This is a genomic window from Aerococcus mictus, assembly GCF_003286595.3.
GTDB lineage: Bacteria > Bacillota > Bacilli > Lactobacillales > Aerococcaceae > Aerococcus > Aerococcus mictus.
This window is the reverse complement of the sequence record NZ_CP132985.1, coordinates 1670738-1728173: the sequence shown is the minus strand read 5'-3', so window position 1 is coordinate 1728173 and position 57436 is coordinate 1670738. Positions and strand designations below refer to the sequence as shown.

Genomic DNA, 57436 nt, shown 5'->3' with positions numbered 1-57436 from the left:
CTTTACTGTAGGTTGATATTGAATGTTTGTGCCACATGTACAGGATAGGTAGGAGCCATCGAAGTCGGGACGCTAGTCTCGATGGAGGCACTGGTGGGATACTACCCTTGTGGGATGACCATTCTAACCCGCGACCATTAGCTGGTCGGGAGACAGTGTCAGTCAGGCAGTTTGACTGGGGCGGTCGCCTCCTAAAGTGTAACGGAGGCGCCCAAAGGTTCCCTCAGAATGGTTGGAAATCATTCGCAGAGTGTAAAGGCAGAAGGGAGCTTGACTGCGAGACCTACAAGTCGAGCAGGGACGAAAGTCGGGCTTAGTGATCCGGTGGTTCCGCATGGAAGGGCCATCGCTCAACGGATAAAAGCTACCCTGGGGATAACAGGCTTATCTCCCCCAAGAGTTCACATCGACGGGGAGGTTTGGCACCTCGATGTCGGCTCATCGCATCCTGGGGCTGAAGTCGGTCCCAAGGGTTGGGCTGTTCGCCCATTAAAGCGGTACGCGAGCTGGGTTCAGAACGTCGTGAGACAGTTCGGTCCCTATCCGTCGCGGGCGTTGGAAATTTGAGAGGAGCTGTCCTTAGTACGAGAGGACCGGGATGGACACACCGCTGGTGTACCAGTTGTTCCACCAGGAGCATGGCTGGGTAGCTATGTGTGGACGGGATAAGCGCTGAAAGCATCTAAGCGTGAAGCCCCCCTCAAGATGAGATTTCCCATACTTTTAAAGTAGTAAGACCCCTGAAAGACGATCAGGTTGATAGGTTTGGAGTGGAAGCTTAGCAATAAGTGGAGCGGACAAATACTAATCGGTCGAGGACTTATCCAAAGGATAAGGTTGTATGAGGTTTAAGGAAGGCATGATAGATTCAGTTTTGAGCGAACAAGCTCAAAAAATAAATTGTACGGTGACGATGGCAAGAAGGACCCACCTGTATCCATCCCGAACACAGCAGTTAAGCTTCTTAGCGCCGAATGTAGTTGGGGGTTGCCCCCTGTGAGACTAGGACGTTGCCGTGCTAACTAAGAGCCATTCCAATAGGAATGGCTTTTTTGTTGCTTTTTGGAATTGCTTAGGGCTTTGTGTTTTAATAGGGCATAGGATAAGTAAGTTAATAAGATTATCAAAACCGTTTATAAGACTGTGAAAAGAAAAAGCAAGCAGGTCTGAATTAGTTAAAACCTGCTTGCTGGTATTCGTAGGAGAAATTACTTTTGCTTACTCGTTAAGAAAGGAAGAATGCCTATGCAAAAAATTGCTGTTGATATGGACGAAGTGATTGCGGATTTTTTAGCCAAGCAAATTCGTTTGTTTAATGAAAGCTATGATTTTCAAATTAAAAAAGAAGACCTCCTTGGGAAGAACTTGGATCAATTATTTCCCCAATACCAAAAAGCACTCCATGATATGGTGGCTGATCCTTATTATTTTGCTGATCTTGGGATCATTGAGGGGGCACAAAAGGCCCTTTGGCAACTCAGTCAGGATTATGAAGTTTTTATTACTACGGCTGCAATGGAATTCCCGACTTCTTTTACCGCTAAGTATGAGTGGTTAACCCAACACTTTGACTTTATCCCCGATAGTCACTATGTCTTCTGTGGGCAAAAGTCGATTTTGGGGGCTGATTACTTGATTGATGATAATAGTCGTCATTTTCAAGGCTTTAATGGTAAGGGACTGCTCTTTTCAGCCCCCCATAACCTGACGGAAAATTATCCCGACCGGCTGGATAATTGGGAGGCAGCCCTGGACTACTTTTATGGATCTGCTCGATTGACTGAATAAGTTCCTAAGTAAAAGACATTTGATTAGTCGTCTTCTTCAAGGTTACTTTCCTTAACCAGGTAAAGGGGGCGTCTTTTGCTTTCCAGAAAAGTCTTGCCAATGTATTTCCCCACAATGCCCAGAGAAAGCATTTGTAAACCACCCATGAGTAAAATAATAACAATGGTTGACGTCCAGCCCGAGGTGGGATTACCAAAGAGCAGGGTACGGACCATAAAGAAGGCCGCTAATCCAATAGCTAGGATAAAGACAATCAGGCCTAGGATAGCGATGATGTTGAGGGGGATCTGGGAAAAAGAAATAATCCCTTCTAAGGAATATACCAAGAGGTTCCAAAAGCTAAAATGGCTGTGGCCAAACTGACGTTGGTGGTTGGGAAAATCGATATAGGTCTTTTGGTAGCCGACCCAATTAAAGATTCCCTTAGAGAAGCGGTTGACTTCACTCACTTTGAGGACACTATCAACCATTTGCCGAGTCATCATGCGGTAGTCTCTTTCCCCGCTGCGAATAGGCGTGTGGGATAATTGGTTAATCAGCCAGTAAAAGAGCCGGGCACATTGGGAGCGAAACCAAGATTCTCCTTGCCGGTCTTGACGGCGGGTCACCACACAGTCATAGTCTTCTTCGTTGAGTTTTTGGTACATGGGGACCAATAGTTCAGGCGGGTCTTGGAGGTCCACGTCCATAATCACCACGTAGTCTCCGTGGCTGTGTTGTAAGCCGGCATAAATGCCCGCTTCCTTGCCGAAGTTCCGGGAAAAAGCCAGGTAAGTCAGCCGCGGATCTGCTTGGCTTAGGGCCTTGATTTCTTGGAGGGTCTGGTCTGTTGATCCGTCATCAATAAAGAGGAGCTGCCAGTCCAATGGGTTAGGGAAGTGAGACATGGTCGCTAACATGGCCTGGTAATAGGGGCGGATATTATCGGCTTCATTGTAGCAAGGGATAATAATAGAAATTGACTTCAATGGGGTCACCTCATGTTTACTTTACAAGTCTGGTTCTCGTGCTTACACCCTTGAGTATAGCAAAAGTCAGGACTTTTATAATTCATTTATTTTAATTTTTATGAAATTTAAGTTATTATAGGGGAGAAAGGTTGTGGAAATATGGCTTATAGTGAAAGTGAATTTAATGAAGCTGTTGAAAAATTAAACCGTGTGAACGCCAAGGACCTGCTCTCTAATCTAGATAGTAAGGAAGAATCCTTAGTCTTCGTGGGCCGACCAACTTGTCCTTATTGCCGCAAGTTCCTACCAAAATTAATTGAAATCATTGAAAGTGATGACTTAGAGTTTGCCTACCTGGATTCGACGGCTACCGCAGAAAGCATTGCTATTCAGGAATTTAGAGAACAAGCTCAAGTGGCAACAGTGCCTGCCCTAGTGCGTATCGGTGGGGAAAAACGCTTAGAAAATTTAGGTATTGATTCCTCAGATTCAGTCGAAAGCATTAGAGAGAAAATCGCCCAATAATTTCTCATTGGCGAAAAATAAAAATAAGAGCAGGTCTCTGGAAAAAGGTGTCAATGTTGGATTGGGCACCTTTTTTCTTTTAGCTAGGCTTTTGCTATAATAGAGAAAAATGAAGTAGGTGATTATAGCAATGAAGCGGTTTTTAACTTTTCTCTTAACGGGAATTTTAGCCTTTTGCCTAGCGGGTTGCCAAGACTTGGACCAGGTTCTGGATCAAGTCTCCCAGCAAGCAGGAGACCAGGTGGAATATGGCCAGGTTTACCGTTCTGACGAAGAGGTCAGTGCCTATCTCAATGCCTACCAGGAACTTCCGCCAAATTATATCACTAAAAAAGAAGCCCAGGCGGCTGGCTGGGAAAGTGATAAGGGCAATTTATGGGAAGTGACCGATAAGAAAACCATTGGTGGCGACCATTTTGGTAACTTCGAAAGGAAGCTACCGGCTGATAAGACTTACCGAGAGGCCGATGTCAACTACTATGGGGGCTATCGGGGGGATGATCGCCTAGTGTATTCCTCATCTGGCGACATTTACTATACGGATGACCACTACCAAAGCTTTAAACAGTTGTATTGAGGTGAAGGACAATGAATGGGAAAAATAATACTAGGAAGGTGCAGACATCTCCTAAGCGCTACCAAGGCCAGGTGAATCGTCAATCGCGGGTCTATCAGGTGGTTCTCGATGGCCAGGTGATCAAGAATAGCCAGGACCTCTACCGGGCCTTTGCCCAGGGGATGGATAAGAGTGTAACTTTTGCCGGCAACTTGGATGCTCTATATGATGTGTTGACCGCCAACTCTAAACCGCTCAAGCTTATCTTGAAGCACCCAGTTGACTTAAGCAGCAATCTGGCAAGCAAGGCCGAGCCTTTTTTTACGATGATTAAGGCGGCAAGAGCGGCCAATCCCCAGCTTGAAATTATTGACTAGAAAGGAAGAGTCATGTGACAGCCAGGAAGACTTTACTTTATATTGCTGGTCATTACCCTGACTTAGACAAGGCCGATTTACAGTTATTATTAGAGCGGGGAATTGAGATTGTGACCCAAATTTTTACCCCAGATCGTTGGGAGGCGCCCTATGCTTTAAGTGAGGACCAATGGCTCTTATCCTTTAACCATACTGCGTCAGCCTTCTTGGCCTACCGTTTGCTCGAGCAGCTCCTGTATCCGATTCAAGTCAATGCCAGCATCGCTTATGGCAGTCTTGATTCACAAGCGGGGCTAGTCGCCAGTCCGGCCTACCACTATGCCAGTCAAGCTCTCTTGGAGGCCCAGTCTTTGGGAGAAGGAGTCCTGCTCTATAACGCTAATTATTTAGAGGACCAGCTGACCAATATGCTGCTTTTGGCCTGGCAAGAGATTATCAAAGGACAGTCTGAGATTCAAAGAGCCCTGCGACTGTCCTATGAACTCCAATTTCCTCTCTATACGGCCTATGCCATGACCAGTGAATGGCCTTTTCAAGAGATCGAAGCCTTGGAAATCTTAAAAATGCCGGTCTATGCCATGGAAGACAAGTTACAGGATTACCAGACCATTGACTTTCAAGCGCGAAAGCCCTTAAAAATTGTTGATTTACATGCTAAAATACAGAGTGACCATTTTTATGTGACTGGTCTCTATGAAAAGGGCTATGCCAGTGCCATAGCCAAGATGAACCAAACCAGCCGACAAAACGTGGATTATCATCTCAAGTCAGGACGCTTTGCCGCTGAACGTAATTATGCAGCGGCTATTGTTTTACAATTGGAACGTGAGGAAAATGCTCTTAGTGTTTAAGGAGTCATAAGGAGGATATACATGCAGCTGAAACTTAATCAAAGCAATCGCGAGCTTAAAGATAAGGCTAAGTCAGCCATTTCTGGCAATCGCTTGTCTTTAACCGGGATGTTTTTACTTAATCTACTCATCACTTTTGTTTTTACCAGCCTCTTGGGCTTTTTAGCCAATTGGTTGGAACCCCTTAGTATCCAATCTTTTTCGATTAACCGGTTATTTTTAGATACGCCGGGTTTGATTGGCGAAATGATCAACCAAGTCGGACAAAGTACCGACCCCATCGCTTTAGGAATCACTCTACTGGTGAGCTTCTTAATCAGCTTTTTCATGGTTCAAGTCTGGGTTTATGGTACCCCTTGGTCCTTATTAGAAATGGTTGATGGGGGCGACCACCATATTGGCCGGGTGTGGTCAGCCTTTACTCATCGGCCTATCCGCCACTATATAACGAATTTCTTGGCTGCTATTGTACGCTGGTTCTCTGCCTTTGTCTTTTATTTAGTTTTAGCCACGATTTTATTCTTCTATTATGTGGTCGTTCTTTCCACCGCTCGGGCAGCGATTGGCCAGGTGACCGGCATCGTGGTCCATGTGCTCTATCTGTTGATTGCGCTATTATTACTATTTTTACTTGCTCTCTTGACCAGCTGGCTCTACTATGGTTTTAACTTCATTATGTTCCCAACTTACGATAACGAAGAAACCGGGGTTTTCCGGTCTTTGAGAATGAGTTGGCAACTGATGCGGGGCAATAAGTGGCGGCTCTTCAAGATGGGCTTAGGCTATGTCTTTCTTCCCTTAATTATTGGTGGGGCAGTGAGCCTCTTAATGGCTTACTTTAGAACCGCCTTTCCTCAAGCTGATTATTATTTCTGGGCCCAATTAGGCTTGGGAGTGCTGGTGGTCCTATTCTTATTTGGTAATTTAATTAAGTTCATGGTGGTTGAAGCGGTCTTTTACCGGGAACAAACTAAGCAATATGCCCTCTACCTCAATGACCATTTCCCTGGTTTTGGCGCTGAAGCTAGCGATAATATTGCTGACTTATACCACACAGAAGATCGTCCTCAATTTACCGCAGATACTATGGCTATCGATGCCTCTGAATTAAACGCTCTGGATGATTCTGCTAGTTCCAGTGACGATTATCTTTCCGAAGCGGCCTTTAGAGAAACCTATGGCCCAGACCAAGATGATTTTAAGGCAGGTGGAGAAGGCACTTATAGTCAAACCCAATCCATTTATCCAGAAAATGAGAGTTCAGATTCTGACCCCGCTTCATTAGACTCTGAAGACAACGATGATGAGATTATGGTGATGGCCCCAGCTGACAGCCAAGATGAGCCTGCTCGCTCTGATTCGCAAAGGGATAATAAGTCTGATCAGCCGGATGAAACGGCCTATGACTATGCGGACCCAGGCTATGTTCTCGATGATCGTCAACAGGAAGAAGTCCTGCCTGCCTCGGATATCTTCGACCTGGCTGAAGATTATAGTCAGCCTGAAGCAAGTCCTATTAATGAGGAAACTCTTCCAGAGCAAGTGGAAACCCCTCAAGATAAAGCAACTGAAGCGGCAGAAACAGACCATTTTGAGACCCGTCCAGAGGAAGAAGAAACAAGCGATTTTGACTTCCCCGTCCTGGAAGAATCAACCCCATCAGACGACAGTCAATCATCAGTGGATAAAGCTGATCTAGAAGAAACTATTGAAAAGGGGCCTGAAGCTGACTCAGAGGAAGTTGTTGAAGAGGAGTCTGAATCTGATCCAGCGGGTGAAGCTGTCGAGAAGAAACCTTATGACCCTTATGGCTACAACACCCCTAAGAAAACCAACTTTAAACAAGCCAAGCATAAGGACGATATCCTTCTCGCCGCAGACCGTAGCGCGGAAAGCAGTTATGACAAGTCTATTGTGAATCAATCGGATTTCCTCGATGGCGATCCTTTGACTCCAGATCAAGAAGACCAAGATTCAACCGATAAATAGTAAAAATACATAAGAAAAAACGGAGTAGCTTGAGGCTTACTCCGTTTTTTGCTATTCAATTAACTATGAAAGAAACCTAAGAACTCTTATCTTGGTCTGAGTAAGGCGAGCCCTTGTGGCCTTCCCAAGCCAGCCGGTGGATGGACTCGGCGACCTGTTCAGGAATACCCAGGCCTTGGATTTCACTAAGATCAGCCTGGCGGATGGCCTTAATGGTTTTAAAGTGGCTGAGGACCTTGCGCCGGGTTTTCGGCCCCACCCCCTTGACACTATCAAGACGGGATTGGAAAGAATTCTTGTGGTGGACTTGCCGGTGAAAGGTCTTGGCATAGCGGTCGACTTCGATTTGAATTCTTTGCACCAGGTGGAAGGCCTGGGACTTGGGATCTAGGGGCACAATGGCATGGTCATCGCCATAGATTAAGTGGGAGGTCCGGTGCTTGTCATCTTTGACCATGCCGGCAACCGGTAAGTCATCGAGGCCCAGTTCATTGACCAAGACATCCCGAGCGGCATTGACCTCAATACTGCCCCCATCCATGAGAACAATATCAGGTAAGTCCTTGCCTTCTTTTAAGAGTCGACTATAGCGGCGACGGATCACTTCTTGAGTAGCTTGGTATTCATTGGCTCCCTGGAAGGACTTGATCTTAAACTTGCGATAGGCCTTCTTATTGGGGCGGCCGTCTTCATAGACCACCATCCCACAGACATTATCCACTCCAGAAATATTGGAAAAGTCAAAGCTTTCCATCCGTCTGAGATAGGGCAGATTTAAAGCAGCGCTAAGCTCCTCAACAGCTCCCCGGGTTTTCTTCTCATTCATTTCTAATAAGCGGAATTTTTGTTCGTGGGCCAATTGGGCGTTTTCGGTTGCCAGGTCCAGCATATGGCGTTTATCCCCGCGTTTAGGGTTGACCACGGAGATCTCGAGAGCATCACTCAAGAGATGGGTATCGATGTTTTCCGGCACCAACACTTCCTTAGGCAGGGTGTGGTTTTGCTCTTGGTAGAACTGGACAATATAGGAAGTTAATTCCTCGGCGGGATCGTTATAACAGGCGAAGAGGGCCGAATCCCGTTTGATAATGGAAAACTGGCGCAGGAGAAAGACTTGGATACTGATCCAGCCATGGTTGTAGTAATAGGCAAAGACGTCGCGGTTATTGTATTGCTTACTCATGACATTTTGCGGTTCAACGGTTTGCTCAATATAGTTAATTTGGTCCCGGTATTCAGCGGCCCGCTCATAGTGCATGTTTTCTGAGGCTTGGACCATTTTATTCTGAAGGTCCTCTTTAATGGTTTGGACGTCACCATTCAAAAAGCGGGTAATCCGCTTAATCTGTTGGGCATATTCTTGGGCTGTTACTTCGTGGTCACAGCAGCCAATGCATTGGCCCAGATGGTAGTAGAAGCAGGCCCGTTTTTCATTCTTACCGCATTTTCTCAAGGGATAGGTTTTTTGGAGCAGGTCCCGGGTACTGGTTGCGGCATTGACATTGGGATAAGGGCCAAAGTACTTGCCACCGTCTTTTTTGACGTCAGAAGTGATGATCAGTTGGGGGTCTTCTTCATTGGTGATTTTCAGGTAGGGATACATGGTCCCGTACTTGAGCATAATATTATAGTGGGGTTTGTATTTTTTGATAAGATTAATTTCCAACAAGAGACTTTCTTTGTTGGTGTTGGTCATAATGACTTCGAAGTCAGCAATTTCTGATACTAATTGGGCGGTTTTTCCGGTATGCTGACTGCGGAAGTAGGAATGAACCCGGTTAAAGAGATTCTTGGCTTTTCCAATATAGATAATGTGTTGGTTGCGGTCTTTCATAATGTAGCAACCTGGTTTTTTAGGAACTAATTTCAGTTTGTTCTCGATCAGTTGGTTGGCCACCAAGAATCATCTCCTTTCTAATCCATAATCTTTATTTACTTTAAACTCATCTATCTATTATAGCAATCCCGCTTAAAAAATCCATCCAAGCCGCCTGGCGGGTGAGCTTAAGTGGGATAAAGCGGGCGGCTTATGCTAAAATATAAGGAGTACTTAGCTCACTGAGATCATTTAGTCAAAGGGAGGCAATCATATGAGTCAAAAGAATCAATTCTTGAAGAAGGGCTTGCAATCTGCTGCCGTCATTGGGGGCAGTCTAGCCTATCTTTATTTTCAAAATTATCAACTGGGAAAAACCCATTACTTAGTCGAAAGCCCTCGTTATGCTGGCGGTTTGGAAGGGGTAAAAATTGCCCACTTGTCCGACCTTAATTTCCCTGACCAAAGGGTTAAGGTCCTCGATATCTTGACGGCCGTTAAAGAGGAAGAGGTCGACCTGGTTGCCATTACCGGTAACCTCATTCATCCGGAAAAGGCCTTTGACCGCCAAGAATTGGCTGTTTTTATCAAGCAATTAGCCAACCTGGCACCAGTATTCTATGTCAGCGGCTCCAATGAAGTGAAGAGCCCTTATAGCCATTTAATGGAAGAGCTCTTAAGACAAGCAGGGGTCAGGGTCTTACATGACCAAGCGGAAACCATCACGCTTCATGGTCAAGACCTGGTCGTTATGGGCCTAGCGGAAAAACCAGGCCGGCACTTCTTAAAAGGGGACGCCTTACGCTATCTCCCCCTTGAAGCAGATCAATTAGCCCTACCTAAGATCTTACTAGCCCACCATCCTGAAGCCTTCTTACGCTACCATGAATCGATCGAAAAATCGCCCGACTTGGTCCTAGCAGGCCATGCCCAAGGTGGACAGATTCGGATACCGGGACTAGGAGGCCTTTACGCTTCTGACCAAGGCCACTTGCCCCAATATACCGAAGGGGTTTTCCGCCTCCCTGGTGACCAATACAAGTGCCTAGTGATTTCACGGGGGATTGGGGCGCCTAAGTGGCATGTTCGTTTCAATAACCAAGCGGAACTGGTTGTGGTGCAATTAACCGCTTCTAAAGAAGCTTTCTTGGAACGGAAATTGGCGGAAACCGACCGCGAAATTGCCGCTTATGGGGGCTTGTCCTGGAAGCAAGCCAAGGCCATCCTCAAAAATGAAGTCGATGAAGAATTAGCTGCCCAAACCGCACAGGCTGACCTCGTCCCAGCCCAGTCAGCAAGAGAGGCTGAGACTCTAGCCATTACTGGTCCTGACCAAGGCCAATCCACCAAGTATTTAAGTATTAAAGAAGAGAGCGATGAGGTTTAATTTTGAAAGCAGAGCAAGACAGTTTAGTTGCTAGTCACTTAGCCCAGCCCCTTAAGTCAGAGTGGGAAGCACAAGGCTTTGACCAGCCCACCCCTATCCAAGCCGCTGCCTGGCCCCGTATTTTAAAGGGGGACAATCTTTTAGCCTTATCGGCAACGGGGACCGGGAAGACCTTAGCTTATCTTTTAGCCAGCTTCAATCAAGTCCAAGCCCAGGCAGGTTTGCAGTTAATTATCCTGGCCCCTTCCCAGGAATTAGCCAGTCAAATTGCTAGTGTGGCTCGCCCTTGGGCCCAGTCGCTTGACCTAAAACTCCAGCTAGTCATTGGTGGAGCTAACATCAAGCGCCAGATTGACCAATTGAAGGCCAAGCCGGAAATCGTAGTGGCTAGTCCAGGGCGGATTAATGAACTGATTGAACAACGGAAATTAAAAGTCCACCAAGTGAAATATTTGGTCTGTGATGAAGTCGATGACTTGCTAAAAGCTGACAGCCTTCCTCTATTCACAGATTTAATCAAACGCCTCCCCAAATACCGGCAAAATATCGCCTTTGGAGCTACCATCACCCAAGACAGCTTGACCAAGGCAAAAGAATTACTAGCCATTGACCAGGTCATTGACCTTAGACAGGACCTATCCAGCCAGGCCAATCTCCACCATGGCTATCTACTAACTCCAGTCCGCAAACGGGTGGACCGCCTGCGCAGTCTGGCCCAATTGGCCGACTTTAGGGCCTTGGTCTTTGTCCGTACTAAGGCTGATGTCGATTTACTGGAAGAAAAGTTAAGCTACCATGGGTTACCCGTGGCGTCCTTGCATGCGGAAATGAGTGGCCAAGACCGGCAAAGGGTCATCCAAGCCTTTAACCGGGGGCAGTTGGTTTATTTATTCACGACCGACTTGGCTAGCCGGGGCTTGGATATTCCTGATTTAGCCTGTGTGATCCAATATGACCTGGCCAAAGATCAGGCTACCTATGTCCACCGCAGTGGCCGGACTGGGCGGATGGGGCAGAAAGGTTTGGTTTTGACTTTCTGCAATAACGACCGCACCCTGAGAGAACTCAAACAAGTCCTACCAGAAGGAACTGAACTGGAGGAGTACTATCTCTATCAAGGCCAGCTGGTCAAAGCTGCTAGCCAGCCCCAACCAGCAGGCCATGACCAGGCAAACAGAAGGGCCAAAAAGCCCCAGTCTTTTAAGCGGGCGGCGCCTTCGGCTGATCAATCGGCAGGCAAAGGGAAGAAAAAGAAAAATCGAAAACGCCAGCAAAAGAACAAGGGTGCCCGGCGTAAAAAAGCAAAAAAGAATTGAAGCCCAAGAAAAACTTCATTAGAATAATAGAGGACTAAAAATGAAGGAGTGCATATAAAATAATGGATCGTTATGCGATTATCCTTGCTGCTGGTAAGGGAACCCGGATGAAATCAAATAAGTATAAGGTATTACATGAGGTCGCTAATAAGCCCATGGTGGCTCACGTCTTAGACAATGTTAAGGCAGCCGGCTTTAATGAGGTCATTACCATTGTCGGTTTCGGGGCCGAAGAGGTCGAAAAAGTCTTAGCAGGGCAAAGTCAATTCTGCCTCCAAGAAGAACAATTAGGGACCGGTCATGCGGTTTTACAAGCGGAAGATTTACTGGCTGATAAGGCAGGCTCTACCCTAGTGATTTGTGGAGACACGCCCCTAATCACCCAGGCTACCCTGGAAGATTTACTCGATGTCCATGAAGCTGAAGGGGCTAAGGCCAGCATCTTAACCGCTAAGGCCGAAAACCCTAGTGGCTACGGTCGGATTATCCGTAAGCAAGACGGGTCGGTGGCGAAAATTGTTGAAGAAAAGGATGCCAAGCCAGAAGAAAAGGCAGTTAAGGAAATCAACACCGGAACCTATGTCTTTGATAACCAGGCCCTTTTTGAAGCCCTCCACCAAGTGGGCAATGATAATGCCCAAGGGGAATATTACCTTCCGGATGTGATTGAAATCTTACGCAGTCAGGGAGAACGGATTTCAGCCTACCAAATGGCTGACTTTGGCGAATCATTGGGGGTTAATGACCGCCAAGCCCTGGCCCAAGCCAACCAGCTCTACTATCAAAGAAACAACCGCTACTGGATGGATAATGGGGTGACGATCTTAGATCCTCAAACAACCAAAATCGATGCGGAAGTCTCCCTTGGTCAAGACACCATTATTGAAGGTCAGGTCAATCTCTTAGGACAGACCTGTATCGGCAAGAACTGCCATATTCTAGGTAACAGTCAGATCGTGGATAGCCAAATTGGCGATGAAGTGACGGTGGATTCTTCTAAAATTGAAAGTAGTCAAGTCGGCTCTCATACCTCGATTGGTCCCATGGCCCATCTCAGACCCCAATCGGTCTTGGGAGAATACGTTCATATTGGTAACTTCGTTGAAATTAAAAATGCTAGCCTCGGGGACCACACCAAGGCCGGCCACTTAACCTATGTAGGCGACGCTGACTTGGGCAGCTATATTAACCTCAGTTGCGGGGTGATCTTCTGTAACTATGATGGTTATAGCAAGCACCGTAGTCAGGTGGGCGACTATAGCTTTATCGGTTCGAATGCCAATATTGTTGCCCCGGTTAGCCTGGCTGATCATAGTTTTGTAGCTGCGGGATCAACCATTACTGAAGACGTTCCTAAGGAGGCCCTGGCCATTGCCCGGTCACGGCAAAGTAATAAAGAAAATTATTGGCATAAATTACCTATTTCTAAAAATAAGCCGGAAAGTTAACCCTAAAGAGCTTACTTCTATGGTAAGATAATACGGTAGGGACTTAGTTTTTTTAACATTTAGGTTTTAGGAGGAACTTATGACAATGTCAGAACATGAAGATAAAAACTTTAAGCTTTTCTCATTAAATTCTAACAAACCCTTGGCACAGAAGGTTGCTGATTGTTTGGGAATTGAATTGGGAAAAATAAATGTTAACCACTTTAGTGATGGGGAAATTCACATTAACATTGAAGAATCCATTCGTGGGGATAATATTTATATTTTGCAATCGACTTCTGCACCAGTCAATGAGAACTTAATGGAACTAATGATTATGATCGATGCCTGCCGCCGGGCCAGCGCTGATCAAATCAATGTGGTGATTCCTTACTTTGGTTATGCCCGCCAAGACCGTAAGGCTAAGCCACGTGAACCGATTACATCCAAATTGGTCGCTAATATGATTGAAGATGCTGGCGCTACCCGAGTGCTCGCTCTCGACCTACACGCCAGCCAAATTCAAGGTTTCTTTGATATTCCGGTGGACCACCTCATGGGAGCTCCGTTATTGGCTAATTACTTCCTTGATAAGGATCTTTATCAAGGCAAAGACATTGTCGTTGTCTCTCCTGACCATGGCGGGGTGACCCGGGCTAGAAAATTGGCGGAATTCTTGGATGCGCCAATTGCTATTATCGACAAACGTCGCCCACGTGCTAACGTTGCCGAAGTCATGAATATTGTTGGTGAGGTCAAAGGCAAAGACTGTATCATTATCGATGACATGATCGACACCGCCGGCACCATTACCGCTGCTTCTAATGCCCTAGAAGAAGCAGGCGCTGTTTCGGTGACTGTCTGCTGTACCCACCCCGTCTTATCTGGTCCAGCCATTGAACGTCTAGAAAACGCTAATATTGATGAAATTGTGGTAACCGACTCAATCAACCTCCCTGAGGAAAAGAAAATTGATAAGATCACGACAGTATCTGTTTCTGAACTGATTGCTGAAGCCATCTATCGGATTCAAAATAACAAATCAGTGAGTCCGCTATTCCGCGAACAATTCAAGGGAATGGAAGCCAAAGATTAGTAAAATACTTAAAAAAGAATAATCTTAGTGTAGAGGAAGCTTTGACTGATGTCTGAGCTTCTTTTGCATTTAGGCGAAAAAACTTGTGAGGCTAGGATTTTTTCGCTAAAATGAAGAAAATTACTAGTAGCAAGCCATCTGTACATCCCCTCGCTGTGGGCGGTGTACAGATTTTGTTGCGTTAAAAAGAAAAGGATGATCGATATGAAGTTAGTGGTTGGATTAGGAAATCCAGGAAAAGAATACGAAGGGACCCGCCATAATATTGGTTTTATTGTCCTTAATGAATGGGCCTACCGCCACCATGAAAGCTTTGATCGTTCCGCTTTCAATGGGGTCTATTTTAAACGCCGGGTGGCTAATGACCAGGTGATCTTTGTCAAACCCACTACTTTTATGAATCTATCCGGTCAATGTGTATCTGGCTTTATGAATTATTACCACATCGACTTAGAAGACCTCTTGGTGGTCTATGATGATATGGACATGGAGCCTGGGCGTCTCCGCCTACGGAAAAAGGGCAGTGCTGGCGGCCATAACGGAATGAAAGATATCATTAAAATGCTTAATTCTAAAGACATTCAACGGATCAAATTAGGCGTTGGTCACCCCAAAGGCAAGGGGTCGGTGGTCAACCATGTCCTAGGAAAATTCTCAAAGGAAGACCAAGGCAAGATGTTAGAAAGCAGCCAAGCGGCAGCCGATGCCATTTCTTACTGGTTAGAGGGTAATAGCTTTGAAAACACTATGAATCGTTTCAATAACTAATAAAGAGAGAAAGACGTGGAAATGAACTTAGAAAATTATCTCAATGAGAAAATTATTGACAGCAAGCTAGAAAACACCTTGAGGACGGGGCAGAGTGTTCTTTACCTGGGTTTACAGGCGGCTAGTAAGGCCTACATGATTGCTGAAATTCAAGCCAGCCATCCCGATAAAAAGACCGTGGTCTTGACCAATAACCTCTTGCAGGCGGAGCGTTTTTATGAAGACCTGCAAACTTTCAATCCAGAAGCTGATCTCCACCTCTATTCCAGTCCAGAAAGTGTGGCTGAAGACTTAGCCATTCAAAGCCCGGAAGCCCTGGGGGACCGCTTGGCGACCTTAGACTGGTTACTTGATGAAGACAGTAGCGGAATCTTAATTAGCCCTATCTTTGGCTTAAAGCGCCCCCTGACGCCTGTGGCTGAGTGGAAACACCTAGTAAAAAGCATCCAACGGGGCCAAGAACTCGCCGTTGACCAGCTGAAAGCAGATCTTTTGCTTTTAGGTTATGAACGGGTAGAGGCTGTTTTACGACCTGGTGAAATGAGTGTCCGTGGGGATATTGTTGACCTCTTTCCCCTAACCAGTTCCCAGCCCTTGCGACTGTCTTTAGCTTTCGATGAAGTAGAGCGCATTACGACTTTTGACGTTAACAGCCAAAAGAGCCAAGAGGACTTAGAAGCAGTCACCATCTTACCGGCTAAGGACCTCTTGTTTAGCCCTGACCGCCTAAAAGCTGGCGTAACTCATTTAGAAAAAGTGGCCCAAGAGAAAGTTGAAAAGCTCCAAGATGAAGCCATCAAAAAACAAGTCCAAGCCATCTTCCAGGATGAAATCCAAGCTTGGTCAGCTGGGGAAAGGACCGAACGGACCCATTATTTTAGTCAGATCCTCTATCCAGACTCCTGCAGCCTCCTCGATTATGTGGGGGAGGGGCAGACCCTAGTGATGGATGATATGACCCGGCTGATTGAATTGTCCCAAGAAATTGACCAGCGCGCCGCCCTTTATCTTCAAGGTAAGGTGGAGGCTGGCCACTTGCCTCCAATTGACCAGATCTATTTAGATAGTCACGACCAAGTGATGGCTTATTCGGGGCGGAAGTTTTACCTGGCCCAGTGGCAGAAGGGTTACGGCAATATGCGCTTTGACGGCCTCTACCAATTCCAAACTCGGACGGTGACGCCTTTTTACCATAATAAAGAAGCCATTAAGCTGGAATTTGAAGCCTGGCTGAGAATGGGCCGGTCTTTACTGATTTTTATCGAAGAAGAAGACAAGGCCCGCGACTTAGAAAAAGACCTCAAGGCAATGGACTTTCAGGCGGTCTTGACCCAGGCAGATCAGATTATCCCTGAAGCCATTAATATTATTGCTGGCCAGCTGTCGGGTGGAATTGAATTTGTGGACAGCCAAGTGGTTCTCTTAGCTCAAAGTGACCTCTTTGACCAGGCTAAGCGCCGCCGTCGTAAAAATACCAATAACCTCTCCAATGCTGAGCGCTTGAAGAGCTACCAAGAGTTAAACCCCGGCGACTATGTGGTCCATGTAAACCACGGGATTGGTCAGTTCGTTGGGGTAGAGACTATCGAGGTAGCGGGTAACCACAAGGACTATCTCAGTATCGTCTATGCCGATAATGCCTCTATTCACGTCCCCATTGACCAAATTGACTTGGTGCAAAAATATGTCTCGGCGGAAGGCAAGAGCCCTAAACTCAACAAAATGGGCGGAACCGAATGGCAAAAGACCAAGCAAAGGGTCAGCAAAAAAATCGAAGATATTGCTGATGACTTGGTGGACTTGTATGCAGAAAGGGAGACCAGAAAGGGCTACGCCTTTAGTCCTGACAACGAAGACCAAGCTGCCTTTGAAGACGAATTCCCTTATCCTGAAACCGATGACCAGCTCCGCTCAATCCAGGAAATTAAAGCTGACATGGAAAAAGAAAAGCCCATGGATCGTCTCCTCGTCGGGGACGTGGGCTTTGGGAAGACTGAAGTTGCCATGCGGGCCGCCTTCAAGGCTATGCTTGACGGTAAGCAAGTCGCCTTCCTGGTGCCGACGACTGTCTTAGCCCAGCAACACTACGAAACCATGCTAGAGCGCTTTAAGGACTATCCCTTTACTATTGACTTATTGAGTCGTTTCCGGAGCCCGGCCGAACAAAAGCATGTCATTAAGGGTTTAAAAGAGGGCAGTGTTCAACTTGTGATTGGTACCCATCGACTCCTATCCAAGGATATTAAGTTCTTAGATCTCGGTTTATTGGTTGTTGATGAGGAACAACGCTTTGGCGTCAAGGCCAAGGAGAGGTTAAAGGCCTTACGGAAAAATGTCGATGTCCTTACCCTAACGGCAACGCCGATCCCTCGTACCTTGAACATGTCCATGATGGGGGTTAGGGACTTGAGTGTGATTGAAACCCCACCAGCTAACCGTTTTCCGGTACAGACCTATGTCATGGAACAAAATTATGGAGCGATCCGGGATGCCATTGAACGTGAATTAGCTCGCAATGGTCAAGTCTTTTACCTCTTTAATAATGTGCAAAATATCCAAGAAAAGGCCAACTTTATTGAGGAATTAGTCCCCCAAGCCCGGGTAGCCATTGCCCATGGCCAGATGCATGCGAATCAATTAGAGGAAGTCTTAATGGACTTCCTGGCTGGAGATGACGACGTCTTAGTCACTACCACCATTATTGAAACGGGGATTGATATGCCAAATGTCAATACCCTCTTAGTGGAGGATGCTGACCGGATGGGCTTATCGACCCTCTATCAATTACGGGGTCGGGTAGGCCGGTCCAACCGGGTAGCCTATGCTTACTTTATGTACCGGCCTGACAAGGCCCTCAATGAGGCCAGCGAAAAACGGCTGACCGCCCTCAAAGACTTTACTGAATTAGGGGCAGGGTTCAAAATCGCCATGCGCGACCTCTCCATTCGTGGAGCCGGCAACCTCTTGGGACAAGAACAGCACGGTTTTGTCAATTCCGTGGGTTATGACCTCTTTCAACAGATGCTGGATGAAGCCATCCGTAAGAAACAAGGCAAGGCAGCCAAGCGGCCTCAGTCACCGACAGAAATTGAATTGCACATTGATGCCTATATTCCTTCAGAATATATCCAGGATGAAAATCAAAAGGTGGAAATCTACAAACGCATCAACCTGTTAGAGGATGTTGATGCCATGTGGGACTTGGATGACGAATTATTGGACCGCTTTGGTGAGCCTCCGGTAGAAGTCCAATGGCTCTTAGCAGTCGGGGCGATGAAGTCCTATGCGACTGCAATAGGGGTAGAGAAAATCACGCGTAAGGGGAAGGCGATTGAGCTGGTCTTTACCAAGCAACAAGACCCTAGCCAATTGACTCCGCTCATTTTCCAAGCCTTAGAAGATATCCCCATGAAACTACAAATCAAAATGGCTAATGACCAATTAGTCATGCAGTTAAACACTAAAGACCTCTCAACTGATCAGTGGTTAGACTATCTTCTCCAATTCTTAACCCAGCTCAGTAAGGATTTAAAGGCGGATTCTGACCAAGCGGAAGGGGAGGACTAGGGATGGCGTCTAGTAAAAACCGCCGCAGTCAACAAGCCTTAAAGGGAGCCAGCTTGTTGACCCTGGCCGGCATTATCGCTAAGATCCTCAGTGCGGTTTACCGGGTTCCCTTTCAAAACTTAGTGGGCGACACGGGTTTCTATGTCTACCAGCAAGTCTACCCCATTTATGGGATTGGAATGACCTTTGCCCTGAGCGGCTTACCTAATTACGTGGGCAAACAAATTAGCTGGCAGGTTGACCTGGCCCACCGCCGCCTGTTTTTACGACGTTATAGTCTCCTAGTAGTCATTTTTTCTTTATTGTGTTTTAGCCTGACCTTTTTTCTGGCCCCGCTTTTAGCTCAGGGAATGGCTGATCCCAACTTGGCAGTGGTGATTCGGAGCGTTTCCTATATGTTCTTAGCCATGCCTTTTCTCCTCCTCATCCGGGGAGCCTTTCAGGGCCGCAATGATATGAAGCATACCGCCGTCTCCCAGGTGATCGAGCAAGTGGTCCGGGTTGGGGTGATTTTAGGGGTGGCTTATCTCTATAGCCAGGTCTTTAGTCAGGACTGGTCCCTCTATGAGATGGGGGCCTGGGCCATGGCCTCGGCTGGGATTGCTGGTTTTACGGCAGCTAGCTACCTCATCCTGGCCCTGCTTCAATCCAGGGGCACCCAGCGCCTATTCCAACAGTCAAAAAGAAGTCGCGCCCTGGCTGAAGATCCGCCTTATCACTTGACCTGGCCCCAGATTTTAAGAACCTTTGTAACTGATGGCCTGGTGATTTGTAGTTTTTCAGCCTTACTGGTCTTTTTTCAATTGATTGATTCTTTTACCCTTTATGATGGTTTACTGGATTTTGGTTTGGATAGTGAACTGGCTAAGGTTTATAAGGGAGTCTATGATCGCGGCCAGCCCTTTGTCCAATTGGGCATGGTCTTTTCCCTGGCCTTCCAGACCTCTTACTTGCCCCTGCTTTCCCAGGCCTTTGTCAAAAAACAAAAGGCTCTATTTAGGGAAGCGGCAGCTCGTTTTAGCCGCTTGACTTTCTTTATCAGTCTATTGGTCACGGCGGGGATAATGGCTATCTTACCGGAGCTCAATGTGATGCTCTTTAGTGATGCCAAGGGTAGCGGGGTCTTAGAACAGTATCTACTGATGACTGTCTTGGCCAGCTGGGTATTGATCTACCATAATATTTTCCTGGGCCAGAACCAGTGGTTTTATTCGGCCATGGCCCTGGGCTTGGGATTATTAGTCAAAGGGGTCTTTGCCCATTTGCTGGTTAGTCGCTTTGGCCTAGTGGGAGGCGTTTGGTCCAGTTTACTCGCTCTAGTGATGATGCTGGTCTTGATGCACCACTTTATCCCCCATTCGATTAAAACCGAGAGTCAAATGGGAATTTTACTGAGAGACACTAGCCTAGTGGTCTTGCTCATGTGGCTGGCCATTATGGTTTTACGTTGGACCTTTTGGTTGAATTTTCCTAAAAGCCGGGCCTTTGCCACTTTATTTGTGGGCTTGGCTGTCCTTTTGGGAGCAGGTGTCGTATTATTAGTAGTAAGAAGATACCCGATACTTAATCCGGCTGAGTGGCAAGAGCTCCCCTTGGCTAAATATTGGATCAAAAATAAGGAGAGTTAGGAAGAGTCTATGCGAATTGATAAATTTTTAAAAGTTGCTCGAATTATTAAGCGACGTACCGTGGCCAAAGAGGCCTGCGACCAAGGCCGGGTTGCTGTCAATGGGCGATCGGCCAAGTCAGGGACCAACTTGGAAGTTGGTGATACGGTTAAGATTGAGTTTGGAAATAAGTGGCTAACTTTGAGAGTCGATGCCCTAGAAAATTCGACTAAAAAAGAAGACGCCAGCAAAATGTACACCATTCTCGATGAGGAATGGAAGGAAAAAGCAAGCGAACCTGAATTTTTTTAATTAAAATAGGAGCTATACTTTTTAAAAGAAGCAAGGTACAATAGGAAGGGTACTATTTTGTGAAAGGATGCTAAAGATGGGCGACCAAGGCAAGGAAAATAAGAATAAAATTACTTCCATTGCACGCTACGCTGGTAAGAAGGAGCAAGAAGATACTAAGAAACAGAAATGGCATGACTTAATCATGCGCTCGCTCTTAGGATTTTGTTTACTAGGCTCCCTATTATGTCTGTTTGGCGTCTTCCATGCCCAACTTAAGACTCGGTCCTTAAGTGAACAAACTGAGCAGGCTAAGCAACAAAGACAGAGTGAACAAGAAATTGTTGACTCCCTAAAGAACCAAGTGACCTTATTAAATAATGAGTCTTACCTGGCGAGCTTAGCCCGGGCCCAATATTATCTCAGCAAAGAGGGCGAAATTATTTTCTCCACGCCTGAAGATAATGATTCCATGAAGGCAAAAAGTCTTAACAAGGCATACCTAGAAGCGCAAAATAATCAAAACAAAGTCAATAATGAAAAAAATTAGGAGGATCATAAGCTTTCATGACCGTAGAAGTTGGGGAAAAAGTAACTGGTAAGGTTACAGGAATTGTTAAATTTGGTGTATTTGTCGATCTCGGTGATGGAACCAGTGGTTTAGTCCACATTTCTGAAATTTCCGATAGCTATATTAAAGATATCAATGATTATCTACAAAAAGGCGATGAGGTGACCGCGATTGTCACTAAAATTCAACCGGATGGAAAGATTGCCTTATCCATGAAGGACGCCAAGGATCACAAGCAAGCTGAGCCTAAAGCACAAGCTAAGCATGGCAATAGTGGTCCTAAGCCAGCTAAGGCCAACAATAGCCATAAGAAATTTGACCGTAAGCCACAAGCAAAAACCAGTGACTTTGACGCCATGATGAATAATTTCTTAAAGGAAAGTGATGATCGCTTAACTTCCTTGAAGCGTAATACCGAAGGCAAACGTGGTGGCCGCGGTGGCCGTCGCGGCTAATGACAAGAGATGAAGAATAGAAAAAGATTTTACCAAGAGGTTATGACGCTGGTCACAGCCTCTTTCTTTATTTTTATGAGGAAGGTGGAAGATGTTAGAGCTCAGTCAACTTGCCCAAATGATTTACCAAAAGTTATTGGCAGAAGATAGCGACTATTTAGCTAGTCACAAGCCCTATGCCCTGGCGGTTTCTGGTGGTGTAGATTCCATGGTCCTTTTAAGGTGCTTTGAGACACTGCAAGCGACTTATGGGCTAAATTTCTTTGTCATCCATATTAACCACCGCTTACGCTTGGAGTCAGAAGCCGAGCAGGAAATGATGGTGGCCTATTGCCAAGAGCACGACTTGGACCTCAAGGTAAGTTTTTGGCAGCATGGAGCCGATTTAGCTGGCAATGTAGAAGCCAAGGCCCGGGCCTTCCGCTACCATGCCTTTGGAAAAATTCTCAAAGACCAGGCCTCCTTGCGTTTGGTGACGGCCCACCATAGTGATGACCAGGTAGAAACCGGCTTAATGCGCCTGGTCCATGGCGGCCATTTGGCTAGTTTTAAGGGCATGGAGTTCCTTAGTCCGCTTTACACCTATCCCAAGGCCCAAATTCTCCGCCCCCTTTTAGAGATAGAAAAAGCTAACCTGTATGACATAGCAAGAGGTGAAGGAATTCCCTACCAGGAAGACATGACCAATTGGGATAAGCACTTCCAACGCAATCGTTTCCGTCAAGAGATTATTCCCTACCTAGAGCGGGAATCTGTTAACTTCAAGGCACATTTCCGTCATTTTCAAACCGACCTCAAAGCCTTATTGGACCTGGCACAAGCCCAGCTCAACCAGCTGCTGGCTAACTTATTTGACCAGGAAGAGGGCTGTTTTCGCATTGACTTGGAAGCCTTGGGTCAGTATTCTCAGGCGGAACAAGTCTTACTAATGGAGATGATTTTTCAGCGCTGTGAGATTCCAGAAGTCTTGGCCTTCACTCGGAAGGGAATGGAAGAATTGGTCGACTTTCTTAACCAGGGGGCTGCCCAGGGCCAATGGGCCTTGCCGGGAAATTATGTCCTGGATAAGGTCTACCAGGCCGCCTTTATCCGTTTGAAAACCCGCCCAGCTAGCTACTATCAAGTCAATCGGAATGTGTCAGATAGACAAGTCGAATTGGGCGGGCCTTCTGTCCAACTAGAAGATTTCTCCTTAAGCTGGACTTTGGCTGGTCAAGAAAAGCATCAGGACACTAGCCAGAGTTTTTACTTGTCCCAATCCCTAAGTGACCAAGCCCTGACTATCCGCCACCGGCAAGCTGGTGACTATCTCAAACTCCCTTCAGGAAGCCAGCAAAAAATCCGCCGTTTCTTTATTAATGAGAAGATCCCTCAAGCTGACCGTCAGACGGCATGGCTGATTGTCCGAGGCCAGTCTTGGGTCCTTGGAATCTTAAGTCAAAAGGGGCAATGGCTCTACCGCTATCCTCTGAACGGGGAGGCGGCTTTTAGCCAAATTCAGCGAGTCTAAGCATTCCTTAAAAATTGTCTAAAAGGGCTGAAAATGTTGCAGACAGGTAGCTGCTTTTGCTACAATTAAGGACATAATTGAACTTATATAACACGGAGGCTATACATGAACCAAGAGATTAGCGATATCTTAATCAGTACGGAGGAAATCCAAGCCATTAATAAGCGCTTAGGTGAGGAAATTTCCAAAGATTATCAAGACCAAGACCTACTTGTGGTCGGAATCCTTAAGGGATCATTTTTATTTATGGCTGATTTAATCCGAGAAATTAATGTACCCCTAGAAGTGGACTTTATGGCGGTTTCCAGTTACGGCAATGGCACTGAATCAGGCGGCGACGTTAAGATCCTCAAAGACTTAGAGGCTTCAGTGGCAGGCCGGCATGTCTTATTGGTAGAAGATATTGTCGATACAGGCTATACCTTGGAACGCCTAGGTGAACTTTTCAAAGAACGCCAGGCTGCATCGGTTAAAATATGTGCATTTTTGAACAAGGCTGACCGCCGACAGGTAAAAGTTGAGGCTGATTACCTCGGCAAAGAAATCCCTGACGCTTTTGTAGTGGGATACGGCATGGACTATGCGCAAAAGTATCGTAATCTACCTTATGTAGGGGTTTTAAAGAGCGATCAGGCTTAATCTGTGTTATACTTACCTATCTGGATAAGACCGATTTAGTTTAAAATTAGAAATGGAGCTAATGTATGCAAAGAAAAGGATCAAAGAGACCCAATAACTTTTTTTCCAGTGGTCTAATTATCATTGTCATTTTCTTGGCGCTTCTAGGAATAGTGAATTTCTTCTCGTCAGGAGGAAATTCGGCTGCTTCAGAGGAAATTAACCAGTCCGAATTTATTCAAAAACTAAAGGATAAAGAAATTGAAACGGTTCAAATTAAACCTCGCGCAGGCGCCTATGAGATCACCGGGAAGTACCGGGAAGACAAGGAAGGAAGCGAGTCATCGACTTCCAATAATATTCCGATATTAAATAATACTGAACTCGACCAGGCTAAGGGCTTCATTGTTCATGTATTACCTAATGACTCAACCCTGTCAGCCATTAACCAAGCGGCAGAAGATTCAGGGACCGAAGTCGTGGCCCAAGAAGAAGATCAAACGAATATGTGGATTAGTTTGATCATGAGCGCCATTCCCTTAATCTTCTTCGTCTTTATCATGTATATGATGTTCTCACAAACCCAAGGCGGGGGGCGGAACAACCCCATGCAAATGGGTAAAAGCCGGGTAGAAGACGTCTCTAAGAAATCACGGGTGAAATTCTCTGACGTTGCTGGTTGTGAGGAAGAGAAGGAAGAACTAGTTGAACTGGTTGACTTCCTCCGTGCTCCTAAGAAATACCACGATATTGGTGCTCGGATTCCTAAAGGGGTCCTCTTAGAAGGCCCTCCCGGAACTGGTAAAACCTTACTAGCTAAAGCCGTAGCCGGGGAAGCCAATGTGCCTTTCTACTCCATCTCGGGGTCAGAATTTGTGGAAATGTTCGTCGGTGTCGGGGCTAGCCGGGTGCGTGACTTGTTTGATACGGCCAAGAAAAATTCGCCTGCTATCATTTTCATTGATGAAATTGATGCGGTTGGTCGGCAACGGGGCGCAGCTTCAGGGAGCGGTGGTCACGATGAACGTGAACAAACCTTGAACCAACTCTTAGTTGAAATGGACGGTTTTGAAGAAAAAGACAATGTGATCGTGATTGCAGCGACCAACCGTTCTGATGTTTTAGACCCAGCCTTATTACGTCCAGGACGTTTTGACCGCCAAATCTTAGTGGGTCGTCCAGATGTGAAAGGCCGGGAAGCCATTCTGAAAGTTCACGCCCGCAATAAGCCACTAGCTCAAAATGTTGACCTCAAAGTGATTGCTCAACAAACACCAGGCTTTACCGGGGCGGAATTAGAAAACGTCCTCAACGAAGCCGCCTTATTAGCCGCTCGTTTAGATAAGAAGAGAATCGAAATGGTGGATGTGGATGAAGCCCAGGACCGCGTTATCGCTGGTCCGGCTAAACCAAACAGCCAACCAAGCTTAGAAGAGCGCCGGGTAACCGCCTTCCACGAGGCTGGACATACCGTCTGTGGTATGGTCTTAAGCGATGCTCGCGTTGTTCATAAGGTGACCATTGTTCCTCGTGGTAAAGCGGGGGGTTATGCAGTGATGCTACCTAAGGAAGATCAAACCATGCATTCCAAGAAAAACCTTCACGAACAAATTGTGGGGCTACTTGGAGGACGTGCTTCAGAAGAAATTTTCTTCGACACCCAGACCACTGGGGCATCCAATGACTTTGAACAGGCAACCTCTTTAGCCCGTAGCATGATTACTGAATATGGGATGAGTGAGGAATTAGGTCCGATTTCTTATGAAGGTAACCACTCCATGAGAGGCACCAACCCTTACCAACAAAAATCCTATTCAGGTGAAACAGCGGCTAAAATTGACCAAGAGCTCCGCAAGGTCATGGACCAAGCCTTGGAAGAAGCCAAAGATATCTTAAGTCAGCATAAGGAGCAAGTTCGTGTGATTGCTGAACATCTCTTAAAACTTGAGACCTTAAATGCTAAACAAATTAAGAGTCTATTTGAGAACGGTCATTTACCAGATGATGATGAAAGTCAACAAAGTGGTCATGAAAATGAACCAATTTCTTATGAAGAAGCCAAAGAGAACTTGAAGAAATCTCAAATTGAACGTCAAAAGAAGGTTCAAGAAGAGGTCGATGATTCCAAGGAAGAGACCATTAGCTCTCCAGAGGAAGACCGTCATGAGGATCATACAAATGAAACTCAAAATGACAATGTCCCTTCCCAAGAATCAAATGATGATGACCAAGAATAAGCTTAACTTGACCAGTTAAGTAATCGGGACTGCGCCAAAAGACGCAGTCCTTTTTTCATGAGAAAATTTATGAGAGTGTGACAAAAGTCAAAAGAGCCATGAACAAGTAAAATCAATCATTTGCTATTGATAGGTGATTTAGGCATAATAAAAAGGCATTAAGGAAAGGAATTAAAAAATGACAGATAAGTTAATTAAAGCAATTAGTAAAGATGGTTTTGTACGTTGTAGTGTGATCGATGCCGGTGACTTAGTGGAGGACGCCCACCAACGCCATGATACCTGGAGCGCAGCCACAGCCGCTTTGGGACGGACTCTAATCGGGACTTTGCTCTTAGCTGGCGATATTAAAGACGATGCCAGGATGTCGGTTCAAATTAAAGGCAATGGCCTGGGTGGAAAAATTGTCACCACCGCTAATGGAGCGGGCGAGGTCAAAGGTTATATTGACAATCCCCATGTTTCGCTTGACTTGAATGACCAAGGCAAGTTGGATGTCCGTAAAGTGGTTGGCACTGAAGGAACCTTTTCAGTCACTAAGGACCTGGGGTTGAAGGAACCTTTTAGTGGACAAACCCCAATTGTTTCGGGTGAGATTGCCGAGGATTTCACTTATTATCTAGCGGCTTCAGAACAAATTCCTTCTGCCATAGGTCTGGGCGTCCTGGTCAATCCGGATGAATCAGTCAACAAGGCAGGTGGTTGGATGTTACAAGTCTTACCGGGAGCCAGTGAAGAAACCATTAGCCGCTTGGAGCGTACCGTTCAAGACCTCCCTCACATCACTAAATTACTCAGCCAGCATGCCAGCCTGGAGGAAATTATTGAACGTCTCTTAGGTGAAGGCCAAGCCAATATCTTATCTACCCATCCGATAAGCTTTACTTGTGACTGCACCAAGGAACGTTTCGCTAAGGGCTTAGTTAGCCTAGGTAGTCAGGAACTCAAAGCCATTATTGAAGAAGATGGTCAGGCAGAAACCGTTTGCCATTTCTGTAATAGTCACTACCACTACAGCAAGGACGACTTGGAAAAACTTCTAGAGGAGGCCGAAGCCTAGTCCTTTACCTTTAGTTGCTTAGCTGATTATGCTAAAATGGTAATAATAAATACCAAGAAGCTGATGAAGAGGTGTGTAAAATGGTAGAAAAACTGGATAATTTGCTCTTGACCATTGGCGAGACCCCACTGATTAAATTACAGCGGTCGGTTCCTTATCAAGCAGCGGATGTTTATGTCAAATTAGAAAGTCAAAATCCAACTGGTCACATCAAAGACCGTTCCTTATTAAATCTATTGGAAGTCTATGAGGAGAAAGGCGACCTAGCCAGTGGGACTACGCTAGTGGTCTGCGCTGACTTTGTCACCATTCGTTCCTTGGCCTGCCTAGCGGCTATCAAGGGTTATGACGGCGACTTCTTCCTCAATGAAGTGGTCAGTGAGGCTGACTTGAAAGCACTGCGTGAATATGGTATGACCATTCATCCTCTCAGCGATCCTGACAAAGTCACTGAACAAAGACAAGCTGCCATTGAAAGCGGTCAAAAAGAAGAAGCGGTCTTGCTTCATCCTGATAGTGACTATGCCTGCTCGGTGGTCCACCAGTTGACTACGGGGCCAGAAATTATTGAGGCCTTAGGGGGAAAAGCTCCGAATGCCTTTGTCTCGGCGGTATCAACAGGAGCAAGTCTCTCTGGTATCGGCCGGGCCCTCAAAGAAGCGTCGGAAAAGACCGCCATTTATGCTGTGGAAGCAAGTAGTCAATCAAGTTTAAATGATCTTGACACGGCTAGCGACTTCCCCCTCCTAGACACCAGTCTCTTTGCTGAGATTATCCGGGTCCAAAACGGCCGCGCTTATCAAGAACAAGAGTGGCTAAAGGTCAATGAAGGCCTTGAAGTCGACTTCCAATCTGCCCTAGCCATTACTGGAGCGATTGCCGTCGCCGAACGCCTAGGCCGGGGGCACAAGGTAGTTACCATAGCCAATGGACGGTAGATCCAAGGATGTGAGGAAGGATCAGTGAGGGAGATTCCTTGGAAGAAAAGCTGATAAGATCAGAAATAAGGATGTGAGAACGTCATCAAAGACTTGAATCACTGGAGGAAAATACCATAAGCGCAGCAGGGCTGTGTGTTGGTATTTTCTGAAGTGACTTCAAGGCTGGTGTTCGAACTCAACTTGCTTGATCGTTCAACTTTTCTGAAAGGACATTCCCTCACCCTTCCAAACTCAACTGTAAGGATGTGAGGACGCCGTCAGAGACTTGAATTGGTGGAGGAAAATACCATAAGCACAGGAATCTGTGCGTTGGCATTTTCTGAAGCAACTTCAAGGCTGGCGTCCGAACTCAACTAGAAAGAGTGCGACAGTCACATTAAAGGACGAAATTAAAGAAAGAAAAAGGGCTGGGGCTTTTGCCTCTGCTCTTTTCTTCTGCCGTTTTTTCTGATAGAATCATTTGGTGTGTCTATAATTAGAAAGGGAGTACTATGATCAAAATCGGCAATATTGAAATCACTAACCCCATTGCGGTCGCTCCGATGGCTGGTGTCTCTAACGCCGCCTTTCGAACCATTGTCAAGGCCCAGGGAGCGGGACTGGTTGTTTGTGAAATGATTTCTGACCAAGGAATTCATTTTAGAAATAAAAAGACCCTATCTATGCTTCATATTGAGGATGAAGAGTGGCCGCTTTCCGTGCAGATCTTTGGCGGTCAAGCCGACTCTTTAGCGGAAGCCGCTCAATTTATTGAAGCCAATACCAAGGCTGCCATCATTGATATCAACATGGGCTGCCCGGTTAATAAAGTGGTGAAGACCGATGCGGGATCTAAGGCGCTCTTAGATCCTAATGAAGTCTATAAGCGGGTAAAGACGGTTGCCGATGCAGTTTCCATCCCAGTCACAGTGAAAATGCGGACAGGTTGGGACGACGAACATATCCTGGCCGTGGAAAATGCCCTGGCTGCTCAAGAAGCTGGCGCGAAGATGATTGCTATGCACGGCAGAACCCGGGAGCAAATGTATACCGGTAAGGCCAACTGGAATATTATTAAGCAAGTTAGTCAAAAGCTCTCTGTGCCTTTTTACGGCAATGGGGACATCCGGACTCCCGAAGAAGCCAAGTACGCCCTCGACAATTATGGGGTTGATGGTGTCATGGTGGGACGGGGTTGCCTAGGTAACCCTTGGGTAATCCACCGTATGGTTCATTACGTAGAGACCGGCGAACTCTTACCTGAAAAAACGGGTCTAGAACGGATTGAAGCCTGCAAGGACCACTTGACCCGACTGGTTGACTTAAAAGGAGAAAGTGTTGGGGTCCGGGAATTTCGTTCCATGGTGGCTTATTATCTCAAAGGAATTCCTCGTTCGGCTAAGGTCAAGGTGGCCTGCACCCAGGCGGATTCCTACCAAGAAGTCGTCGACCTGTTAAACGATTTCGCTAAGGCGACTAAAGAGCGTGAAAAAGCCCCTAAACGCCAACGCTTATCACGGGAAGAACGTTTAGCACAAAGAGAAGCTGCTAAAAACCGTTAAATAGTATAGAATAAGAGGGAAGACCAAAAAAGCATGCCTGAAGGGCTGTTTTTAATAGAATGAATTAAAATAGTATGGGAGTGTCGATAATGGCAAAGGAAAACCAACAGCATGAAGCGATGAATGACCAAATGCAAGTCCGTCGCGAAAAAGTAGATGAATTAATAGAAAATGGCTACCAACCATTTGCGAAAGGCTTTAAGCGCGATGCCCTCGCTCAAGAAATCCATGACCAGTATGAAACTTTTGACAAAGACGAACTAGCTGATAAGGCAGTTTTTGTTAATATTGCTGGCCGCCTCATGACAAAAAGAGGGAAGGGCCGGGCAGGTTTTGGTCATATTCAAGATGGATCTGGTCAAATTCAAATTTACGTTCGTAAAGACGAAATTGGCGACAAGGATTATATGGATATCTGGAAGAAGGCTGATCTCGGTGATATTATCGCTGTTTCAGGTTATGTGATGCGGACCAATACTGGTGAATTATCGGTTAAAGCAGAAGAATTAAAACATCTAACCAAGGCGCTGCGTCCACTTCCTGACAAGTACCATGGCTTACAAGACAAGGAACAAATCTACCGTCAACGCCATTTGGACTTGATTACTAACCGGGAGAGCTATGACCGCTTTGTTACCCGGTCAAAAATCATCAGTGAAATCCGTCGTTTCCTCGATCAACGCGGCTACTTGGAAGTGGAAACCCCAGTTTTACATAACATTCCTGGGGGAGCCAATGCCCGTCCTTTCGTTACTCACCATAATGCTTTAGACATTGATTTATACCTACGTATTGCTTTGGAACTCCACCTCAAACGCTTAATCGTAGGAGGAATGGAAAAAGTTTATGAAATTGGTCGGGTCTTCAGAAATGAAGGGATTGACCACACCCACAACCCTGAGTTCACCTTGTTGGAACTCTATACTGCTTATAGCGATATGTGGGACGTGATGGACTTAGTCGAAGAATTATACCACCATATTGCTAGCCAAGTGGTGGGATCAACCACCATTCCTTATGGGGACCACCAATTAGACTTTTCTGGTCAATGGCGCCGGGTCCACATGGTTGACGCTATTAAAGAGGCTACTGGTGTCGATTTCTGGCAAGAAATGACCGATGAAGAAGCGCGTCAACTAGCCAAAGAACACCACGTTGAAGTCAAAGACACGGATGACTTTGGTAAGGTAGTTAACGAATTCTTTGAAACTTTTGTGGAAGAAACCCTAATTCAACCAACCTTTGTGTATGGCCATCCTAAGTCAATCTCACCATTGGCACGGGCTAATGAAGAAGACAGTCGCTTCACCGACCGCTTTGAGGCCTTTATTGCCGGAGCGGAAGCAGGGAACGCCTTTACTGAATTGACTGACCCTATCGACCAACGGCAACGCTTCGAAGCCCAAGTCAAGGAAAGAGAACTCGGTGACGATGAAGCCCAACATATGGATGAGGACTTCGTGGAAGCCCTGGAAACCGGGATGCCACCAACGGGCGGTTTAGGAATTGGGATTGATCGTTTGGTAATGATCTTCACCAACTCCGACTCCATCCGCGACATCCTACTCTTCCCAACCATGCGTAATAAATAAAAGCAAGAGAGTGCGACAGTCACACCAAAGGACGAAATCGCTGGAGAAAACTGGGATAAGCTCAGTGAAGCTGAGCGTTACCAGTTTTTGAAGCGGACGTTCGTCCTGTGACTGGAGCACATTTTGATTAGAGAGTTCATATTTTGAAAAGAGGCTGAGTCTGTTGCACCAGCTGATTTGCCATAAGTCTTAGGCTGCTTGATTTTCACTAAAAGGAAGATGAAGCAGCCTTTTTATTGATATAATTAAGTCAAACAATACTTATAGATAAATAACGATGAACTGACGCCTACAGACAAGTCACTTGAGGAGGAAAGCTTATGAAAGACGTCACCCATTCAGAAAAGGAAGGCCAAAAGAAGAAAAGTCAGCTGAAAAGATTGCGTTTGGGCTTACATGCTGGGGCCTTATTAATCTTATTAGGCTACTATTATTTTTACCTACCGCCTTTAAATTATGCCTCCATGGCTTTTTGGGCCTTTCTTGGCCTCGGGGCCTTACTCTTCTTTATTGCAGAAGCGATCTATGATAGTGAGCTAAAACGAACTCAACGCCAGAAGGCTCGGCAAGCTAATCTTGGCCAGCGTTTGCGGTCCGCCTTTAGTCAAAAAGACCGGCCTAAGCGTAAATATCGGATTCTTTTTGCTGGAGTAGGGCTTGTAGTCCTTGCTTATTTGGCTATCCAGGCCATTTACAGTCCCTTGTTCATGGCTAACCGCTATGCTCACATGATCGAATTGGATAAGAAAGATTTTAAGGAAGACTTTCCAGAAACCGATGTGAGTCAGATCCCCTTGATTGACCGCGATACAGCGGCCTTATTAGGGAACCGGCGCCTGGGTGAACTTTCTGAATTGGTTTCTCAGTTTGAAGCGGCCCCTGACTATACACAGATTAATATTCAAGGCCATCCCTACCGGGTATCCCCCTTGGAATATGCTGGTTTTTTCAAGTGGTTGAATAATTTTAGGCAGGGGATTCCTAACTATATCCAAGTCGATATGGTCTCAGGAGACACTAAACTAGTGGAGTTAGAAAACACCATGAAATACACCAATGATGATCTCTTCTTCCGCAATGCCAAACGGGTCTTGCGCCTACGCTATCCCTTTGCCATTTTTAACCAGCCATCCTTTGAGGTCGATGACCAGGGCCACCCCTACTATGTGGCGACCACTTATGGTAAGCATTTTATAGTCAAGGAGCCTGAACCTACAGGCGTGGTCTTATTGGATGCGGTAAGTGGGGAGACCCAGCACTATCAATTGGACCAAGTGCCTGGCTGGATTGACCGGGTCTATTCTTCCGACATTATCCTCCACCAACTGCAGATGAACGGGAAATACCGGGGCGGCTTCTGGAATGCCTTATTTGCCAAGACGGGGGTGACCAAGCCCACAGCAGGCTATAATTACCTGCCCATGAACGATGACATCTTCCTTTATACTGGAGTGACTTCGGTAGCCCAAGATGCCTCAAATATCGGTTTTGTCTTGGTCAATATGCGGACCAAGGAGACCAGTTTCTACCCCTTGACCGCAGCAGAAGAAATTTCAGCCATGAAGTCTTCGGAAGGCTCTGTCCAAGAAAAAGGCTATCAAGCGACTTTCCCACTTTTAATCAATTTAAAGGGTAACCCTATGTATATCTTGTCCTTAAAAGATCAGGCTGGGTTGATTAAGCAGTATGCTTTAATTGATGTCAATAACTATCAAAATGTGATCATCGCTCAGTCAGTGCCTGCTTTGATTGAAGAGTATGCCAAGGCTAGTGGCGCCTATTTTGAAGAGGTCAGTCAAATGGAAGACCTTAAAACCATTGAAGGTCACTTGGACCAAATCGCTGCCGTTGTCAAAGAGGGCAATTCGGTCTATTACCTGAAAGTCGATGGCAGTATCTACCAAGTCCCCATTCAGCTTAATGAAGAGCTACCCTTCCTGGTGCCTGATACGGCGGTTAAACTCCAAGTCAGAGAGGACGGCCAGGTGGAGAAGATGGAAGTCGTCGATTAGTTGCTTAAATCAAGAATGGAAGAAAAGCCGGATTACCGGCTTTTTTTGCTTTTGGGGGTGTATTTTCCCTTATTTCTATCCCTATTGATCTAAAAATAGAATTTTCGAATTAATTTGTTGACATTAAAGCCAAAGGGTGGTAGAGTATTTAAGGTGCTTTTTGTATACAGATTCCTGTAAACAAAATACAGTCGTGCTGACTGATACATCATGGCACAACATAAATCACCAATAATCGATTCACTAGGTGTCGATTATTTCTTTTTTGTAGTAGATGACACACCAGGATGTGTGGCTTTAAAATGAAAACAGAAGAATTGGAAGGAGGAATAATAGTAAATGCCTACTATTAACCAATTATTACGTAAACCTCGTAAATCTAGCAAGGCAAAATCAAATTCACCTGCTTTGAATAGAGGTTATAACTCAATGAAAAAACAACCTACCCGTACCAACTCTCCTCAGAAGCGTGGAGTATGTACTCGTGTAGGGACAATGACACCTAAGAAACCTAACTCAGCCTTACGTAAATACGCTCGTGTACGTTTATCCAACATGGTTGAAGTTACTGCTTATATTCCAGGAATTGGGCACAACCTTCAAGAACACAGTGTCGTACTTATTCGTGGTGGTCGTGTTAAGGACTTACCAGGGGTTCGTTACCACATCGTTCGTGGCGCTTTAGATACCGCTGGTGTTGAAAACCGCCGTCAAAGTCGTTCTAAATACGGAACCAAAAAACCTAGAGACTAAGATTAAATCAGAAAGGAGGGCATTGGATGCCTCGTAAAGGACATGTTGCAAAACGTGATGTATTGCCAGACCCAATTTACAATTCAAAAATGGTTACTCGCCTAATCAGCCAAATCATGGTTGACGGTAAACGTGGTAAAGCAGCAACCATCTTATACAATGCTTTTGATATTATTAAAGAAGAAACTGGAAATGACGCTATGGAAGTTTACCAAGAAGCGCTTGAAAACATTTCTCCAGTTTTAGAAGTTAAAGCGCGTCGTGTTGGGGGTGCTAACTACCAAGTGCCTATGGAAGTTCGCCCAGAACGCCGTCAAACTTTAGCTCTTCGTTGGCTCGTTCAAGCAGCTCGTAACCGTGGTGAAGGAACCATGAACGTTCGTTTAGCGCGTGAAATCATGGACGCTGCTAACAACACCGGTGCTGCCGTTAGAAAACGTGAAGAAACCCACCGTATGGCTGAAGCCAACAAAGCTTTCGCTCACTTCCGCTGGTAATAATTTTTCCTGCTTTATTAGTGGAAATTTCCTAGTACGGCAGGTATTATAAGTGAGGACAAGTTTTTATTCTATTTTAAAGTAAAGGAGAGTTATTCAAAGATGGCTAAAAGAGAATTCCCTCTTGAAAAAACAAGAAACATCGGAATTATGGCCCACATCGATGCCGGTAAGACAACCACGACTGAACGTATCTTGTACTATACCGGTAAAATCCACAAAATTGGTGAAACCCACGAAGGGGCTTCCCAAATGGACTGGATGGAACAAGAACAAGAACGTGGGATTACGATTACTTCTGCAGCAACAACTGCACAATGGAAGGGTTATCGAGTAAACATTATCGACACCCCAGGGCACGTGGACTTCACAGTTGAAGTTGAACGTTCCTTACGTGTTCTTGACGGTGCCGTAACCGTTCTTGACGCTCAATCCGGGGTAGAACCTCAAACAGAAACTGTTTGGCGTCAAGCTGATACCTACCATGTTCCACGTATCGTATTTGCTAACAAGATGGACAAGATCGGTGCTGACTTCTTATATGCTGTTGACACCATCAAAGACCGCTTAGGAGCAAATGCTCACGCAATCCAATTACCTATTGGTGCTGAAGACAATTTCACTGGAATCATTGACTTAGTTAAGATGAAAGCTGAAATTTATGAAGACGAAATGGGTCAAGTGATTGATGAAGAAGATATTCCAGAAGAATATCAAGAACTTGCTGAAAAATGGCGTACTGACCTTGTTGAAGCAGTTGCAGATACTGACGAAGACTTAATGATTGCTTACCTAGAAGGTGAAGAAATCACTGAAGAACAATTAAAAGCTGCTATCCGTAAAGCAACCTTGAACTTGGAATTCTTCCCAGTATTATGTGGATCTGCCTTCAAGAACAAAGGGGTTCAATTAATGTTAGATGCAGTTATTGACTACTTACCTGCACCTACTGACGTTCCTCCAATTGAAGCAGAACGCGCAAACAACCCAGATGAAACCTTTGAAGTTCGTGCAAACGATGACTCACCATTCTCAGCATTAGCCTTCAAGGTTATGACAGACCCTTATGTTGGTCGTTTAACCTTCTTCCGCGTTTACTCAGGAACTCTTGAAGCTGGTTCTTACGTGCTGAACGCTACTTCTGACACCCGTGAACGTGTCGGACGTATCTTATTGATGCACGCTAACTCTCGTTCAGAAGTTGAAGAAGTCTTCTCTGGTGACATCGCTGCTGCGGTTGGTTTGAAGAACACCACAACTGGTGACACTCTCTGTGATACCAAGAACCCAATTATTTTGGAAAGAATGGAATTTCCAGAACCCGTTATCGAAGTGGCTATCGAACCAAACACCAAGGCTGACCAAGACAAGATGCAAATTGCTTTGGGTAAATTAGCTGAAGAAGACCCAACCTTCCGTGCAAGTACCGACCATGAAACTGGTCAAACCATTATTGCCGGTATGGGTGAGTTGCACTTAGACATTATCGTTGACCGTTTGAAACGTGAATTCAACGTTGAAGCAACTGTTGGTGCTCCTCAAGTGTCTTACCGTGAAACCTTCACTAAACAAACACAAGCCCAAGGTAAGTTTGTTCGTCAATCTGGTGGTAAAGGGCAATACGGGGACGTATGGATCGAATTTACCCCTAACGAAGAAGGTGCCGGTTTCGAATTCGAAGACGCTATCGTTGGTGGGGTTGTTCCTCGTGAATACATCCCTTCAGTTGAAGCTGGTTTGAAAGACGCTATGGAAAATGGTGTCCTAGCAGGCTTCCCATTAGTTGACGTGAAGGCTAAGCTATATGATGGTTCTTACCACGATGTCGACTCCAGTGAAGCAGCCTTCAAGGTTGCCGCTTCTCTTGCATTACGTAATGCAGCTAAAGATGCTGGCGCAGTAATCCTTGAACCTGTGATGAAGGTTGACATTGTTGTTCCTGAAGACTACCTAGGCGATGTTATGGGACATGTTTCCGCACGTCGTGGACGTATCGAAGGACAAGAACCACGCGGTAACGCTTTAACCTTACACTCATTTGTGCCACTATCTGAAATGTTTGGGTATGCAACGACCTTACGTTCAGCAACCCAAGGACGTGGGACATTTACCATGACCTTTGACCACTATGAACCTGTTCCAAAATCTGTCAGTGAAGAAATCATTGCCAAATATGGTAAAGGTTCTGAAGATTAGTCTAAAGGCTTAAAAATCAAGGAAAGATGAGGTAGAGTCCTTGACTTTATCAAGGCCTATCTCATATAATTAAACTACTGAATCTATATACATAAGATAGAAATTTAGTGTTAACTTTTAGGAGGAAAATTATACAATGGCAAAAGAACATTTTGATCGTAGTAAACCACACGTAAATATCGGTACTTTAGGTCACGTTGACCACGGTAAAACCACTTTATCAGCAGCTATCGCTACTGTTTTAGCTAAGAATGGTTTCGGTGAAGCTAAAGACTACGCTGCGATCGATAACGCACCTGAAGAACAAGAACGTGGGATTACTATTAACACTTCTCACATCGAATACGAAACAGCTAACCGTCACTACGCTCACGTTGACTGCCCAGGCCACGCGGACTACGTTAAGAACATGATCACCGGTGCTGCTCAAATGGACGGTGCGATCTTAGTTGTTGCCGCAACTGACGGTCCTATGGCTCAAACTCGTGAACACATCTTACTTGCTCGTCAAGTTGGGGTTCCTTACTTCGTTGTATTCTTAAACAAATGTGATATGGTTGACGACGAAGAATTACTTGAATTAGTTGAACTTGAAGTTCGTGACTTATTAAGTGAATATGGTTTCCCAGGAGATGACGTTCCTGTAATTAAAGGTTCTGCATTAAAAGCTCTTGAAGGCGACGCAGATGCTGAACAAGCTATCTTAGACTTAATGGAAGCTGTTGACGAATACATCCCAACTCCAGAACGTGACACTGACAAACCATTCATGATGCCAGTTGAAGACGTATTCTCAATTACCGGTCGTGGTACCGTTGCTACTGGTCGTGTTGAACGTGGTAAGATCGAAGTTGGTAAAGAAGTTGAAATCGTTGGTTTAGCTGACAAACCTGAAAAAACAACTGTTACCGGTCTTGAAATGTTCCGTAAAACACTTGACTACGCTGAAGCAGGTGACAACGTTGGTGCCTTATTACGTGGTATTACCCGTGAAAACATCGAACGTGGTCAAGTTTTAGCTGAACCAGGTACCATTACTCCACATACCGAATTCAAAGCTGAAGTTTATGTTTTAACTAAAGAAGAAGGTGGACGTCACACCCCATTCATGAACAACTACCGTCCACAATTCTACTTCCGTACAACTGACATTACCGGTGAAGTTATCTTGCCAGAAGACACACCAATGGTAATGCCTGGTGACAACGTTACTATGGAAGTTAAATTAATTCACCCAATCGCTATTGAAGAAGGTACTAACTTCTCAATCCGTGAAGGTGGACACACTGTTGGTGCCGGTGTTGTTTCTGAAATTCTTTAATTTTTAGAACATGCCAAGAAAAAGAGCTCATCCGAGCTCTTTTTTTATTTTATGTAAATTGCAATATCAAATGCATATTTAAATTCAAAAATCCCAGTTTCATGCAAAATAGCTAAAAAGCTGATAAAGTCAATAATTCTTGGTCCATTTTCTTAGGCTTAAAGTGCTTGATTATTATTTAGAGGTTCAGGCTGGGGTTGTCAAGGTAGAGAGCGTAGCGGACCTTGACTGGCCCAGCCTGAATCTCTATGCTTTATTAAGCATTTTAGCCTGCTTCTCTAAGGGTTTCCTGAAGTTTCGCAACTTCCATGTTATAACAATCATTGGGAGTTTGATAATCTAAGATCTTTCTAAAGCGATTGTTTATGGTATTCGTGTAGTGTGCTAATTCCTGGTACGTCAGCTTTTTAAAACTTGTCCCTTTGGGCAAGTATTCTCTTAACATGCGATTATGTCTCTCATTACTGCCTTTTTCCCAAGCAGAATAGGCATGAGCGAAAAAGACTTCCAAATTCTTCAGAGCATATTCAAGATGAGATAGTTTAGAAAATTCACTACCGTTATCGGTCGTTAAGGTTTTAAAACAGGCTTGCCCCTCTTTGAGAATCATCTTTTTAATCGATTTCACAATAGAGCCTGCATCCCACCTCCAGGTCTTCTTGGTGAGAAGTTTTCTCGTTTTCCTCTCAACTAGAGTAATAATACATGGCTCTCCCTTAGTCTTTTTTCCTATCACGAGGTCAAGCTCCCAATGGCCAAATTCCTCTCTAAAAAGAACGTCTGGACATCGTTGATCAATACTCTTTCCGAATAACTTTTTATTTATCCCACGTGGCTCACTTGATTGCTTTCTCGGGCGAATCCGTGTTTTCATAGGAAGATCAATATTTTTCACTCTTAATAAACCAAGGTTGATATATTTATACATGGTTTTGGTGCAAGGAACGATTTCTAAAGGATGCTCTCTACGATACTTATGAATGAACGTATCAACACTGAAAACACGATCTTTTTTAGGCGTAAGCAAGGCTTCTTCAAAGGCTTTTATGAAAGTAGACTTTCCGAACAAAGCGCCTCTGGCCTTTGAATTTAACCGATTTTCTTTATAAACACGCGAGCCAGTCTCTGCTAAATAGACATCAACATATTGATGATCGTAGGTCATTTGACGCGTTTTTCCACGTTTTAATTCACGAGATATGGTGCTTTGATTAACGCCGATGGCGTTAGCAATCTCTTTCTGTTTATTTCCTTCACGGTGCATTGCTTGAATGATTCCGCGTTTTTCTGCAGAAAGGTGTGCATATGATCTTGGTTTCGTGTTAGAATGTTTCATAGCCAGTGAGTGCTCCTTTACTTGGGTTTAGACGCTTTTAAGTATAGAGCCTCACTGTTTTTGTGTCGTCCTTTTTTATGCACTTCATTTTACAACTTACCTTTTTTTATTTTAAAAATAATTTTAGAACTAAATGGTTTACAAAACAGGTAATTGTCGGTATTTTATTAATAGTTATTTACTAAATTAAGACAAATTGTTAGTGGAAAACGAAAGCAACTTGTCGGGGAGGAAAAGATATGGCTAGTAAGCATAATGGAAAAAAGGGCTTTTTAATTGCTCTGGTAACGGTGATCAGTGTCTTAGCACTGGTCTATTTAGGAGGGAGCTACTATTATCAAGGACACTTCCTGCCAGAAACGGTGATGGCTGCAACAGATATTAGCCACCAAAGCCCGGAAGAGGCAGAAAGTCGCCTCAAAGACAAGTTATCCAACTTAGGGGTTAAGGTCACGGAAAAAGACCAAGTGATTAAGGAAGTCAAACCCCAAGATCTTGGGATTCAATTTAATATCAGTTCTTCCTTAGAACAGGTCTTAGCCCAACAAAATGCTTGGACTTGGCCTTTAGCTTGGTTTAATCAAGACCATGGCGTCCTAGCAGTTGAAGAAAGTAAGGATAATGAAGCTGCTCTTAAAGGGTTGGTTAATGACTTAGCGATTAATAATGCTGAGCGCCAAGCCCCCACTAATGCCCAAGTGGTAGTGGACCAGGCCAATAACCAATTAAGCATCAAAAAAGAAAGCAATGGAAACCAAGTTTCAAAGGAAAAATTAGGGCAATTGATTCAAACAGCCATCGACCAAGGTCAAGATCAGGTGAAGTTGGAGGATGCTTACTTAGAGCCTCAAGTGAAGTCCGATGATCCCGAAATACAAAAGCAGATGGAGCAATTCAATAAGATTTCTTCGATGAAGCTAGCCCTTAATATCGAAGATAAAGACTATCCGATTGACCCCGCTACCATTCAAAGCTGGCTGATTGTTCAAGCAGATTCTTCTCTAGATGTTAACCGCTCTAAGATTTCTGACTACTTACAAGAGTTAAACCAAAAAGTGTCGGGCTTATTAAACCCACATGAGTTTAAGTCGACCATGTCAGGGACAGTGACCATTTTCCCTGGAATTTATGGCTGGTATATTGACCGTGACCGGGCTGTAGAAGAAGTGGCCCAAGCGGTCTTAGCCGGTGAGGATAAGAGTTTTGAACCAAGTATTGCCGGCCAAGGCTATAAGGTAGATAATTTCTTTGGGGATACTTATATTGAAGTTGATATCCCTAACCAAAAACTATTCCTCTATGAAAATGGACAATTGAGTCTGGAAACCGATGTGATTACTGGCCAAGACAAGTCACCAACGATTCCGGGTGCCAATGAAATTTGGAATATGGAGTCACCAAGTATCCTAAGAGCCAATTCACCAATCACTGGAATCCCTTACGAGCAACCAGTGGATTATTGGATGGCCTTTGACTACCATGCGGAAGGCATCCATGATGCTAAGTGGCAACCAGCCTTTGGTGGGCAACTCTACCGCAACATGGCAGGGTCCTATGGCTGTGTCAATACCTCAATCAATGTCATGCCTACCATCTTTGCTAAATCCTATGTGGGCATGCCAGTTGTTATCTTTAATGAAGAATCCCTTCATTAATAATCAGGGCATTCAATAGCATCGAAAATGAACATATATATAATAGAAGAGAAACCGAGTCTTATTAGATAGAAAGCCTCGGTTTCTTTTTGTCTATCTAAGTGAAAGCTCCCCAACCAATACAGTGGGCACTTAGACCATTTAACTCATGCTTATAGCTACGGGGGAAGGCTTGGAGACAAAGGGGACCTTATGAATATTTTTGGCGATTTTTTAAAAAAAGTAAGCGAAAACCCTTGATATCACATCAACATGTCTGTATAATTGTAAGAGTGCTGTAAATTCCAGGGGTTACTATGCCCTGGATTCAAAACAGCCCAAGCTTTGAAGTATGAGGTTGCGACACACCCGGGAGCTTTGCCAAGAGGGTGGAGCCGGTCTTTCATATGGAGCTAGTCAATCGTAGAATTATGACGAGGAGGAAATATAATGGCAAAACAAAAAATTCGTATCCGCTTAAAGGCTTATGAACATCGTGCGTTAGACCAATCCGCACAAAAAATTGTAGAAACCGCTAAACGTACAGGAGCACAAGTAGCAGGGCCAATCCCACTACCAACTGAACGCTCAATCTTCACCGTGATCCGTGCAACTCACAAGTACAAAGACTCACGGGAACAATTCGAAATGCGTACACACAAACGCCTAGTGGATATTGTTAACCCAACACCTAAGACAGTCGACGCTTTAATGAAACTCGACTTACCAAGTGGTGTGGACATCGAAATCAAACTTTAATTTAGTTAACCAATTTTAAAAAAATAATTTTATGGAGGTGTAATCATGACTAAAGGAATCTTAGGTAAAAAAGTAGGTATGACTCAGTTCTTCACTGAATCTGGCGAATTAGTACCAGTTACTGTTATCGAAGCTCAAGCTAATGTTGTTTTACAAGTGAAAACTTTGGAAAACGATGGTTACGAAGCTGTTCAATTAGGTTTCGACGACAAACGTGAAGTTCTTGCCAATAAACCTGAACAAGGTCATGTAGCAAAAGCAGAAACTACTCCTAAGCGCTTCATTCGCGAATTCAAAGATGTTGAGCTAGGAGAATACGAAGTAGGTAGCGAAGTAAAGGTGGATATTTTCCAAGAAGGCGACATCGTTGATGTAACTGGAACCTCTAAAGGTAAAGGTTTCCAAGGCGCGATCAAACGTCATGGTCAACAACGTGGTCCTATGTCTCACGGTTCTCATTACCACCGTGCTGCTGGATCAATGGGTATGGCTTCAGATGCTTCCAAAGTCTTCAAAGGTAAAAACTTACCAGGACAAATGGGTGGCAACACTGTAACCATTCAAAACTTAGAAATTGTTAAAGTGATGGCAGACAAGAATGTTATCTTAGTGAAAGGTAATGTTCCAGGTGCCAAGAAATCACTTGTTGAAATCAAGACAGCTGCTAAATCAGCTGAATAATTGAGGAAGGAGGAAGAAAATAATGGCTAAAATCAACTTATATAAACAAGATGGTTCACAAAACGGCGAAATCGAAGTAAAAGACGACATCTTCGCTATTGAACCAAACGAAACCGCAATCTTTGATGTTATTTTGATGCAACGCGCTTCCCGTCGCCAAGGAACCCACTCAGTGAAAAACCGTTCCGCTGTTAGTGGTGGTGGACGTAAACCATGGCGTCAAAAAGGAACCGGTCGTGCTCGTCAAGGTTCTATCCGAGCTCCTCAATGGGTTGGTGGTGGACGCGCATTCGGTCCTACCCCACGTTCATACAGCTACAAGTTACCTCGTAAGGTACGTCGCTTAGCTTTACGTTCTGCATTATCACGTAAGGTGAGCCAAGACAACTTAGTGGTTGTTGACGCACTTAGCTTAGATGCACCAAAGACCAAAGAATTCAAAAACATTCTCGAAAACTTAAATGTTAATGAAAAAGTCTTAGTGGTAGTTGATAAAGACAACACTAACGCCCACTTATCTGCACGTAACTTAAACAATGTTACCGTAGTTGATGAAGATAACGTGAACGTTTACGACTTAGAAAACCATGTGAAAGTGCTTATGACTCAATCAGCTCTTTCTAACGTAGAGGAGGTACTTGCATAATGAGTGCTCAAGATATTATTCTACGCCCAATCATTACTGAAGCTTCAATGGAAGCTATGGATGACAACAAGTACACTTTTGAAGTAGCTACCGACGCTAACAAAACTCAAGTGAGACAAGCTGTTGAAGAACTTTTCCAAGTAAAAGTTGTTAAAGTAAACATCCTTAATGTACGTGGCAAGTTAAAACGTATGGGACGTTATGCAGGTTATACCCGCAAACGTCGCAAAGCCATTGTCGAAGTTGCTGAAGGTCAATCAATTGAAATCTTCCCAACAACTGATGAAGATTCTGAAGAATAGGAGGAATTAACGTGGCGATTAAAGTTTATAAAGCGACAACTAACGGACGTCGTAATATGTCAGGTTCCGATTTTTCCGAAATCACCAAAAAAACACCTGAAAAAAGCTTATTAGCTAAACAATCCAGAAGAGCTGGACGTAACAACCAAGGTCGTATCACTGTTCGTCACCATGGTGGTGGACACAAACAAGCTTACCGTTTAATCGACTTCAAACGTAACAAAGATAACGTTGAAGGCGTGGTTAAAGCTATCGAATACGATCCAAACCGTTCCGCTAACATCGCATTAATCCATTATACTGACGGGGTTAAAACCTACATCATCGCACCTAAAGGTTTACAAGTAGGTACCCGGATCCAATCTGGTGCTGACGCTGATATCAAAGTAGGTAATGCTTTACCTCTTAAGAATATTCCAGTTGGTACTGTGATCCACAACATCGAAACCAAACCTGGTAAGGGTGGCCAATTAGTTCGTGCCGCTGGTACCAGTGCTCAAGTTTTAGGTAAAGAAGACAAATATGTCCTAGTAAAATTAAACTCTGGTGAAGTACGTTTTATCTTAGGTACATGCCGGGCTACTGTTGGTTCTGTTGGTAATGAACAACACGAATTGATTAACAGCGGTAAAGCTGGACGTAGTCGCTGGTTAGGTAAACGCCCAACTGTTCGTGGTTCCGTAATGAACCCTAACGATCACCCACACGGTGGTGGTGAAGGTCGTGCACCAATCGGACGTAAGGTTCAAATGACCCCATGGGGTAAACCAGCTCGTGGTATTAAGACTCGTGATAAGAACGCACGTAGCAATAAATTAATTGTACGTCACCGTAGCAAGAAACGTTAAACTAACTAGATCTTGACGAAAGGAGCCAGAGTAAATGAGCCGTAGTATTAAAAAAGGACCTTTTTGTGACGAACACTTAATGAAAAAGGTTCAAGAACAACAAGACAACGATAAAAAACAAGTAATCAAAACATGGTCCCGTCGTTCAACAATCTTTCCTAACTTCATTGGTTTAACGATTGCTGTTCACGATGGACGTAAACATGTTCCAGTTTATATTCAAGAAGACATGGTTGGACACAAATTAGGTGAATTTGTTCCTACCCGTACTTACCATGGTCATGCTGCAGACGACAAGAAGACACGTCGTTAATGCGAGAGGAGGAAAATAAATAATGGCAGAACAAGTTTTATCTGCAAAAGCTACTGCGAAAACAGTTAGAATTCCAGCCCGTAAAGCGCGCTTAGTAATTGACTTAATTCGCAACAAGAGCGTTGGCGAAGCAATCGCTATTCTAAAAAACACCCCTCGTGCAGCTAGTCCTGTGATTGAAAAGGTGTTAATGTCAGCTGTTGCTAACGCAGAACACAATTCAGACTTAGATGTAACTAAATTATATGTCAGTGAAGCCTATGTGAACGAAGGACCAACCATGAAACGGTTCCGTCCACGTGCTAAAGGCGCAGCTTCACGTATCAATAAACGCACCAGCCACATTACCGTTGTGGTAAAAGAAGCAGAGGAGGAGTAATTAGTGGGTCAAAAAATTAATCCAACCGGTTTACGTATCGGGGTCATTAAAGACTGGGATGCACGCTGGTTTGAAGAAAAAGATTATGCCAACACGTTACATGAAGACTTAGCTGTCCGTGGTTATATTGAAGACGCGCTAAAAGATGCTTCAATCTCACAAGTTGAAATTGAACGTGCAGCTAACAAGGTAAACATCAATGTGCATACCGCAAAACCAGGTATGGTAATCGGTAAAGGTGGTAGTGAAGTTGAAAAACTCCGTAAAGACCTTAACCAATTAACCGGTAAACGCGTGCACATCAACGTTATCGAAGTTAAACAACCTGACTTAAGTGCAGAATTAGTCGGCGAAAATATCGCTCAACAATTAGAAAACCGTATCGCTTTCCGTCGTGCAATGAAACAAGCCATTCAACGCACCATGAAAGCAGGCGCTCAAGGTATCAAAGTCCAAGTATCTGGCCGTTTAAACGGTGCTGATATGGCTCGTACCGAAGCATTAGACGAAGGAACTGTTCCACTACATACCCTACGTGCTGATATTGATTATGCCTGGGTAGAAGCAGACACCACCTATGGTAAAATTGGTGTTAAAGTTTGGATTTGCCGTGGAGAAGTTCTTCCAACAACTAATAATCAAGAGGAGGAATAATCGTGTTAGTACCTAAACGTGTTAAACATAGACGTGAGTTCCGCGGAAAAATGCGTGGAGAAGCTAAAGGCGGTAAAGAAATCGCCTATGGTGAATATGGCTTACAAGCATTAGATTCTAAATGGATCACCAACCGCCAAATCGAAGCAGCCCGTATCGCGATGACACGTTATATGAAACGTGGAGGGAAAGTATGGATTAAAATCTTCCCTCACAAACCATACTCCGCCAAAGCCATTGGTGTTCGTATGGGTTCCGGTAAAGGTGCTCCAGAAGGCTGGGTAGCTCCTGTTAAACGCGGAAAAATTTTATTTGAAATTGCAGGGGTGCCTGAAGAAGTTGCTCGTGAAGCGCTACGTCTTGCCGCCCACAAATTACCAATTCGTTGTAAGATTGTCAAACGTGATGTAGGTGGTGAATCGAATGAATAAATTTTCTGAATTAAAAGATCTTTCCGTGGCTGAATTAAACGCAAAGGAACAAGAATACAAACAAGAGTTATTCAATTTACGATTCCAATTGGCAACCGGTCAATTAGAAAATACTGCGCGTATTAAACAAGTTCGTAAACAAATTGCTCGTATTAAAACAGCATTGCGTCAACAAGAACTCGCGTAAAACGTTAATCAGTAAAGGAGGATATTAAAGAAATGGCAGAAAAACGTAATCACCGTAAAGTTCTACAAGGACGCGTTGTTTCCGACAAAATGGATAAGACGATCGTTGTCCAAGTAGACACATTTAAATTCCATCCAACATACAAAAAACGTATTTCGTATTCCAAGAAATATAAAGTACATGATGAAAAGAATTCAGCAAAAGTAGGCGACACCGTTAAAATTATGGAAACCCGTCCACTATCTAAGGATAAATATTTCCGTCTAGTTGAAATTGTTGAAAAATCAGTTATTATTTAACGCTAACTGGAAGGAGGATACTAGAAGATGATTCAAACAGAAAGTCGCTTGAAAGTTGCTGATAACTCAGGAGCACGTGAAGTCCTATGTGTCAGCGTTTTAGGTGGTTCAGGTCGTAAAACAGCTAACATCGGTGACGTTATTGTATGTACAGTAAAACAAGCTACACCCGGTGGCGTTGTTAAAAAAGGTGATGTGGTAAAAGCTGTTATTGTTCGCTCAAAGAGTGGAACACGTCGTGCTGATGGTTCATACATCAAATTCGATGAAAATGCCTGTGTAATTATTCGTGATGACAAAACACCACGTGGAACTCGTATCTTTGGACCAGTAGCTCGTGAATTACGTGAAAACAACTATATGCGTATTATTTCACTCGCTCCAGAAGTACTTTAATCATATTGAAAGAGAGGTGTCCAAAAGATGCGTATTAAAACAGGTGATAAAGTAGAAATTATTGCTGGTAAAGACAAAGGCGTTCAAGGAACAGTTTTAAAAACTTTCCCTAAGAAAGATCGCGTGCTCGTTGAAGGCGCAAACTTAGTGAAGAAACACCAACGTCCATCCCAAGCAAATCCACAAGGCGGCATCATCGAAGAAGAAGCTGCGATTCATGTATCAAATGTCCAATTAATTGATCCAGAAACCAACGAAAAGACCCGCGTTGCCATTGAAGAACGTGACGGCAAACGTGTTCGTGTGGCTAAAAAATCTGGCAAAGCCTTAGATTAATCAAGGAAGGAGGAACTAACAGATTATGGCTAATCATTTAAAAGAAAAATACAATAACGAAGTAAAGAACGCTTTAATTGAAAAGTTTAACTATACTTCTCCAATGCAAGTGCCAAAAGTTGACAAGATTGTTTTAAATATGGGTGTCGGCGACGCTGTCTCCAACTCAAAAAATCTTGAAAATGCAGTTGAAGAATTAACCAAGATCTCTGGTCAAAAACCAATTATCACCAAAGCGAAGAAATCAATCGCTGGTTTCCGCTTACGTGAAGGTATGCCTATTGGTACCAAAGTTACCTTACGTGGTGAACGTATGTATGACTTCTTAGACAAGTTAATTAATGTTTCACTTCCTCGTGTTCGTGACTTCCGCGGAATTAGTAAACGTTCCTTTGATGGACGTGGTAACTACACCTTGGGTATTCGTGAACAATTAATCTTCCCAGAAATTGACTTTGATGAAGTTGATAAAGTTCGTGGGTTAGACGTTGTTATCGTAACTACCGCAGAATCTGATGAAGAATCAAGAGAATTATTGGCACAATTAGGAATGCCATTCCAAAAATAGTACAAGGAGGCGAACGGTTTGGCTAAAAAAGCAATGATCGAAAAGAATAAACGTAAACCTAAGTATTCAACACAGGCTTACACACGTTGTGAACGCTGTGGCAGACCCCACTCTGTTTACCGTAAGTTTAAATTATGCCGTATTTGTCTTCGTGAACTTGCCCATAAAGGACAACTTCCAGGGGTCAAGAAGGCTAGTTGGTAATCAAGTAATATAAAGGAGGGTGTACTTAGATGGTCATGACAGATCCAATTGCGGACTTCCTAACTCGTATTCGTAACGCTAACTTAGTGCGTCATGAAACAGTTGAAGTTCCAGCTTCAAAAATGAAAGAAGCAATTGCAAAAATCTTAGAAGAACAAGGCTATATCAAAGGCTATGAAGTCTTAGAAGACGACAAACAAGGGATTATCCGCGTATTCATGAAATACGGTGCAGATAACCAACGTATCATCACAAACTTACGCCGTATTTCTAAACCAGGATTACGTGTTTACGCAAAAAGTGATGAAATTCCTAAAGTGTTAAACGGCTTAGGAATTGCCATTGTTTCAACATCTGAAGGTGTTGTTACTGACAAAGAAGCACGCCAAAAGAACATTGGTGGCGAAATTCTTGCCTACGTATGGTAAGAGAGAAATCATTATAGAAAGAGGTGCAGCCTAGATGAGTCGTATTGGTTATAAACCAGTTGCCGTACCAAGTGACGTAACCGTATCTGTTGACGGTTCAACTGTTACTGTTAAAGGCCCTAAAGGTGAATTAACACGCGAATTCAATCCATTGATTAAAATCGCTCAAAACGAAGAAAATGAATATACTTTTGAACCAGTTAACCAATCAAAAGAAGCCCGTTCTATGCATGGAACGTCTCGTTCATTATTCTATAACATGGTATTAGGGACCCACGAAGGTTTCTCTAAACAATTGGAACTATCCGGGGTTGGTTACCGTGCTCAATTACAAGGTAAAAAACTTGTCTTACAAGTGGGATTATCCCATCCAGTAGAATTTGAAGCACCAGAAGGTATTGACTTTGAAGTTCCAAGCAATACTGAAATCAAGATTAATGGTGTTGACAAAGATAAAGTTGGCGAATTAGCTGCGAAAATCCGTCAAGTACGTAAACCAGAACCTTACAAGGGTAAAGGGATTAAATACGCTGGCGAACACATTATCCGTAAAGAAGGTAAAACTGGTAAGTAATAAGCTTACAGTACTTTATCTCATAAAAATAACAATTAAGAGGTGACAAAATTGATTAGCAAACCAGATAAAAATGCATTACGTCAAAAACGTCATGCACGTATTCGTCGTAATCTTTCTGGAACAGCAGAGTGCCCACGCTTGAGCGTTTACCGCTCAAATAAACACATCTACGCTCAATTAATTGATGACGTAGCGGGTGTTACGCTTGCAAGTGCCTCTGATGCCAATTCAGAATTAAATAAAGGAAGCAAAACTGAAAATGCCCAAGCAGTTGGCCAAGCCATTGCTGAACGCGGTAAAGAAGCAGGAGTGACTGCAGTTGTCTTTGACCGTGGGGGTTACCAATATCACGGCCGTGTCAAAGCTTTAGCAGAAGCCGCTCGTGAAAATGGATTAGAATTCTAAGCAAAGGAGGATACCTAAACATGGCAAAAGATTTCGTTCAAATTGATGACAAAAAAATTGAAGATCGCGTTGTTGCTATTAATCGAGTAACCAAAGTTGTTAAAGGTGGTCGCCGTATGCGCTTTGCAGCCTTAGTGGTTGTTGGTGACGGTGAAGGTCACGTTGGCTTTGGTACTGGTAAAGCTTCTGAAGTGCCTGCAGCAATTAATAAAGCGATTGAAAATGGTAAGAAAAACATGATCGCGGTTCCACTTGCTGGTACAACTATTCCACATGAAGTCATTGGTAAATTCAATGGTGGTCGTGTTATGCTTAAACCTGCTAAAGTCGGTTCTGGGGTTGCCGCTGGTGGTCCAATCCGTGCCGTTGTTGAATTAGCCGGTATTGCTGATATCACTTCAAAATCTCTCGGATCCAATACACCAATTAATATGGTTCAAGCAACTATCCAAGGTCTTGCTGAATTAAAAGACCCTAAAGAAGTTGCTCAATTACGTGGTAAATCCGTACAAGAACTATTAGGTTAGGGGGACAAACCATGTCAGAAGTAAAAATTACTTTAAAGAAAAGTTTAATTGGTCGCAAAGAAGATCAAATTAGAACAGTTAAAGCACTAGGTTTAAAACATGTTGGCTACAGTGTTGTTAAGACACGCGATGAAGCAATTAATGGTATGATTAATAAAGTAGCCCACCTAGTCTCTGTTGAAGACGTAAAATAATATCTAAAGGAGGTGCAGACTAGATGGCATTACATGAATTACAACCCGCAAAAGGATCTCGTCATTCACGCAAACGTGTAGGTCGTGGATCAGGGTCAGGTTGGGGTAAAACCTCTACCCGTGGTCAAAAAGGACAATTAGCACGTTCCGGTGGACGGACTCGTCTAGGCTTCGAAGGTGGACAAACTCCACTTTACCGTCGTATCCCTAAACGTGGTTTCACCAACATTAACCGTAAGGAATATGCGATTGTTAATATCGAAGACTTAAATGTTTTTGAAGACGGCTCAGAAGTTTCAGCCAATGAATTAGCTGAAGCAGGTTTAATCAAGAAGGAAAAAGCTGGCGTTAAAATTTTAGGACAAGGTAACTTAGAACGTAAGTTAACAGTAAAAGCTGCTAAATTCTCAGCGTCTGCAAAAGAAGCTATTGAAGCCGCTGGGGGAGTTTGCGAGGTGATCTAATGTTTAGCACCTTGAAACAAGCCTTCAAGGACAAAAATATTAGAGGTCGAATCTTCTTTACTCTATGGATGTTAATTGTCTTTAGAATCGGCTCACATATTACCGTTCCCTTTGTTAATGCTGGAGCGGTATCAACTTTAGCAAATTCGGGCCTATTCGGCTTGTTAAATACCTTTGGTGGTGGAGCCTTAGCGAGTTACTCCATCTTCTCCTTAGGTGTTTCACCCTACATTACTGCTTCGATTGTTATCCAGCTCTTGCAGATGGAAATTGTTCCATCATTCACTGAGTGGTCCAAGCAAGGGGAGGTAGGGCGTCGGAAGTTAAATAAATGGACGCGTTACTTTGCAGTAGCGATCGCTTTCTTTCAATCATTAGCTTTGTCTCTAGGGTTTAACTCATTAGCCCAATTCGGCCTAATTCAAAACCCAAGTACGACAACTTACTTATTCATTGCCTTGATTATGACAGCTGGATCCATGTTTGTTACCTGGATTGGGGAGCAAATCACCCAATATGGTGTAGGTAACGGAACCTCACTGATTATTTTTGCAGGGATCGTTTCACGCGTCCCTACAGAAATTGTCGCTTTTGTGAGTTCCAAACTTCTCAAAGCAGAAGGCAACGCCTTGGTTCAAAACGGCTTATTGGCACTGGCCTTTATCCTGATAATGATCCTTATCATTACCTTTGTGGTCTTTATCAACCAGGCTGAACGCCGGATTCCGGTGCGCTATTCTAAACGGGCCAATAGTGCTAACCAACGTGCCCACCTACCATTGAAAATCAATTCAGCTGGCGTTATTCCAGTGATCTTTGCTAGTTCCTTAATCATGGTTCCGCAAACGATCTTGAATTTCTTTAGAGCTTCTCACGGTGAGGCTGAATGGTTTAAACTCGTCTCACGGATCTTTTCATTACAAGATCCTTTAGGAATTGCCCTATATGCGGTGACGATTATTCTGTTCACCTTCTTTTATGCCCATATTCAAATTAATCCAGAACGTGTGGCTGAGAACTTCCAAAAATCAGGAGCTTACATTCCTAGTGTTCGTCCTGGTTTAGCGACGGAACAGTTTATTTCAACGGTTCTCAATCGTTTAAGTTTCTTTGGTGCACTGTTCTTAATGGCCATTGCAACCGCGCCTTTAGTGATATCTTATGTCTTAGATATGTCACAAAGAGTCGCTTTAAGTGGGACAAGCTTGTTGATCGTTGTCGGAGTCGCATTAGATACCTATAAACAAATTGAAGGACGTTTAATTAAACATCGTTATATTGGTTTCATTCGTGAATAGGAAATTGGGAGTGCATAGAGATGAAAAGAAATATTATTTTGATGGGCCTACCTGGTGCAGGTAAGGGGACCCAAGCTGAACGTATTGAAGCAGCTTATAAAATTCCTCATATTTCTACTGGTGATATGTTCCGCCAAGCTATGGCTGACGGTACGGAATTAGGGAAGAAGGCCAAGTCCTACATGGATTCTGGTTCTTTAGTCCCTGATGAAGTAACCAACGGCATTGTCAAAGACCGCTTAGCTCAAGTCAAAGACGATGAGGGTTATATGTTAGATGGTTTCCCAAGAACCATCAACCAAGCTGAAGCTTTAGAAGAGATTACGGCAAGTATTGATCAACCCATTGATGCAGTCATTTACATTGATGTTGATCCTGATGTGTTAAAACAACGTTTAACCGGCAGAATCATTTGCCGTTCGTGTGGGGCAACTTATAATGTTAACTCTAACCCACCAAAAGAAGAAAACACCTGTGACCGTTGTGGTAGTCATGATTTCTACCAACGTGAGGATGACAAAGCTGAAGTTGTCGAAAATCGTATCCAGGTGAACCTAAAACAAACCACGCCTCTGGTTGAATTCTATGAAGCTAAGGGCAAGCTCTACAAGGTTCCTGGTGACATTGGCATTGAGAATGTCTTTAACCGCATTTCTGAAGTTATCGAAGATTAGACTTGATAACTATTCTTTGTTGTGGTAAAATATTCGAGTTAGTCGAAAGATACACCTACTGTTTGAAGCTATTACTTGGATAGACTGGGAGGATATATTGTGGCTAAAGAAGATATGATTGAAGTTGAAGGTACTGTTACTGAATCGTTACCAAATGCAATGTTCAAAGTCGAGCTCGAAAACGGCTTTGAAGTTTTAGCGCATATTTCAGGAAAAATGCGTGTTAATTATATCCGTATTTTACCTGGCGACCGTGTAAAGGTAGAAATGTCTCCTTATGACTTAAGTAAAGGACGTATTACCTACCGATTCAAGTAATGGTGGTATAAGGAGGTAAAAGAGTGAAAGTTAGAGCATCAGTAAAACCTATTTGTGAAAAATGCAAGGTAATTCGCCGTAGTGGCCGTGTGATGGTTATTTGTGCGAACCCTAAACATAAACAACGTCAAGGTTAATTAATAGATAGGAGGGACCAGATAAATGGCACGTATTGCAGGAGTAGATATTCCTAGAGATAAACGCGTTGTTATCTCATTAACCTACATTTTCGGTATTGGTAAAGCCACAGCTGAAAAGATTTGTGAGGCTTGTGATGTTTCCGAAGATACTCGTGTTCGTGACCTCACTAACGATGAACTTGACCGCCTACGTAAAGAAGTGGACAAGATCAAAGTTGAAGGTGACTTACGCCGTGATATCAATATGGATATCAAGCGCTTACAAGAAATTGGTTCATACCGTGGTATGCGTCACCGTCGTGGCTTACCAGTTCGTGGACAAAACACTAAAAACAATGCACGTACCCGTAAAGGTAAACGTGGCTTAGCAATCGCTAAGAAGAAATAATTAATTTAAAATAAAGGAGGTTAGCATACAGATGGCAAAAGCAAAACGTCAAGGATCACGTAAACGTCGTGTCAAGAAGCATGTTGAGTCAGGCGTCGCACATATCCACTCAACATTCAACAATACTATTGTGATGATTACTGATGAACAAGGAAATGCAATTTCTTGGTCTTCTGCAGGGGCTCTTGGCTTTAAAGGTTCCCGTAAATCAACACCATATGCTGCACAATTAGCTTCAGAAACAGCTGCTAAAACAGCAATGGATCATGGGATGAAAACCGTAGAAGTATCGGTAAAAGGTCCTGGCTCTGGTCGTGAATCTGCTATTCGTGCACTTCAAGCTGCAGGATTAGAAGTTACTGCAATTCGTGATGTAACACCTATTCCTCATAATGGTTGTCGTCCTCCAAAACGTCGTCGTGTTTAATGTTTTAAAACGATTGATGCATTTGGACTTACTTAAAGGTGCAAGTTTTCACGTTTTGAAAGGGGTAAACTACTAGATGATCGAAATTGAAAAGCCAAATATCGAAACCATTGAAACCAGCGAAGATAATAAGTTTGGTAAATTCGCTGTCGAACCACTAGAGAGAGGTTATGGGACGACTTTAGGTAATTCCCTTCGTCGTGTACTTTTATCCTCATTACCAGGGACAGCTGTTACATCGATAAAGATTGAAAATGTTTTACATGAATTTTCAACTATTCCAGGAGTACGTGAAGACGTTACCCAAATTGTTCTTAATATTAAGCAACTTGCGCTTAAATTATACGATGTCGATGAAAAGGACATTGAACTTGAAATCACTGGACCAGCTGAAGTAACTGCTGCAGATATTACTGCTGATGCGGACTTCGATGTTTTAAATCCAGATCTACATATTTGTTCTTTGGCTGAAGGTGCCAAAATCCATATGCTGATGCATGTTAAGAATGGACGTGGCTTTGTTCGTGCCGAAAACAACAAAACGGACGACATGCCTATTGGTGTCATTCCGGTCGATTCAATCTATACACCAATCAAGAAGGTTAACTACCAAGTAGAAAATACTCGGATTGGTGAAGTCAATGAGTACGATAAATTGACTTTCGATATTTGGACGGATGGAACGATTGCCCCTAAGGAAGCTTTAAGCTTAGCGGCTAAAGTCTTAACGGAACATCTTGCAATCTTTGTTAGCCTAACTGATGAAGCTCAAGAAGCTGAAATCATGGTTGAGAAAGAAGAAACACAAAAAGAAAAAATGCTCGAAATGACCATTGAGGAATTAGACTTATCGGTACGCTCCTATAACTGCTTGAAACGGGCAGGGATCAACACCGTTGAAGAACTTACTCAAAAGACTGAAGCAGAAATGATGAAGGTCCGTAACCTAGGACGTAAATCATTAGACGAAGTCAAAGGCAAACTCGACGCATTAGACTTATCTTTAAAAGATGATGACTAATATCTTTAAGAAGGAGGAATACTAAGAATGAGTTACCGTAAATTAGGTCGTAGTAGCTCCCAACGTAAAGCCTTATTACGTGATTTAACTACTGACTTATTAATCAACGAACGCATTACCACGACTGAAACTCGCGCTAAAGAAATTCGTAAAACTGCTGAAAAAATGATCACTTTAGGTAAAAAAGGCGATCTCGCTTCTCGTCGTCGCGCAGCAAGTTACTTACGTAATGAAGTGAGCGATGTTCGTGTTGAAGACGAAAAAATCGTTATTGAAACCGTTCTTCAAAAGTTATTCAATGACTTAGGTGAACGTTACGCTGACCGTCAAGGTGGTTATACTCGTATTTTAAAAACTGAACCACGTCGTGGCGACAACGCTCCAATGGCGATTATCGAATTAGTATAAAACTTTTGAGTGTTATGATGATGGAAGGAGACTTTGGTCTCTTTCCGAGTCTAGCTCTTTCATCCCTAGGCAGAAGTCTAGGGGTGAAAAAGTTTGTTTTTTATTGAGACATTTTATATGTCTTTTTTTTTTGCGCTTTTTTAGTTTTCGATAGAGAATATTTGTTATAATAATAATGTTAATGAACATTCATAGAGAAGAGGTTTCCCCATGCGCCAAGAACGGCTATATTTACCTCAGCTAGATACCCTGAGGCTCTTTGCCATGCTTGCCATCATTTGCTATCATTTCTTCACCAATTCCTTGCCGGGTGGCTTTTTAGCGGTGGATATATTCTTAATCCTATCGGGTTATTTGGTGACCAGTCAGTTAGAACGGCGCTTAAGGGAGGGCAAGTCCTTCAGACTAGGTTGGCAGTTTTTCAGGCGCTTAGGGAAGATGTTTTGGCCCTTGGTCTTTTTTATTATTCTCTTACTAGCGCTTTTACTCCTTTTTCAACCTGAGCTGTTAACTAATATCCGCCCAGTGGTCTTTTCCAGCTTGGCCTTTGTCAATAACTGGTATCAGATTGCCATCGGGTCTTCCTATTTTGCTGAATTTCTCCACCCCTCGCTTTTGACCCATCTCTGGTATTTGGGGGTCTACCTACAGTCGCTGGTGGTCTTTTATTTCATCTATGGCTTACTGCGGCGGCGGATGACTAAACAGCATTTTACTTATTTCTTGATCGTCTTAGCCTTGATGTCAGTCGCCTGGATGGCTTTTCTCTTTACTCCGGGTCAAGACCCCAGCCGGGCCTACTATGGGACCGATAGCCGCTTATTTTCCTTTTTATTAGGGTGTATCGCTTTCTTAATGGGGGAAGAAATCATAGGCTTCTCAGATCGGCTGCTTAAGACCGCTTGGACGCCAGACTTAATTGCCCTAGTGACTGCTGGTATATTAGCAGTCTTGATGAAGTTCTTGACGGATTCTTCCATATGGACTTACTACGGGGGCATGTTGGTCTTTGACCTACTGGTAGTCTTATTGATCTTGGCTATTGTCCAAGACCAGTCCTTTATTGGTAAGGTTCTTCGCTTTAAGCCCTTGGCCTTTATCGGGCGGAAGAATTATTTCGTCTATCTGACCTATTATCCCATCTATATTGTCTTTACTGCCCATGCCAGTCAACAAAACTGGTTTACCATGCAACCGTGGTTACAGGTCTTAGCGATCTTTGTGATTGGTCTACTCCTAGACGCCCTAGTTAACCAGCGCTTAGTGACAATACCGATTTATTTACGGCCTAAAGGAGAGCCGCTACGCTTGTTTACTGGTTTTCGCCAGGTGAGAGCTAAGGAGACTCCCTGGTATCAAAAAGTTCTCTTTTGGGGCTTTAGCTTGGTGATTGCAATTGCGCTCTTTGCCTTAGTGACAGCACCAAAAGGAGAAGTTGTCCTCAAGTCTGAAGCTGAAGCTCGGGAGGCCCGTGAAGCCATTGAAAAGGCCAACCGGGAAAAGCATACCATTGCTAGTGATAGTGACGAAGATATTGAAAAGTACCGGCAGTCGCTCAGCCAAGACCAACAAGCCATCGTGAGTGATTTCTCCAATGAGGTCCTCTACCAGGCGAATGGTCTTAGTTTTACCTTCCTAGGAGACTCCTTAACGATCGATGTCTCTAAGGGGATTACGGCCCTCTTCCCACGGTCAAATATCTGTGCCAAGGTGGGACTCCAAGTCTACCAAGCGGGTGAACTAATCGATAGCTTTAGCGCCGATAATGAGATCCAGGATAAAGTGGTGGTAGACTTAGGAGCCAATGGTGGCTTTACTTCCCAACAAATCAACCAGTTATTGAAACGCTTTGAAGGCAAGAAGATTTACCTGGTCAATACCCATGTCAATCGGCCTTGGCGCCAACAAGTCAACGAAGCTTTGAAGGCAACCGCTGATAGCAGGAAGGATTGTCAATTAATTGATTGGTCTGGTTACTATGATCAAAATGCCCAAGCCGATTGGCTCAGCCAAGATGGCATCCACTTCTCAAAAGCGGGGGTCAAGGCTTGGACAGACTATGTGGGACGGGCACTAATTGAAGATAATAAGTGATAAATCAGTTGAAATATAGCACTACTTCCGTTACACTAATAAGAGATTTACAGATATCTTCGGGGCAGGGAGCGTTTCCCGACCGGCGGTAAAAGTCCGCAAGCTATCAAGGGATTGATAGGAATGAACTAGTGTAATTCTAGTACCGACAGTAAAGTCTGATAGGAGAAGAGTGAATACGATAACTATAGCCCCTCCGTTAATTAGAACGGAGGGTTTTATTTTAGAAATGGGGAGACAACTTGGAGTCGATCATCTCTGTCAAAGATGTTAGCTTTCGCTATGATAAGGAAGAAAACAAACAAACCATCAAACAGGTTTCTTTTGATATCTTTGACCAAGAATGGGTAGCCATTATCGGTCATAATGGCTCAGGAAAATCTACCATGGCCAAACTAATTGATGGGTTATTAGAAGCGGAATCCGGCCAGATTACGGTAGCGGGTTTAGCACTTAATGAAGCCAATGTCTGGACGATCCGGCAA

The 57436-nt window shown here is 44.0% G+C and carries 63 protein-coding genes, 2 rRNA genes and 1 riboswitch (2 of these 66 cut by a window edge); of the genes, 62 read left to right on the top strand and 3 right to left on the bottom strand.

All coding sequences use genetic code 11. The features are described from left to right. The 3 genes from DBT49_RS07945 to DBT49_RS07935 all read left to right on the top strand — a co-directional run. Window positions 1-828: ribosomal RNA gene (locus DBT49_RS07945) — 23S ribosomal RNA — on the top strand (it extends 2076 nt beyond the left edge of the window). Between the two features lie 75 nt (window positions 829-903). Further along, window positions 904-1019: ribosomal RNA gene (gene rrf, locus DBT49_RS07940) — 5S ribosomal RNA — on the top strand. A 226-nt stretch (window positions 1020-1245) separates the two neighbouring features. Continuing rightward, window positions 1246-1788 (top strand): 5' nucleotidase, NT5C type, encoded by a 543-nt coding sequence (locus DBT49_RS07935; RefSeq protein WP_070558329.1) that lies wholly within the window; start codon window positions 1246-1248, stop codon window positions 1786-1788. 23 nt (window positions 1789-1811) lie between these two features. Here DBT49_RS07935 and DBT49_RS07930 read toward each other — a convergent pair whose 3' ends face one another. Further along, window positions 1812-2756: a glycosyltransferase family 2 protein gene (locus DBT49_RS07930; RefSeq protein WP_111872419.1), complete on the bottom strand. Its 945-nt coding sequence runs from the start codon at window positions 2754-2756 to the stop codon at window positions 1812-1814. A gap of 141 nt (window positions 2757-2897) precedes the next feature. On the opposite strand from DBT49_RS07930, the gene DBT49_RS07925 reads away from it, so the two are divergent. The 5 genes from DBT49_RS07925 to DBT49_RS07905 all read left to right on the top strand — a co-directional run bounded on the left by DBT49_RS07925 (window position 2898) and on the right by DBT49_RS07905 (window position 7036). Next, window positions 2898-3263 (top strand): thioredoxin domain-containing protein, encoded by a 366-nt coding sequence (locus tag DBT49_RS07925; protein ID WP_070558334.1) that lies wholly within the window; start codon window positions 2898-2900, stop codon window positions 3261-3263. 130 nt (window positions 3264-3393) lie between these two features. Next, a complete protein-coding gene (locus DBT49_RS07920; protein ID WP_083300393.1) occupies window positions 3394-3840 on the top strand; it encodes a ribonuclease domain-containing protein in 447 nt (148 codons plus the stop codon). 11 nt (window positions 3841-3851) lie between these two features. Then, a complete protein-coding gene (locus DBT49_RS07915) occupies window positions 3852-4196 on the top strand; it encodes a barstar family protein (RefSeq protein ID WP_070558336.1) in 345 nt (114 codons plus the stop codon). 14 nt (window positions 4197-4210) lie between these two features. Next, window positions 4211-5047, top strand: a complete 837-nt coding sequence (locus DBT49_RS07910; RefSeq protein ID WP_070558338.1) for a hypothetical protein — start codon at window positions 4211-4213, stop codon at window positions 5045-5047. A gap of 21 nt (window positions 5048-5068) precedes the next feature. Continuing rightward, window positions 5069-7036, top strand: a complete 1968-nt coding sequence (locus DBT49_RS07905) for a DUF975 family protein (protein WP_070558340.1) — start codon at window positions 5069-5071, stop codon at window positions 7034-7036. A gap of 76 nt (window positions 7037-7112) precedes the next feature. Here DBT49_RS07905 and uvrC read toward each other — a convergent pair whose 3' ends face one another. After that, on the bottom strand, window positions 7113-8933 hold the full coding sequence (uvrC, locus tag DBT49_RS07900) for an excinuclease ABC subunit UvrC (protein WP_070558412.1): 1821 nt from the start codon (window positions 8931-8933) through the stop codon (window positions 7113-7115). Window positions 8934-9126: 193 nt separating this feature from the next. Between uvrC and DBT49_RS07895 the strand changes: the two genes are divergently transcribed. The 22 genes from DBT49_RS07895 to tuf all read left to right on the top strand — a co-directional run bounded on the left by DBT49_RS07895 (window position 9127) and on the right by tuf (window position 37615). After that, window positions 9127-10239 (top strand): metallophosphoesterase, encoded by a 1113-nt coding sequence (locus DBT49_RS07895; RefSeq protein WP_070558342.1) that lies wholly within the window; start codon window positions 9127-9129, stop codon window positions 10237-10239. A 2-nt stretch (window positions 10240-10241) separates the two neighbouring features. Then, complete coding sequence (locus DBT49_RS07890) at window positions 10242-11555, top strand: DEAD/DEAH box helicase (RefSeq protein WP_070558344.1); 1314 nt, start codon at window positions 10242-10244, stop codon at window positions 11553-11555. 62 nt (window positions 11556-11617) lie between these two features. Further along, a complete protein-coding gene (gene glmU / locus DBT49_RS07885; RefSeq protein ID WP_070558346.1) occupies window positions 11618-13003 on the top strand; it encodes a bifunctional UDP-N-acetylglucosamine diphosphorylase/glucosamine-1-phosphate N-acetyltransferase GlmU in 1386 nt (461 codons plus the stop codon). Window positions 13004-13088: 85 nt separating this feature from the next. Continuing rightward, on the top strand, window positions 13089-14078 hold the full coding sequence (locus tag DBT49_RS07880; RefSeq protein ID WP_060778693.1) for a ribose-phosphate diphosphokinase: 990 nt from the start codon (window positions 13089-13091) through the stop codon (window positions 14076-14078). 204 nt (window positions 14079-14282) lie between these two features. Further along, window positions 14283-14846, top strand: a complete 564-nt coding sequence (gene pth, locus DBT49_RS07875) for an aminoacyl-tRNA hydrolase (protein WP_013669596.1) — start codon at window positions 14283-14285, stop codon at window positions 14844-14846. Between the two features lie 21 nt (window positions 14847-14867). Beyond that, complete coding sequence (gene mfd / locus DBT49_RS07870; RefSeq protein WP_070558416.1) at window positions 14868-18413, top strand: transcription-repair coupling factor; 3546 nt, start codon at window positions 14868-14870, stop codon at window positions 18411-18413. 2 nt (window positions 18414-18415) lie between these two features. Further along, window positions 18416-20041 (top strand): putative polysaccharide biosynthesis protein, encoded by a 1626-nt coding sequence (locus DBT49_RS07865; RefSeq protein WP_070558348.1) that lies wholly within the window; start codon window positions 18416-18418, stop codon window positions 20039-20041. Window positions 20042-20050: 9 nt separating this feature from the next. Next, a complete protein-coding gene (locus tag DBT49_RS07860) occupies window positions 20051-20332 on the top strand; it encodes an RNA-binding S4 domain-containing protein (protein ID WP_070558350.1) in 282 nt (93 codons plus the stop codon). A 76-nt stretch (window positions 20333-20408) separates the two neighbouring features. Continuing rightward, on the top strand, window positions 20409-20861 hold the full coding sequence (locus tag DBT49_RS07855) for an FtsB family cell division protein (protein WP_070558352.1): 453 nt from the start codon (window positions 20409-20411) through the stop codon (window positions 20859-20861). A gap of 17 nt (window positions 20862-20878) precedes the next feature. Continuing rightward, complete coding sequence (locus DBT49_RS07850; RefSeq protein ID WP_070558354.1) at window positions 20879-21337, top strand: S1 domain-containing RNA-binding protein; 459 nt, start codon at window positions 20879-20881, stop codon at window positions 21335-21337. A gap of 91 nt (window positions 21338-21428) precedes the next feature. Then, on the top strand, window positions 21429-22847 hold the full coding sequence (gene tilS / locus DBT49_RS07845; RefSeq protein WP_070558356.1) for a tRNA lysidine(34) synthetase TilS: 1419 nt from the start codon (window positions 21429-21431) through the stop codon (window positions 22845-22847). Between the two features lie 105 nt (window positions 22848-22952). After that, complete coding sequence (gene hpt, locus DBT49_RS07840) at window positions 22953-23486, top strand: hypoxanthine phosphoribosyltransferase (RefSeq protein ID WP_070558358.1); 534 nt, start codon at window positions 22953-22955, stop codon at window positions 23484-23486. Between the two features lie 65 nt (window positions 23487-23551). Continuing rightward, window positions 23552-25702 (top strand): ATP-dependent zinc metalloprotease FtsH, encoded by a 2151-nt coding sequence (gene ftsH, locus DBT49_RS07835; protein WP_070558360.1) that lies wholly within the window; start codon window positions 23552-23554, stop codon window positions 25700-25702. Between the two features lie 178 nt (window positions 25703-25880). After that, on the top strand, window positions 25881-26762 hold the full coding sequence (gene hslO, locus DBT49_RS07830; protein WP_070558362.1) for an Hsp33 family molecular chaperone HslO: 882 nt from the start codon (window positions 25881-25883) through the stop codon (window positions 26760-26762). A gap of 80 nt (window positions 26763-26842) precedes the next feature. Next, a complete protein-coding gene (locus tag DBT49_RS07825; RefSeq protein WP_111872418.1) occupies window positions 26843-27700 on the top strand; it encodes a pyridoxal-phosphate dependent enzyme in 858 nt (285 codons plus the stop codon). A 494-nt stretch (window positions 27701-28194) separates the two neighbouring features. Then, window positions 28195-29244 carry a tRNA dihydrouridine synthase DusB gene (dusB, locus tag DBT49_RS07820; protein ID WP_111846208.1) on the top strand — a complete coding sequence of 350 codons (1050 nt, stop codon included), beginning with the start codon at window positions 28195-28197 and terminating at the stop codon, window positions 29242-29244. 89 nt (window positions 29245-29333) lie between these two features. Beyond that, entirely contained in the window at window positions 29334-30836 is a 1503-nt protein-coding gene (lysS, locus tag DBT49_RS07815) for a lysine--tRNA ligase (protein WP_070558370.1), read from the top strand. A 320-nt stretch (window positions 30837-31156) separates the two neighbouring features. Next, a complete protein-coding gene (locus DBT49_RS07810; protein WP_111846209.1) occupies window positions 31157-32848 on the top strand; it encodes a hypothetical protein in 1692 nt (563 codons plus the stop codon). A 339-nt stretch (window positions 32849-33187) separates the two neighbouring features. Next, the gene (rpsL, locus tag DBT49_RS07805; protein ID WP_013669654.1) at window positions 33188-33601 is read left to right on the top strand and encodes a 30S ribosomal protein S12; all 414 of its coding nucleotides are present in this window, start codon (window positions 33188-33190) and stop codon (window positions 33599-33601) included. A gap of 26 nt (window positions 33602-33627) precedes the next feature. Beyond that, entirely contained in the window at window positions 33628-34098 is a 471-nt protein-coding gene (gene rpsG / locus DBT49_RS07800; protein WP_013668505.1) for a 30S ribosomal protein S7, read from the top strand. A 102-nt stretch (window positions 34099-34200) separates the two neighbouring features. Beyond that, a complete protein-coding gene (fusA, locus tag DBT49_RS07795; protein WP_013669335.1) occupies window positions 34201-36294 on the top strand; it encodes an elongation factor G in 2094 nt (697 codons plus the stop codon). A gap of 136 nt (window positions 36295-36430) precedes the next feature. Further along, window positions 36431-37615: an elongation factor Tu gene (tuf, locus tag DBT49_RS07790; RefSeq protein WP_060778677.1), complete on the top strand. Its 1185-nt coding sequence runs from the start codon at window positions 36431-36433 to the stop codon at window positions 37613-37615. A gap of 265 nt (window positions 37616-37880) precedes the next feature. Here the strand turns inward: tuf and DBT49_RS07785 are convergent, their stop codons facing one another. Further along, the gene (locus DBT49_RS07785) at window positions 37881-38951 is read right to left on the bottom strand and encodes an IS30 family transposase (RefSeq protein WP_083300396.1); all 1071 of its coding nucleotides are present in this window, start codon (window positions 38949-38951) and stop codon (window positions 37881-37883) included. A gap of 239 nt (window positions 38952-39190) precedes the next feature. Between DBT49_RS07785 and DBT49_RS07780 the strand changes: the two genes are divergently transcribed. The 32 genes from DBT49_RS07780 to DBT49_RS07625 all read left to right on the top strand — a co-directional run. Beyond that, window positions 39191-40606 carry a L,D-transpeptidase family protein gene (locus DBT49_RS07780; protein ID WP_070558378.1) on the top strand — a complete coding sequence of 472 codons (1416 nt, stop codon included), beginning with the start codon at window positions 39191-39193 and terminating at the stop codon, window positions 40604-40606. A 429-nt stretch (window positions 40607-41035) separates the two neighbouring features. Further along, window positions 41036-41344, top strand: a complete 309-nt coding sequence (gene rpsJ / locus DBT49_RS07775; protein WP_060778675.1) for a 30S ribosomal protein S10 — start codon at window positions 41036-41038, stop codon at window positions 41342-41344. Between the two features lie 45 nt (window positions 41345-41389). After that, window positions 41390-42025, top strand: coding sequence for a 50S ribosomal protein L3 (gene rplC / locus DBT49_RS07770; protein WP_013669423.1), 636 nt, complete (start codon window positions 41390-41392; stop codon window positions 42023-42025). A gap of 22 nt (window positions 42026-42047) precedes the next feature. Beyond that, complete coding sequence (rplD, locus tag DBT49_RS07765; RefSeq protein ID WP_060778674.1) at window positions 42048-42671, top strand: 50S ribosomal protein L4; 624 nt, start codon at window positions 42048-42050, stop codon at window positions 42669-42671. After that, window positions 42671-42973 carry a 50S ribosomal protein L23 gene (gene rplW / locus DBT49_RS07760; protein ID WP_060778673.1) on the top strand — a complete coding sequence of 101 codons (303 nt, stop codon included), beginning with the start codon at window positions 42671-42673 and terminating at the stop codon, window positions 42971-42973. Before rplD ends, rplW begins: the two co-directional genes overlap by 1 nt. An 11-nt stretch (window positions 42974-42984) precedes the next feature. After that, entirely contained in the window at window positions 42985-43821 is an 837-nt protein-coding gene (gene rplB, locus DBT49_RS07755) for a 50S ribosomal protein L2 (RefSeq protein ID WP_013670129.1), read from the top strand. A 34-nt stretch (window positions 43822-43855) separates the two neighbouring features. Beyond that, window positions 43856-44134, top strand: a complete 279-nt coding sequence (gene rpsS / locus DBT49_RS07750) for a 30S ribosomal protein S19 (RefSeq protein WP_013668682.1) — start codon at window positions 43856-43858, stop codon at window positions 44132-44134. 22 nt (window positions 44135-44156) lie between these two features. Beyond that, window positions 44157-44513 carry a 50S ribosomal protein L22 gene (gene rplV, locus DBT49_RS07745; RefSeq protein ID WP_013669907.1) on the top strand — a complete coding sequence of 119 codons (357 nt, stop codon included), beginning with the start codon at window positions 44157-44159 and terminating at the stop codon, window positions 44511-44513. Window positions 44514-44516: 3 nt separating this feature from the next. Further along, the gene (gene rpsC / locus DBT49_RS07740) at window positions 44517-45167 is read left to right on the top strand and encodes a 30S ribosomal protein S3 (RefSeq protein ID WP_070558380.1); all 651 of its coding nucleotides are present in this window, start codon (window positions 44517-44519) and stop codon (window positions 45165-45167) included. Window positions 45168-45169: 2 nt separating this feature from the next. Beyond that, the gene (rplP, locus tag DBT49_RS07735; protein WP_013669835.1) at window positions 45170-45598 is read left to right on the top strand and encodes a 50S ribosomal protein L16; all 429 of its coding nucleotides are present in this window, start codon (window positions 45170-45172) and stop codon (window positions 45596-45598) included. Then, entirely contained in the window at window positions 45591-45785 is a 195-nt protein-coding gene (rpmC, locus tag DBT49_RS07730) for a 50S ribosomal protein L29 (RefSeq protein WP_013670083.1), read from the top strand. Before rplP ends, rpmC begins: the two co-directional genes overlap by 8 nt. 32 nt (window positions 45786-45817) lie before the next feature. Then, entirely contained in the window at window positions 45818-46084 is a 267-nt protein-coding gene (gene rpsQ, locus DBT49_RS07725; protein ID WP_013668808.1) for a 30S ribosomal protein S17, read from the top strand. Between the two features lie 27 nt (window positions 46085-46111). After that, complete coding sequence (gene rplN / locus DBT49_RS07720) at window positions 46112-46480, top strand: 50S ribosomal protein L14 (protein ID WP_013669368.1); 369 nt, start codon at window positions 46112-46114, stop codon at window positions 46478-46480. Window positions 46481-46507: 27 nt separating this feature from the next. Next, window positions 46508-46816, top strand: a complete 309-nt coding sequence (gene rplX / locus DBT49_RS07715; RefSeq protein ID WP_060778672.1) for a 50S ribosomal protein L24 — start codon at window positions 46508-46510, stop codon at window positions 46814-46816. A 25-nt stretch (window positions 46817-46841) separates the two neighbouring features. Beyond that, window positions 46842-47384 carry a 50S ribosomal protein L5 gene (gene rplE / locus DBT49_RS07710; RefSeq protein WP_013669078.1) on the top strand — a complete coding sequence of 181 codons (543 nt, stop codon included), beginning with the start codon at window positions 46842-46844 and terminating at the stop codon, window positions 47382-47384. 18 nt (window positions 47385-47402) lie between these two features. Continuing rightward, window positions 47403-47588 carry a type Z 30S ribosomal protein S14 gene (locus DBT49_RS07705; RefSeq protein WP_041705886.1) on the top strand — a complete coding sequence of 62 codons (186 nt, stop codon included), beginning with the start codon at window positions 47403-47405 and terminating at the stop codon, window positions 47586-47588. A 29-nt stretch (window positions 47589-47617) separates the two neighbouring features. Further along, window positions 47618-48016 carry a 30S ribosomal protein S8 gene (gene rpsH, locus DBT49_RS07700; RefSeq protein WP_060778671.1) on the top strand — a complete coding sequence of 133 codons (399 nt, stop codon included), beginning with the start codon at window positions 47618-47620 and terminating at the stop codon, window positions 48014-48016. Window positions 48017-48050: 34 nt separating this feature from the next. Continuing rightward, a complete protein-coding gene (gene rplF, locus DBT49_RS07695) occupies window positions 48051-48590 on the top strand; it encodes a 50S ribosomal protein L6 (protein ID WP_064292994.1) in 540 nt (179 codons plus the stop codon). Window positions 48591-48632: 42 nt separating this feature from the next. Then, on the top strand, window positions 48633-48998 hold the full coding sequence (gene rplR / locus DBT49_RS07690) for a 50S ribosomal protein L18 (protein ID WP_013669422.1): 366 nt from the start codon (window positions 48633-48635) through the stop codon (window positions 48996-48998). A 20-nt stretch (window positions 48999-49018) separates the two neighbouring features. Beyond that, a complete protein-coding gene (gene rpsE, locus DBT49_RS07685) occupies window positions 49019-49525 on the top strand; it encodes a 30S ribosomal protein S5 (protein WP_013668649.1) in 507 nt (168 codons plus the stop codon). An 11-nt stretch (window positions 49526-49536) separates the two neighbouring features. Next, complete coding sequence (gene rpmD / locus DBT49_RS07680; RefSeq protein ID WP_013669956.1) at window positions 49537-49719, top strand: 50S ribosomal protein L30; 183 nt, start codon at window positions 49537-49539, stop codon at window positions 49717-49719. A 23-nt stretch (window positions 49720-49742) separates the two neighbouring features. Then, complete coding sequence (gene rplO, locus DBT49_RS07675; RefSeq protein WP_013669395.1) at window positions 49743-50183, top strand: 50S ribosomal protein L15; 441 nt, start codon at window positions 49743-49745, stop codon at window positions 50181-50183. Then, window positions 50183-51481 (top strand): preprotein translocase subunit SecY, encoded by a 1299-nt coding sequence (gene secY, locus DBT49_RS07670; RefSeq protein WP_060778669.1) that lies wholly within the window; start codon window positions 50183-50185, stop codon window positions 51479-51481. The genes rplO and secY overlap by 1 nt, the downstream gene beginning before the upstream one ends. 20 nt (window positions 51482-51501) lie before the next feature. Next, a complete protein-coding gene (locus DBT49_RS07665; RefSeq protein ID WP_070558382.1) occupies window positions 51502-52155 on the top strand; it encodes an adenylate kinase in 654 nt (217 codons plus the stop codon). A 99-nt stretch (window positions 52156-52254) separates the two neighbouring features. Next, window positions 52255-52473, top strand: coding sequence for a translation initiation factor IF-1 (gene infA / locus DBT49_RS07660; RefSeq protein ID WP_013669764.1), 219 nt, complete (start codon window positions 52255-52257; stop codon window positions 52471-52473). A gap of 23 nt (window positions 52474-52496) precedes the next feature. Then, window positions 52497-52610, top strand: coding sequence for a 50S ribosomal protein L36 (rpmJ, locus tag DBT49_RS07655; protein ID WP_013669541.1), 114 nt, complete (start codon window positions 52497-52499; stop codon window positions 52608-52610). 25 nt (window positions 52611-52635) lie between these two features. Further along, complete coding sequence (gene rpsM, locus DBT49_RS07650) at window positions 52636-53001, top strand: 30S ribosomal protein S13 (protein ID WP_060778667.1); 366 nt, start codon at window positions 52636-52638, stop codon at window positions 52999-53001. Between the two features lie 31 nt (window positions 53002-53032). Further along, a complete protein-coding gene (rpsK, locus tag DBT49_RS07645) occupies window positions 53033-53428 on the top strand; it encodes a 30S ribosomal protein S11 (protein ID WP_013669034.1) in 396 nt (131 codons plus the stop codon). A gap of 76 nt (window positions 53429-53504) precedes the next feature. Next, window positions 53505-54449, top strand: a complete 945-nt coding sequence (locus DBT49_RS07640) for a DNA-directed RNA polymerase subunit alpha (protein ID WP_070558384.1) — start codon at window positions 53505-53507, stop codon at window positions 54447-54449. 27 nt (window positions 54450-54476) lie between these two features. Continuing rightward, window positions 54477-54857, top strand: a complete 381-nt coding sequence (gene rplQ, locus DBT49_RS07635; protein WP_013669270.1) for a 50S ribosomal protein L17 — start codon at window positions 54477-54479, stop codon at window positions 54855-54857. Window positions 54858-55067: 210 nt separating this feature from the next. Then, a complete protein-coding gene (locus tag DBT49_RS07630) occupies window positions 55068-56951 on the top strand; it encodes an acyltransferase family protein (RefSeq protein WP_070558386.1) in 1884 nt (627 codons plus the stop codon). Window positions 56952-57002: 51 nt separating this feature from the next. Further along, a riboswitch (FMN riboswitch) is annotated at window positions 57003-57128 on the top strand. A gap of 65 nt (window positions 57129-57193) precedes the next feature. Next, window positions 57194-57436 carry the 5' end (the start) of an energy-coupling factor ABC transporter ATP-binding protein gene (locus DBT49_RS07625; RefSeq protein ID WP_070558388.1) on the top strand. The gene runs 597 nt beyond the window's last position, so only the first 243 of its 840 coding nucleotides appear in the window; the start codon lies at window positions 57194-57196; the stop codon falls past the right edge of the window.

Excerpts from the sequence above, each read along its gene's own strand:
- pth (WP_013669596.1), top strand. The coding sequence starts at position 14,283 with ATGAAGTTAGTGGTTGGATTAGGAAATCCAGGAAAAGAATACGAAGGG.
- rpmD (WP_013669956.1), top strand. The coding sequence starts at position 49,537 with ATGTCAGAAGTAAAAATTACTTTAAAGAAAAGTTTAATTGGTCGCAAA.
- rplD (WP_060778674.1), top strand. The coding sequence starts at position 42,048 with ATGGCTAAAATCAACTTATATAAACAAGATGGTTCACAAAACGGCGAA.
- dusB (WP_111846208.1), top strand. The coding sequence starts at position 28,195 with ATGATCAAAATCGGCAATATTGAAATCACTAACCCCATTGCGGTCGCT.
- DBT49_RS07825 (WP_111872418.1), top strand. The coding sequence starts at position 26,843 with ATGGTAGAAAAACTGGATAATTTGCTCTTGACCATTGGCGAGACCCCA.
- ftsH (WP_070558360.1), top strand. The coding sequence starts at position 23,552 with ATGCAAAGAAAAGGATCAAAGAGACCCAATAACTTTTTTTCCAGTGGT.
- rplV (WP_013669907.1), top strand. The coding sequence starts at position 44,157 with ATGGCAGAACAAGTTTTATCTGCAAAAGCTACTGCGAAAACAGTTAGA.
- rpsQ (WP_013668808.1), top strand. The coding sequence starts at position 45,818 with ATGGCAGAAAAACGTAATCACCGTAAAGTTCTACAAGGACGCGTTGTT.
- DBT49_RS07915 (WP_070558336.1), top strand. The coding sequence starts at position 3,852 with ATGAATGGGAAAAATAATACTAGGAAGGTGCAGACATCTCCTAAGCGC.
- DBT49_RS07880 (WP_060778693.1), top strand. The coding sequence starts at position 13,089 with ATGTCAGAACATGAAGATAAAAACTTTAAGCTTTTCTCATTAAATTCT.
- DBT49_RS07785 (WP_083300396.1), bottom strand. The coding sequence starts at position 38,951 with ATGAAACATTCTAACACGAAACCAAGATCATATGCACACCTTTCTGCA.
- rpsL (WP_013669654.1), top strand. The coding sequence starts at position 33,188 with ATGCCTACTATTAACCAATTATTACGTAAACCTCGTAAATCTAGCAAG.
- DBT49_RS07640 (WP_070558384.1), top strand. The coding sequence starts at position 53,505 with ATGATCGAAATTGAAAAGCCAAATATCGAAACCATTGAAACCAGCGAA.
- rpsG (WP_013668505.1), top strand. The coding sequence starts at position 33,628 with ATGCCTCGTAAAGGACATGTTGCAAAACGTGATGTATTGCCAGACCCA.
- tilS (WP_070558356.1), top strand. The coding sequence starts at position 21,429 with ATGTTAGAGCTCAGTCAACTTGCCCAAATGATTTACCAAAAGTTATTG.
- DBT49_RS07630 (WP_070558386.1), top strand. The coding sequence starts at position 55,068 with ATGCGCCAAGAACGGCTATATTTACCTCAGCTAGATACCCTGAGGCTC.
- DBT49_RS07905 (WP_070558340.1), top strand. The coding sequence starts at position 5,069 with ATGCAGCTGAAACTTAATCAAAGCAATCGCGAGCTTAAAGATAAGGCT.
- DBT49_RS07855 (WP_070558352.1), top strand. The coding sequence starts at position 20,409 with ATGGGCGACCAAGGCAAGGAAAATAAGAATAAAATTACTTCCATTGCA.
- rplX (WP_060778672.1), top strand. The coding sequence starts at position 46,508 with ATGCGTATTAAAACAGGTGATAAAGTAGAAATTATTGCTGGTAAAGAC.
- DBT49_RS07865 (WP_070558348.1), top strand. The coding sequence starts at position 18,416 with ATGGCGTCTAGTAAAAACCGCCGCAGTCAACAAGCCTTAAAGGGAGCC.
- rplQ (WP_013669270.1), top strand. The coding sequence starts at position 54,477 with ATGAGTTACCGTAAATTAGGTCGTAGTAGCTCCCAACGTAAAGCCTTA.
- hpt (WP_070558358.1), top strand. The coding sequence starts at position 22,953 with ATGAACCAAGAGATTAGCGATATCTTAATCAGTACGGAGGAAATCCAA.
- DBT49_RS07810 (WP_111846209.1), top strand. The coding sequence starts at position 31,157 with ATGAAAGACGTCACCCATTCAGAAAAGGAAGGCCAAAAGAAGAAAAGT.
- hslO (WP_070558362.1), top strand. The coding sequence starts at position 25,881 with ATGACAGATAAGTTAATTAAAGCAATTAGTAAAGATGGTTTTGTACGT.
- rpsJ (WP_060778675.1), top strand. The coding sequence starts at position 41,036 with ATGGCAAAACAAAAAATTCGTATCCGCTTAAAGGCTTATGAACATCGT.
- DBT49_RS07850 (WP_070558354.1), top strand. The coding sequence starts at position 20,879 with ATGACCGTAGAAGTTGGGGAAAAAGTAACTGGTAAGGTTACAGGAATT.
- glmU (WP_070558346.1), top strand. The coding sequence starts at position 11,618 with ATGGATCGTTATGCGATTATCCTTGCTGCTGGTAAGGGAACCCGGATG.
- mfd (WP_070558416.1), top strand. The coding sequence starts at position 14,868 with ATGAACTTAGAAAATTATCTCAATGAGAAAATTATTGACAGCAAGCTA.
- DBT49_RS07895 (WP_070558342.1), top strand. The coding sequence starts at position 9,127 with ATGAGTCAAAAGAATCAATTCTTGAAGAAGGGCTTGCAATCTGCTGCC.
- fusA (WP_013669335.1), top strand. The coding sequence starts at position 34,201 with ATGGCTAAAAGAGAATTCCCTCTTGAAAAAACAAGAAACATCGGAATT.
- tuf (WP_060778677.1), top strand. The coding sequence starts at position 36,431 with ATGGCAAAAGAACATTTTGATCGTAGTAAACCACACGTAAATATCGGT.
- rplN (WP_013669368.1), top strand. The coding sequence starts at position 46,112 with ATGATTCAAACAGAAAGTCGCTTGAAAGTTGCTGATAACTCAGGAGCA.
- rpsH (WP_060778671.1), top strand. The coding sequence starts at position 47,618 with ATGGTCATGACAGATCCAATTGCGGACTTCCTAACTCGTATTCGTAAC.
- rpsK (WP_013669034.1), top strand. The coding sequence starts at position 53,033 with ATGGCAAAAGCAAAACGTCAAGGATCACGTAAACGTCGTGTCAAGAAG.
- rplW (WP_060778673.1), top strand. The coding sequence starts at position 42,671 with ATGAGTGCTCAAGATATTATTCTACGCCCAATCATTACTGAAGCTTCA.
- secY (WP_060778669.1), top strand. The coding sequence starts at position 50,183 with ATGTTTAGCACCTTGAAACAAGCCTTCAAGGACAAAAATATTAGAGGT.
- DBT49_RS07925 (WP_070558334.1), top strand. The coding sequence starts at position 2,898 with ATGGCTTATAGTGAAAGTGAATTTAATGAAGCTGTTGAAAAATTAAAC.
- rplF (WP_064292994.1), top strand. The coding sequence starts at position 48,051 with ATGAGTCGTATTGGTTATAAACCAGTTGCCGTACCAAGTGACGTAACC.
- DBT49_RS07860 (WP_070558350.1), top strand. The coding sequence starts at position 20,051 with ATGCGAATTGATAAATTTTTAAAAGTTGCTCGAATTATTAAGCGACGT.
- DBT49_RS07920 (WP_083300393.1), top strand. The coding sequence starts at position 3,394 with ATGAAGCGGTTTTTAACTTTTCTCTTAACGGGAATTTTAGCCTTTTGC.
- rplE (WP_013669078.1), top strand. The coding sequence starts at position 46,842 with ATGGCTAATCATTTAAAAGAAAAATACAATAACGAAGTAAAGAACGCT.
- rpsE (WP_013668649.1), top strand. The coding sequence starts at position 49,019 with ATGGCAAAAGATTTCGTTCAAATTGATGACAAAAAAATTGAAGATCGC.
- DBT49_RS07665 (WP_070558382.1), top strand. The coding sequence starts at position 51,502 with ATGAAAAGAAATATTATTTTGATGGGCCTACCTGGTGCAGGTAAGGGG.
- DBT49_RS07780 (WP_070558378.1), top strand. The coding sequence starts at position 39,191 with ATGGCTAGTAAGCATAATGGAAAAAAGGGCTTTTTAATTGCTCTGGTA.
- rplO (WP_013669395.1), top strand. The coding sequence starts at position 49,743 with ATGGCATTACATGAATTACAACCCGCAAAAGGATCTCGTCATTCACGC.
- rplC (WP_013669423.1), top strand. The coding sequence starts at position 41,390 with ATGACTAAAGGAATCTTAGGTAAAAAAGTAGGTATGACTCAGTTCTTC.
- lysS (WP_070558370.1), top strand. The coding sequence starts at position 29,334 with ATGGCAAAGGAAAACCAACAGCATGAAGCGATGAATGACCAAATGCAA.
- rpsM (WP_060778667.1), top strand. The coding sequence starts at position 52,636 with ATGGCACGTATTGCAGGAGTAGATATTCCTAGAGATAAACGCGTTGTT.
- DBT49_RS07935 (WP_070558329.1), top strand. The coding sequence starts at position 1,246 with ATGCAAAAAATTGCTGTTGATATGGACGAAGTGATTGCGGATTTTTTA.
- rpmC (WP_013670083.1), top strand. The coding sequence starts at position 45,591 with ATGAATAAATTTTCTGAATTAAAAGATCTTTCCGTGGCTGAATTAAAC.
- rpsS (WP_013668682.1), top strand. The coding sequence starts at position 43,856 with ATGAGCCGTAGTATTAAAAAAGGACCTTTTTGTGACGAACACTTAATG.